We start from the raw sequence: 45,886 nt of genomic DNA on the forward strand, positions 1-45,886 counted from the left end.
TGCAAACTCCACCATAACGATGAACCCGGTGGCCACCAGCGACGCCGCATTCCGGGGTGGGGCATGCCCCACCCCGGAATACACCATCGCCTACACCGGAAATTACACCACGAGCGCGGACGCTAACCAACCGCGGCGACCAACCGGCCTTCGTTGATCACCAGCAAGTCCCACTTCTTCGTAGGACGAAAATACCCCGGCAGCGTCACGACAGCACTGGTCTGGTGCAGTTCGGCATGGCCAAGGCCATTCTGCTCCACCAGATCGACGATGAGCGCAATGAACCCATCCATGTTCTTGCCAGCAGTGACCCCTGCCCGCTCGCCCTGGTCGATGTTGCCCGCTTCAATTTGCTTCTGCCGGGCTTTCTCGCGGTTCCCCCAGAAGGCCATCGTCGCCTCCTTCGCCTGCCGCTCATAATCTACCAGATTAAGACTCATGCCGTTGTCTCGTGCGTGAGTGCGTCGGCTTCCGCATCCGACAGTTGATACAATGCCACCATCGCCGTATCGCAGCGGGCGCGATCCCGGCTTATGCCCGCGGCGATCAGTTCCGCGCGGAGCTCGCCCGAAACATCTGCCCAGACGGGCACGCGGATGCGTCGAAGATACTGCGCCTGATAGCGCAGATACCCTCCGCGCATCTTGGTCGAATAGGTCGAAATGAACAGACGGGCGATGCTGGAGAGAAGCACCGCTTGCAGCGCCCGCAAATCCCACGTCTCCGACGTGACAAAATACAGGTTATGGTGGGGGTAGAACCGGCCCTCATCATAGACGATGTGCGCTTCCCCCTTGATGTCAGGAATCAGCAGCTTGGGCTTGGCCACCAAGGCGGGGTAGATGCGATCAATGGTGCGATACCAGCCAGCGGGAGACTTCTTCGCCACATGCCGCCCGGCAATCTCGTCCTTTCGCGCTTCCAGATAGCGTGCGAGGCGGGGATAGTCCGCCAGCGCCACGAGCCCGCCCTCATCGGCGAACGGGTTGACGACCCCATAGCCACGCCACGCGATCTCGCCGGAATGGATGTCACGGGTCATCACCAGCGGCAGCTTGCGGTCCTCTTCCACATCGAGGGTCTCATACGGGGCAATGAATGCCTGATCCGCACCCGTCGCAACGCCAATCCCAACCTTGCATCCGGCGTCCTCAAGCGTCGGAAAACGCGCTTCGAGGGCACGCACCAGATCAATGCCGGGGTTCGTATCCACGATCCACGGCGCGCCGCCATGCTGCACGATTTTCGATGCATGGACGTCACTGCCCCCCGTAACCTGCCCCGTCATTGCTCTTGCGAGGGAAGTGAGTGCCTGCGACGTGATTTCAGGGCGTTTTGCCACGGCGGTCGTGTTGCCGGGTTCATTGGCAATCACGAAGATGCCAGGATACGTGATGACGTCGGTGGTGAAGGCCGGTGTGTCCACCATGTCCACAAAGGCGCGCAGGTGATAGCCGCTCGCGACCAATTCCCGGAGCGGTCGTCCGTACCGGTTCTTCATCCATCGATCGGCGCAGATGAAGCCCAGGACGCCACCGGGATTCAATAGGTCGAGGGACCGTTCGATGAAGGGAATGTAGATGTCTGCTCGGTCATAAATCGTCCGGTAACGGCGGCGATACTCCGCCATCAGGGCGTCGGCGATCAGCTCCTGCCGCACATAGGGCGGGTTGCCGACCACAAAATCAAAGCGATCATCAAACTCTGTCAGCAGAAAATCGCCCTGGAAGAGCCAGGCCTTACGCAATGTTGCAGCAGCATGCGGCGTCAGACCATGTTCGATCAGCATCCGTTCGAGCGCCTGCCCGGTTTCGGTAACGCTGTGATGATGCAGCTCGACCGCTTGAATAGCCCCAATCAGGTCTACTTCCGCGTTCGACCCGCCATGCAGACGGTAGGATGTCAGCAGCCGTTCAATGGCGGGAAACAGAAAATCACCACCGCCGAAGGAGGGTTCCAGCAACCGCTTGGTATGGAGCGGCAACGCCGGATCATATCCCGCGAGGTCGAGAATGAACTCCACAACCTCCGTGCGCGTGAAGATCGCCCCGCGCTCCGCAATACCCGCATGCGCCATCGCGTGGACCGCCTGTTCAATCGGGCACTCCCCGAAGAGCGGCGGCTGATATTCGTAGGCGGTGGCTGCTTTCACGAAGACCTCGGCAGGAAACGGTCGACCCTTGCCGAATTAGAACATAAAAAGAACATCAGCAAGGGGCGCCGGTGCCTCCTTAGCATTGCAGGCCACTAAAGTAGAACAGGCATGCTATCTTTCGCACAAGGAAAACGGTGCGGAGAGAGTGCGAAGGGGCGCGAGATCAAAGCAGCTGGCGTAGAACCATTCCGCAAATTTTTTGCACAGTTCCTGCGCAGGCAAAAACATGGGAAAATTTCCCATGTTTTTCAACATCTTATTGGGATCTTAAGAAACTGGAGCGGGCGAAGGGATTCGAACCCTCGACCCCAACCTTGGCAAGGTTGTGCTCTACCCCTGAGCTACGCCCGCTCTGGCGTCGTCGTTGCGAGGCGGGTTGCTATCATTGTGTTTTGCGAAGCACAAGGAGAAATATGCAGCCCATGACGATTCCTCCCGCCACACCCGACGCGCGCCCCGATCAGGCGCCCGACGCCGTACCCGGCACCGCCCCTCTCCGCACCGTCCCTGCCAACCCCGATCAGGCGCCCGATACCCAGGCGCCCGACGCCCTGCTCCCCATCGGCCACGGGCCCAGCCCGTCCCCCGCCGACCCCGGGCCCGGCCCGCATGACCTCAACCCCGGGCCCGGCCCGCAGGGCATCGACCAGGCGGCCGAGGCGCGGCTGTTCGCCCGGCTGGACGCGCTGGACATCGCCCACGCCACGGTGCGCCATCCGCCCGCCCACAGCGTCGCCGACGCCAAGCGGCTGCGCGGCGCACTGGCCGGCGGCCACGCCAAGAACCTGTTCCTCAAGTCCAAGAAGGACGAATACGCGCTGGTGGTGATGGGCGAGGACGACCCGGTCGACGTCCAGGCGCTGGCGCGCGGGCTGGGGCTGGCGCGGCTGAGCTTCGCCAGCCCGGCGCGGCTGTGGGACTGGCTGGGCGTGCGGCCGGGTTCGGTGACGCCGTTCGCGCTGCTCAACGCCGCCGGCCACCCGGAGCGGGCGCGGCTGCGGGTGGTGTTCGACGCCGACCTGCTGGCCCACGACCCGCTGTGGTTCCACCCGCTGCACAACGCCGCCACCACCGCCATCGCCGGCGCCGACCTGATCCGCTTCGCCCGCGACTGCGGCCTCGACCCCCTGGTGCGGCGAATCGCCGATTTCACCACCGGCTGACACGCGGGCGCTTGGTTTTTCGGACAATCGTTGCCAGATAGAGCGTGAATGCCCGCCCCTCCCTGGCGGCGGGCCCGCCAACCTGCTGGAGACCCAACCGATGGCGCTGGACCCCGCTGCCACCCCGACCGCCGGGCTTGTTGCCTCGGCAACCGCCGAGACCTTCCGTGAACTGGTGATCGACGCCTCGCAGCAGGCCCTGGTGCTGGTGGACTTCTGGGCCGAGTGGTGCGGCCCGTGCAAGCAGCTCACCCCGCTGCTGGAGAAGGTGGTCGCCGACTATGCCGGCAAGGTCCGGCTGGTGAAGATCAACGTCGACCAGAACCAGATGCTGGCAGGCCAGTTCCGCGTCCAGTCCATTCCCACCGTCTATGCCTTCCTGGGCGGCCGACCGCTCGACGGCTTCATGGGCGGACTGCCGGAAAGCCAGCTGCGCGCCTTCATCGACCGGCTGCTGGCCGCCGCCGGACCGCTGCCCGACGACGGCGCGCCGGACGTCACGGCCCTGCTGGAGGCCGCCGCCGCCGCGCTGGAGGCCGGCGACATCCATTCCGCCCAGGCGCTCTATGCCGACGTGCTGGAACTCGACCCCGCCAATGCGGCCGCCGCCGCCGGCATGGCCCGGCTGCTGGTCGACGCCGGCGAGCTCGACGAGGCCGAGGCGCTGCTGGCGACGCTGCCCGAGGCCGCCGTCGGCGACACGGCGGTGTCGGCGGTGCGCGCGGCGATCGCGCTGGCCCGCGAGGCCGCCCCGGTCGATGATCTGGCGGCGCTGAAGGCCGAGGTGGAGGCCAACCCGGCCGACCACGCCAGGCGCTTCGAGCTGGCCGGCGGGCTGATGGCCGCCGGCGACCGCGAGGGCGCGGTGGACCATCTGCTGGAGATCATCCGGCGGGACCGCAACTGGAACGAGGGCGCGGCGCGCACCCGCCTGCTGCAGCTGTTCGAGGCGGTGGGCCTGGAAGACCCGTTCACGATGGCCGCCCGCCGGCGGCTGTCGGCGGTGCTGTTCGCCTGAGCGCCATGGCCGGCAGCAGCGACCTTGGCGATCTGCCCCGGGTGATCCCGGTGTTCCCGCTGACGGGCGTGCTGCTGCTGCCGCGCGGCCATCTGCCGCTCAACATCTTCGAGCCGCGCTACCTCGACATGGTGCGCGACGCCATGGCCAGCGAGCGCATCATCGGCATGATCCAGCCGCGCGGCTCGCTGCGCGGCAAGCGCCCGGCGCTGTATGATGTCGGCTGCGCCGGCCGCATCAGCGCCTTCGAGGAAACCGAGGACGGCCGCTATCTCATCACGCTGACCGGCGTCAGCCGCTTCCGCATCCTCAGCGAGCTGACCACCGTCACCGCCTACCGCCAGGTGGAGGTCGACTATGCGCCGTTCAGCCAGGACCGCACGGACAGCGCCACCCTGGCCGAGCCGTTGCGCGCCGAGCTGCTGGCGCGGCTGGAGGTCTATCTCGACGACCACGGCCTGCGCGCCGACTGGAACGCCGTGCGCAACGCCGTCGACGAGATGCTGGTCAACGCCATCGCCATGCTCTGCCCGTTCGACGCGGTGGAGAAGCAGGCGCTGCTGGAGGCACCGACGATCGCCGAACGGGCCCAGGCGCTGATCACCCTGATGCGCTTCGAGGACCATGGCGACCCCGACACCACGATGAGGCACTGATGTCGCAGCCGCCCGAACCCGCCGCGCCCCGACCGCCTGAGCCCCGCGCGTCCGACCCTCGCCCCCTCGATCCGCGGCTGCTGGAGATCCTCGTCTGCCCGCTGAGCAAGGGGCCGCTGGAGTACGACGCCGCCGCGCAGGAGCTGATCAGCCGCCAGGCGGGGCTGGCCTACCCGATCCGCGACGGCGTGCCGATCATGCTGCCCGACGAGGCCCGGGTGCTGGAGGATCAGCCGTGACCGCATCCCCCGGGCCGGGAGCCCCCAGCCAGCAAGCGCCCGGCCAGCCAGCGCCCTGGCCGGAAGCGCTGGACTATGACCGCGCCCACCGCCTGCTGCGCATCCGCTTCGACACCGGCGAGGCGTTCGAGCTGCCGGCGGAGCTGCTGCGGGTGGAAAGCCCGTCGGCGGAAGTGCAGGGCCATGGCGCCGGCGCCAAGCAGATCGTGCCCGGCAAGGCGCTGGTCGACATCGTGCGCATGGAGCCGGTCGGCCGCTACGCGGTGCGGCTGGTGTTCGACGACGGCCATGACAGCGGGCTCTATAGCTGGACCTATCTGCACCAGCTCGGCCGGACCCGCGAGACGGTGTGGCAGAGCTACCTGCTGGCGCTGGCCGAACGCGGCCTCAGTCGCGCCTGAGGGTCGGGCCGGCCACAGAACTTCAGGCCAGAGAAGCTTCAGGCCAGCTCGCCGCGCAGCAGCGCCGGCAGCTTGCCGGTGGCGCCCATCGCCTCGCGCATGAAGAACGTCTTGAGCGGCTTGATACGGTTGACCGCCGCCAGCCCCAGCCGGCGCGCGGCGGTGACCGTCCTGAGGTCGTTGGAGAACAGGTGGGTCAGCCCGTCCATGATGATGGCGGTCGCCGTGTTGTCCGGCCGCCGCCAGCGCTGGTAGCGGTTCAGCACCTCCAGCGAGCCGAGGTCGAGCCCGAGGCGGGCCGCCTCCACCAGCACCTCGGTCAGCGCCGCGACGTCGCGGACGCCCAGATTGAAGCCCTGGCCGGCGATCGGATGGTTGCCGTGGGCGGCGTCGCCGATCAGCGCGAAGCGCCGCTCGACATAGTGGTCGGCGTGATTGAAGTTCAGCGGGTAGGACCAGCGCGGCGCCACCAGCTCCAGCTTGCCGAGGAAGTCGCCGAAGCGCTTCCCGATCTCGGCCATGAAGGCGGCGTCCGACAGCCCCATGATCGCCGGCCCCTGGCTTGCCTTGACCGTCCAGACGATGGCCGAGCGCTGGCCGGGCATCGGCAGGATGGCGAACGGCCCGTCGGGCAGGAAGCGCTCGTAGGCGATGTCGCCGTGCGGCTTCTCGTGCGCGACCATGGTGACAATGCCGTGCTGGCGGTAGGACCAGCGGGCGCTGCGGATGCCCATCTGCTCGCGCAGCGGCGAGCCGCGCCCCTCGGCGGCGACGATCAGCGGCGCGACCAGGCGTTGCCCGCCGGCCAGCACGGCCTCCACCTTGCCGGGGCCGCGCGTCCAGTCCACCAGCCGGTCGGGCGCGAAGAGATGCAGGCCGTCGGTCGCAGCCGCCGTTTTCATCAGCGCCGCCCGCAGCATGCGGTTCTCGAACATGTAGCCCAGCGGCTCGCCACCCACCGCCTGACCATCGAAGTGCAGGAACAGCGGCGAGGCGCCATCGGTGACCCGGATATCGCGGATCGGCTGGGCGACCTCGGCGAGCTGATCCCACACGCCGATGGCCTGGAACAGCTTGGCCGCCGCGGCGGCGATGGCCGAGCAGCGACCGTCGAAGGCGGGCGCCAGCGTCGTCGACAGGTCGGCGGTGTCGACCACCGCCGTCTCCAGCCCGTGCACGCACAGGGCGCGCGCCAGCGTCATGCCGACCAGCCCGCCGCCGACGATGATGACATCCACCCGCCGCTGATTGTCCGTCATGGGCCTAGTCCTCGCTCCCGCGGGCGCCTGCCGTCAGCCGCCCCTGCCACTGGCGGCGACCTTAAAGCCATCGGCGCGGCAGGCCAACGGGACAATCTGTCATCCGGGAGCCTCGCCGCCCCCCTGTCGCTGTCGTATGGTGCACATATTTTCACCATTGGGCAATCGAAGATGAAAAAATAGGCATATTCACCTTGTCGCGATCCGGAAACCCGGCCGTTTCCGCCCCTCGCGGCTTGGCCCGCTTCTTGCGAATACGTCAGCACCGATGCCGTGATCGGCATCGCCGTGCTCTCTCGGGACCAACCGGTCCTTCATGACTGTGGCCGGGTTCTCGCGAACCCGGCCATTTTTTGTGGCCCCATCCCCACAATCGCCGGGCGGAATCGCCTTTTGTTCCGGCGTACCCTTGACGGACGCGGCGCTTCGCCCGAGTCTTGCCCCTTCAGTCAGTCGTGAGCATGAAGGAGGCGCCGGTGGCGCAGGCGCAGAGTCTCAAGCCCCTGGAGGGCCTGCAGGAGCGTGGACGGGCGGTCGCCCGGCACACCACGCGCTGGGCACTGGGCGGCCTGCTGATACTGCTGGGTCTGTGCCTGCTGGCAAGCCTTGCCAGTTACAACCCCGCCGATCCATCGTTCAACCACGCCACCGGGGCCAACCCCGCCAACTGGCTGGGGGGCTTTGGCGCAGCGCTCGCCGATCTGGGCTATCAGGGCCTGGGTCTGGGCGCATGGCTGCCGCCACTGGTGCTGCTGGCATGGGGCGTCCGTACCGCGCGCGGGCTGGCGGGCGGGCGCTGGCGCTGGGCGATGGCGGGGGGGCTGCTGGCGGGGCTGCTGCTGTCGCTGGCCGGCGGCTGGATGGTGCCATGGCAGGGCTGGCCGGTGACCGCGGGTCTGGGCGGCGTCATCGGCCTGATAGGCGCCGAGACGGTCCGGGCGGTGGCGACATCGTGGAACCTGGTACCCTTGGGCTGGGCGTTCGCGCTGGCGCTGGCGCTGGCCAGTGTGGGTGTGTTGCTGGCAAGCCTTGGGCTGGACCGCGAGATCTGGTCGGGGTGGCGGCTTCGCCGCGCCACCGCGCATGGGGTGGCGGATGCCGAGGACGACATCGTGGCGCCCCGCCCGCGCGCCAGCAAGCGCGAGACGCGCCGGGAACCCGCGGTGGTCGATGATCATGATGGCAACGCCGACGCCCCGGAGCCCGCGCCGCGACCGCGCACCCTGATCAAGGCCGAACCAGAGAGGCGCGCCCGCAAGGCGGTCAAACCCGAGGCGGGACGCCAGGGCGCGCTGGCGCTGGGCGACACCTACGCCCTGCCCTCGCTTGACCTGCTTGCAAAGCCGGTCAAGCAGGAGGGTCGCGCGCTTGACCGGGCGGCGCTGGAGCAGAACGCCCGCCTGCTGGAATCGGTGCTCGACGACTATGGCGTCAAGGGCGAGATCATTCAGGTCCGCCCCGGCCCGGTGGTCACCATGTACGAGCTGGAACCGGCGCCGGGCATCAAGTCCTCGCGCGTCATCGGGCTGACCGACGACATTGCCCGCTCGATGAGCGCTATTTCCGCCCGTGTCGCCGTGGTGCCGGGGCGCAACGTCATCGGCATCGAGCTGCCCAATGCACGCCGCGAGACCGTCTACCTGCGCGAACTGCTGAATTCGGACGAGTTCGAGAACGAGAAGTGGACGCTGCCGCTGGTGCTGGGCAAGAACATCGCCGGCGACCCCTCGATCGCCGACCTCGCGCCGATGCCGCACCTGCTGATCGCCGGCACCACCGGCTCGGGCAAGTCGGTGGGCCTCAACGCGATGATCCTGTCGCTGCTCTACCGCCTGAGCCCGGACCGGCTGCGCTTCATCATGATCGACCCCAAGATGCTGGAACTGTCGGTCTATGACGGCATCCCGCATCTGCTGGCGCCGGTGGTCACCGAACCGAAGAAAGCGATCGCGGCGCTCAAATGGGCGGTGCGCGAGATGGACGACCGCTACCGCCGCATGGCCAGCGTCAACGCCCGCTCACTGGCCGGTTTCAACGAGAAGGTGACCGAGGCCAAGTCGCGCGGCCAGTCGCTGGTGCGCAAGGTTCACACCGGCTACGACCGCGAAAGCGGCCAGCCAATCTACGAGGAACAGAGCTTCGACTTCGAGCCGATGCCGCTGATCGTCGTCGTCATCGATGAGCTGGCCGACCTGATGATGGTCGCCGGCAAGGAAGTGGAAGTGCTGGTGCAGCGGCTGGCGCAGAAGGCACGCGCCGCCGGCATCCACCTCATCATGGCGACCCAGCGGCCGTCGGTGGACGTCATCACCGGCGTCATCAAGGCCAACCTGCCGACCCGCATCTCCTTCCAGGTGACGTCCAAGATCGACAGCCGCACCATCCTGGGCGAGCAGGGCGCCGAGCAGCTGCTGGGCAAGGGCGACATGCTGTGGATGGCCGGTGGCAAGCAGATCATCCGCGTCCATGGCCCCTTCGTCACCGAGGAGGAGGTGGAACGCGTCGCCGACCACTGGCGCGGCCAGGGCATGCCGGACTATGTCGAGGCGGTGACCGAGGAACCGGACGAGGAAGGCGACGGCCTGAGCCTGACGGGTGGCGAAGACGGCGGCGAGGGCGACATCTACCGCCGCGCGGTGCAGATCGTCGCCGAATCCCAGAAGGCGTCCACCAGCTATCTGCAACGCCAGCTGCGTGTCGGCTACAACAGCGCCGCCCGCCTGATCGAACGGATGGAAAAGGAAGGCCTGGTCGGCCAGCCCGACCATGTCGGCCGCCGCGAGGTCTTCCTCGACCGCGACGGCTCGCGCCTGTAAGCCTTGTCATGCGGCACCGATCCGCCACGGTTCAGTCGCGGTTCAGCCCGGCCATGTTAGAAAAGCGCCATGACCCACTGGAACTCCCTGCGTCGTCTCATCGTCGGCTCCCTCGCCCTGCTGCTGGCCACCGCCGGCACGCCAGCCCAGGCCGCCCCGCCTCTGGAACAGGTCGCCGCCCACCTGAAGGCGCTTGACAGCCTGACCGCTGATTTCACCCAGATCGCCGACACCGGCGCCGTCGCCAAGGGTCGCATGACCCTGGCACGGCCCGGCAAGATCCGCTTCGACTATGAGCCCAAGAGCCCGCTGCTGGTGGTCTCGGACGGCCGTACCCTGTCGATGGTCGACTACGACGTCGCCCAGGTGTCGCGCTGGCCGGTGAAGGAAACCCCGCTGGCGCTGCTGCTCGACCCCGACAGCACGCTCAAGACCCGTGCCCGGCTGACGCCGGCGGACCAGACGCCGCGTGGCTATGTGGCGGTGGTGGGCCAGGACCCCAAGCGGCCGGAATACGGCGCCATCACCCTTTACTTCGCCCAGTCGGCACAAGGACCGGCCGGGCTGCTGCTGTCGGGCTGGCGGGTGCTGGACGGTCAGGGGCGGACCACCACCGTGCAACTGACCAACGTCACGATCAACCCCCCGGTGAGCAAGACCGCGTTCACCTTCCGCGACCCGCGCGGCGCCCCCACCGCCCGGCCGGGCAAGCTGCGCTGAGCCGCGCGACCGGCGCGGCGTTCACACCGTCGGTTTCTGGACGAAGCCGGTGGCGGTAATGCCGATGGCCGGCTCCAGCTGGATGACTGTCACCTCGGCGCGCTCGGGCCCCGACCAGCACTGGCCGACCATCACGTCAACGACATCGGCCGGGCCGACGAACAGCGCCTCGACCGTGTTGTCGAGACGGTTGCGCACCCAGCCATCAAGGCCGAGCCGCGACGCCGTCTCGACTGTCCACGCGCGATACCATACGCCCTGCACGCGGCCATGAATGCGGGCACGCACGGCCTTGTGGCCGTCAGGCAGCTGCGACTCGTCGTTCATGCGCGTATCATGGCGAGCGCCGGCGACGCCGCCAACACCGGCCTCACTCGAATTCGAGAATGACGGCGTCGACGGCCAGACTGTCGCCCTTCTTGGCGCGCACGGCCTTCACCGTGGCCGTCTTCTCGGCGCGCAGGATGTTCTCCATCTTCATCGCCTCGACGACCGCCAGAATCTGGCCGGCTTCGACCTGCTGACCCTCGACCACCTCGACCGACACCACCAGGCCCGGCATCGGGCACAGCAGATACTTCGACAGATCGGGCGGCACCTTCTCGATCATGTGCGCGGCCAGCTCGGCGCCGCGCGGGCTATAGACCACCACCTTGTGCGCCGAGCCCATGTGGCCCAGCCGCCAGCCCAGCGACAGCCGGTCGATCTCGATCGACACCGCGGCGCCATCAACGGTGCCATGGAACACCCGGTCCGCCGGCGTCCAGTCGCTGGTCACCGCCAGTTCACGGCCCTCCAGGCGCACGATGAGGCCCTCGCCGTCATCAACGACGCTGACCGGAACCTTGGCACCATCGACGCACACCACCCAGTCGGAACCGTAGCGCGCGCCGTGGCCGTTGAGCTGGCCGTCGATCAGGCTCTCCCGCCCGGCTTCCACCACCTTGAGCACCGTCGCGGCGGCGATCAGCCGGTCGCGCTTGGCCGGCGTCAGCTCGGCGCCCTGGAAGCCCTCGGGATATTCCTCGGCGATGAAGCCGGTCGTCAGATTGCCGGCGCGGAAGCGCGGATGCTGCATCACCGACGACAGGAAGTGGATGTTGTGACCGATACCCCGGATGTAGTAATCGTCCAGCGCCTGCACCTGCAGATCGGCCGCCTCGTCACGGGTGGCGCCATAGGTGATCAGCTTGGCGATCATCGGATCGTAGAACATCGAGATTTCCGAGCCCTCGACCACGCCGGTGTCGACGCGCACGCCCGGCCGCTCCTCCGGCTGCCGGTAGCGCGCCAGCCGGCCGATCGACGGCAGGAAGTTGCGGTAGGGGTCTTCCGCATAGACGCGGGTCTCGATCGCCCAGCCGTTCAGCTTCACGTCATCCTGGGTGAACGGCAGCTTCTCGCCGGCGGCGACGCGGATCATCTGCTCGACCAGATCGAGCCCGGTGATGCATTCGGTGACCGGGTGTTCCACCTGCAGGCGGGTGTTCATCTCCAGGAAGTAGAAGCTGCGGTCCTTGCCGGCGATGAACTCGACGGTACCGGCGGAGAAATAGCCGACCGCCTTGGCCAGCTGCACCGCCTGCTCGCCCATCGCCTTGCGCATTTCCGGCGTGACGAACGGCGACGGCGCTTCCTCCACCACCTTCTGGTGACGACGCTGGATCGAGCACTCGCGCTCGCCCAGGTACATCACGTTGCCGTGCTGATCACCCAGCACCTGGATTTCGATGTGGCGCGGCTCCTCGACGAACTTCTCGATGAACACGCGGTCGTCGCCGAAGCTGTTCTTGGCCTCGTTGCGGACGTTCTGGAAGGTCTCGCGGACGTCCTTCTCGGACCAGGCGAGCCGCATGCCCTTGCCACCACCGCCGGCGGATGCCTTCATCATCACCGGATACCCGATGTCGTTGGCGATCTTCACCGCATGATCGGTGTCCTCGATCTCGCCGACATAGCCGGGCACCACCGAAACATTGGCCGCCTTCGCCAGCTTCTTCGATTCGATCTTGTCGCCCATGGCGGCGATCGCCTGGGGGGGCGGGCCGATGAAGGCGATGCCCTTGGCCGCCAGTTCCCTGGCGAACCACTCGCGCTCCGACAGGAAGCCGTAGCCGGGGTGGACGGCCTCGGCACCGGTGGCAAGACACGCCTCGATGATCTTCTCGCCCAGCAGGTAGGACTGGGCAGCCGGCGGCGGGCCGAGATGAACGGCCTCGTCGGCCATTTCCACATGCAGCGCGCCGGCATCGGCATCGGAATAGACCGCGACGGTCTTGATGCCCATGCGGCGGGCGGTCTTGATCACGCGGCAGGCGATTTCACCACGATTGGCGATCAGGATTTTCTTGAACATGGGCATCCCTTAGCTAGCAGCCATGCGGCGTGACAGGACTGGCGGTTGCAGCGACGGCCGACGCGCCGACTGGACGTGGCAGTTTCCCCGGATTACGCTTGGATCACGCATGAGGAGAATATGATGAAGAAATATCTGAGCCTGGTGCTTGCCGCCGCGCTGACCGCACCCGGCGTGATGCCCGCGTTCGCCGGCGAAACCCCGGCGCCTGCGGCTGAAGCAGCCGCGCCAGCGACCGACACCCCGGCGGACGACAAGAAGATCTGCAAGACCTTCGACACGCTGGGCACGCGCCTTGGCAAGAAGCGGGTCTGCCTGACCGCCCGGGAGTGGGCCGACCAGGAAGGTCAGGCGCGGCGCGAGATCGAGCGCAAGCAGGTGTTCATCGACAATCGCGGCGGCTGACGCCGCGGCGCACGCCCACCGGCGACGGCGGCCCGATCCGTGATCGGCCGCGCGTCGCATGGCAGGTTTCCCGCCCTGATGCCTGATGCGCTCCACGTCCTGCCTCACAGCGGGATGTTGTCGTGCTTCTTCCACGGGTTTTCGAGCTGCTTGTTGCGCAGCTTGCGCAGGCCGATAGCGATGCGCCGGCGCGTCGAATGCGGCATGATGACTTCGTCGATGAAGCCCTTTGACGCCGCCACGAACGGGTTGGCGAAGCGGGCCTCATATTCCTTGGTGCGTTCGGCGATCTTCTCGGCGTCACCGATGTCCTTGCGGAAGATGATCTCCACCGCGCCCTTGGCGCCCATCACCGCGATCTCGGCGGTCGGCCAGGCGTAGTTCAGATCGCCGCGCAGATGCTTCGAGGCCATCACGTCGTAGGCGCCGCCATAGGCCTTGCGGGTGATGACGGTGATCTTCGGCACGGTGGCCTCGGCATAGGCGAACAGCAGCTTGGCGCCGTGCTTGATGATGCCGTTGTGTTCCTGGGCGACGCCCGGCAGGAAGCCCGGCACATCAACGAAGGTGACGATCGGAATGTTGAAGCAGTCGCAGAAGCGCACGAAACGCGCCGCCTTCTTCGACGAATTGATGTCGAGGCAGCCGGCCAGCACCATCGGCTGGTTGGCGACGAAGCCCACCGTGTGGCCGTCGATGCGGCCGAAGCCGACCACGATATTGCCGGCGTGTCCGGGCTGGATTTCGAAGAAATCGCCCTCGTCGCAGACCTTCTCGATCAGTTCCTTGATGTCGTAGGGCTTGTTCGGGTTGGGCGGCACCAGCGTGTCGAGGCTCATCTCGATGCGCTCGGGGTCGTCGCTGGAGGGGCGGAACGGCACCGGCTCGCGGTTGGACAGCGGCAGGAAGTCGAAGAAGCGGCGGGTCTGCAGCAGCGCCTCGACGTCGTTCTCCAGCGCCAGATCGGCGACGCCCGACTTGGTGGTGTGGGTGACGGCGCCACCCAGTTCCTCCTGGGTGACGACCTCGGCGGTAACGGTCTTCACCACGTCGGGGCCGGTGACGAACATGTAGCTCGAATCCTTCACCATGAAGATGAAGTCGGTCATCGACGGCGAATAGACCGCGCCACCGGCGCACGGGCCCATGATGACGGAAATCTGCGGTACCACGCCGGAGGCCAGCACATTGCGCTGGAACACTTCGGCATAGCCGGCCAGCGAGGCAACGCCTTCCTGGATGCGGGCGCCGCCGGAGTCGTTCAGGCCGATCACCGGCGCACCCACCTTCATGGCCATGTCCATGACCTTGCAGATCTTCTGGGCATGGCGCTCGGACAGCGAACCGCCGAACACGGTGAAGTCCTGGCTGAACACGAACACCAGACGACCATTGATGGTGCCGGAGCCAGTGACCACGCCGTCGCCGGGCACCACCTGCTCGGCCATGCCGAAGTCAATGCAGTTGTGCTCGACATACATGTCGACTTCCTCGAACGAACCGGGGTCGAGCAGCAAATCCACCCGCTCGCGGGCGGTCAGTCGGCCCTTCTTGTGCTGGGCGTCGATGCGCGCCTGCCCACCGCCCATGCGGGCGGCCTCTCGCTTCTGTTCCAACTGTTCGAGAATCTTCAGCATCGACCGGTCTTCCTGTCTGACGGCATGAGCGGAAGACCGTCGCCGGACCATGGCCCGGCGTCACGCGCCTCCCCGTATCAGCCGCCATTGCAAATTTTGTTACAGATTTGAAGGGGGGATGTGCAAAATAGAGCGGCGGACGATGGCGAATATTGCCAACTTTGTGAAAGATTCCAGCAGGGCAGCTCATGGAAAAAAAGATCTACGCCGGCGAACGGCTGCGCCGTCTGCGCGAGGGGCAGGGGATGAGCCAGGTGGCACTCGCCCGACTGCTTGGCCTGTCACCGAGCTACGTCAACCAGATGGAAAGCAACCAGCGGCCGATGACCGCCGCTGTGCTCACCGCCGCCGCCCAGCACTTCGACGTGCCGCCAACCTATTTCGCCGACGCCGAGGATCTGCGGGCCATCGCCGACATCCGCGAGATGCTGACCGATCCGTTGTTCCAATCCGGCGATATCGGCACGGCGGAAATGCGCGCGATGGTTCGCGCGGCGCCCAAGCTGTCCAGCCAGTTCCTCACCCTCTACCGCGCCTACCGGACGCTGGCCGACGAGCTGACCGCGCTGCGTGAGACGGTCGCCCATGGCGACCATGCCTCGCCTGTCGCACCCTTCCCCTATGACGAGGTGCGCGACTACATCCAGTCGAAGCAGAACTATATCGACGTGCTGGACCGGGCGGCGGAAACGCTCGCCGAGACGTGGGGGTTCCGGCAGGAAACCCTGGCCAGCGACCTGACCCACTATCTCCACAGCCGCCACGGCGTCGACGTCCGTCTCGACGACAGCCTGGCCCATGCCGACGCGCTCTGGCATTTCGACGCCACCGCCCGCCAACTCACCATCGCCGAGACCACCCGGCCATCGAGCCGCGGCTTCTATCTGGCCTACGCCATCGCCCTGCTCGAACAGGCCGGCGTCATCGAGCATCTGGTGACCGAGGCGCGCTTTTCCAGCGACGCCGCCCGCTCGATAGCCCGGGTCGGGCTGGCCAACTATTTCGCCGGCGCCCTGTGCCTGCCCTATGGCGCCTTCCTCGGCGAGGCCTGTCGGGTCGGCTACGACATCGAGCAGCTGCAGTCACGCTTCGCCGCCAGCTTCGAGCAGGTCTGTCACCGGCTGAGCACCATGCAGCGGCCCGACGCGCCGGGCGTGCCCTTCTATTTCGTCAAGGTCGACCTCGCCGGCAACGTCACCAAGCGCTCCAGCGCCACCCGCTTCCAGTTCGCCCGTTTTGGCGGCGCCTGTCCGCTGTGGTCGGTGCATCAGGCCTTCGCCCAGCCCAACCGCATCCTGGTGCAGATGGTGGAAACGCCGGACGGCCAGCGTTACCTGTCGATCGCCCGCACCGTCCGCTCCGGCGGCGGCGCCTTCAACCGGCGGCCGCGCGAGTTCGCGGTCGAGCTGGGCTGCGACGTTGCCCACGCCCACCAGCTGGTCTATGCCGCCGGCCTCGATCTCAGCAACCCGGCGGCGGCGGTGCCGGTGGGCTCCAGCTGCCGCATCTGCGAGCGGCTGGACTGCCACCAGCGGGCGGTGCCGCCAGCCGGCATGGAGCTGGCCGTCCACCCCGACCTGCGCCGCACCCTGCCCTACTCGGTAGCGCGCCGGGCGCCGGGCCAGAAATAACACCGATCTGGCGTAAATACTCTACCCCGTATCGCCGTATCGGCGATACGGCTGGCTCAGTCGGCCAGCAGGGCCAGGAAGCGCACCGCCGCGTCGAACTCGGTCCGGCGATGATCGCGCGCCTTGGTGGCCAGCGCGTCCTCGCCCCAGTGCTCGACCTGATAGAGCTCATCCAGCTGGCTGGCCGCCCACGCCCCATCCGCCTCGACCGCGCCGTCGACCAGCGCCAGACCAATGACCAGCGAGCCGGACAGGGTGGTCAGCGTGTGCAGGGCCGCCAGCCGCCAGTCATCGAGCGCCGCCACCGCCTGGGTCAGCCGGGCCAGCGTCTCGGCCGGCTGGGCGACATGGACGATGCCGCTGGTCACCGCCAGCGTCAGGTCGTAGCGCGCCTGCGCCCAGGCGATCAGCGGATCCCAGGCACTGGCCTGACGGGCCACCAGCTCGGCCGGCCAGTCGGCCCGGTAACACAACAGGTCGCTCTCGCCGTAGCGGGCGATCTCGGCCACCACCACGTCGCGCTGCGGCGCCACCCGGTCGAGCGCGGTGTTGGCGTGGCGGGTCAGCGGCATCGCCGCCGGCACGATGTCGGTGGCCTGCGCCTGCCATTCGTCGGCAAGTGCCGCGGCCAGCGCCGGCGTCGGCAGGACCAGCAGAGCCTTGGCCGGCGTGCGCACCGGCCGGCCATCCAGCAGCACATGATGACCGCCCTCGGCCGGCGCGGTGGTGACGCTCTGGTAGAAACGCTTCATGGACGGACCGGACTCACGGTTGCGGCGGGCGTGGCTTCTTCAGGCTGGCCCAGGCGGCCAGCATGGTCAGCGTGAACTTGGTCAGCAGCGCGCCGAAAATGATGATCAGGCCCAGCGTGCGGGCATCCGCCGGCGCGAGGCCGAACCAGGTCGCGGTCACCGGGCGGGCCACCAGCAGAATGCCGAGCATCAGCACCAGCAGGGTGACAATCGACGACAGGATGAGCAGCAGCAGACGCACGGGCGTCATGGCCGGGACTCCGGCGCGAACCGCGCCAGCAGGGCGTCGAGCTGGTCGTGCAGGTCGTTGAAATGGTCGAGCACCACCGTGGCGCCGGCGGCGCGCAGCTCGTCGGCCTCATGGTAGCCCCACGCCACGCCCACCGGCACCGCGCCGGCGGCCACCGCCATTTCCATGTCGTAGGCGGTATCGCCGATCATCAGCGTGCTGGCCGGCGTCGCGCCGGCCTCGGCGATGGCCGCGTGCAGCATTGCCGGATGCGGCTTGGAGGGGTGACGATCAGCGGTCTGCAGCGTGACGAAGTGCCCGGTCAGGCCATGATGGTCGAGGCACAGCTTGAGGCCGCGATCGGACTTGCCGGTCGCCACGCCCATCAGCCAGCCAGCGGCGTCGAGGGCGGCGATCACCTCGCGGGTACCGTCGAACAGCGGTTCCTCCACCAGTCCGTGGCCGCGCAGGCGCTGGAAGGCGTTCTTGTAATCCTCGGCGAGACTGCGGTGCAGGTCGTGCGCGGCATCCGGCAGCAGCGCCTGCATGGCCTCGACCAGCGACAGGCCGACCACCCGGCGGGTGGCGCGCGGGCACGGGTCGGCGAGACCGTGGTTGCGGAAGCAGTCGGTCATGGCGCGCACGATGTTGCCCTGGCTGTCCACCAGCGTGCCATCGCAGTCGAACACCACCAGTCGGTTCATCGGCTCCCTCAGCGTTTCTTCTTGCCCTGGCTGCGCCGGGCACCACGCCGGCTGTTGCGCTGGGCCAGCCGGCGCGCCTTGGCGTGTTCGGCCCCGGCTTCCTTGGCGCTCGGCCGGGCCCGCGCCGGACCGCCACGCCCGCCGCGCGCCGGCCGGGCGGTGGCGGGCACATCGTTGCCGAAGGTATCGGCCATCGGATCCCACACGCCGGGTTCGGGCGGCGGCGCCTCCTTGGCGAAGCCCAGCATGGCCCAGGTCTCGGCCATGTGCGGCGGCAGCTCGGCGGTGATCTCCAGCGGCTTGCCCGACGGATGGTCGATGGTCAGCGACCGGGCATGCAGGTGCATCTTGCGGCTGATGCCGCCGGTGAGGAACGCATTGATGCCGCCATATTTGGCATCGCCGACGATCGGGCAGCCCAGCGCCTCGGCGGCATGAACGCGAATCTGGTGGGTGCGCCCGGTCAGCGGCTCGAACTCGACCCAGGCCGCCCGGGTGCCCGCCCGTTCGATGACACGGTAGCGCGTCCGGGCCGACTGGCCGTTGGCGGCATCGATGGTCATCTTCTCGCCGCCGGTGCCCGGCATCTTGGCCAGCGGCGCGTTGATCAGCCCGGCGTCGGGCTGCGGATCGCCGACCACCAACGCCCAGTAGACCTTGTGCGCGGTACGGCCGGAAAACGCCTTGGAGAAATAGCCGGCGGCACTGGCCGAGCGGGCCAGTAGCAGCACGCCCGAGGTATCCTTGTCGAGCCGGTGCACCAGGCGCGGCCGGTCCGGCCGGTCAAAGGCCAGCGCGTCGAGCAGGCCATCGACGTGGGTCTTGGTCTTGGTACCGCCCTGCGTCGCCAGTCCCGGCGGCTTGTTCAGCACCAGCGCGGCATCGTCGCGGTGGATGACCAGCGAACGGGCATAGTCCACCTCGTCGTCCGCCAGCGGCCGGCGTTCGGCCTTTTTCCAGATCGCCGGTGCCGCCGCCACCTCGACCGCCGGAATGACGATCTTCTGGCCCGCCTGCAGCCGGTCGCCGGGGCCGACCTTGTGGCCGTCCACCGTCAGCGCGCCGGTACGGGCCCAGCGGGCCACCAGCGCGTGGGTGACGTCCGGCCGGTGACGCTTGAACCAGCGATCGACGCGGATGCCGTCGTCGTCTTCCGCCACCACGGCGTAGGAAGGCTGCCCGCTCATGCCGTCACCGTCCGCACCAGCCACAGGCCGGCGAATAGTGCGACCACCGAGGCGGTGACCGACAGCAGTATGTACCCCAGCGCCATGGGCAACTCGCCCCGCTCGATCATCAGCACGACCTCCAGCGAAAAGGCGGAAAAGGTGGTGAAGCCGCCCAGCACACCGACGCCCAGCAGCAGGCGCACCGCCTCCGGGCCGCCACGCAGCGCCAGCGTCTCGACCAGCAGACCCATGGCGAAGCCGCCGAGGATATTGGCCGCCAGCGTGCCCCACGGGTAGCCGGGGCCGGCCAGGTGCAGCGCCAGCTTGCCCAGCAGGTAGCGGGCGGCGGCGCCGGTGCCGCCGCCAAGGGCGACCAGCAGCAGGGCCAGGGGTGTGGTGACGGCGTTCATCCCCGGCTTGTGCCTCAGGCGACCCCGAAGGTCCAGCCCTCCGTACGGGCGACGCCTGGTTCCAGACCGGCCGGCGCCCAGTAGGCGGCCTGGCCCGCCAGCGCCCGCATCCCGGCGGCGGTGATCAGCGCGTCGGTGACGTGATCGGTGAGCGGGCCGTCCAGCGTCGCCGGGGCGCTGCCGAGTGCGGCCAACGCCGCATCGAGCGTCGCGGCGTCGCGCACCTTCAGGCCGCGCAGGCCGGCATGGCGGATGAACGCCCGGCCGTAGATCTCCACCACCAGCGGACCGGTCGCGGGCGCCGGATCGAACGGCCACACCGGCAGCCGATCCTGCACCTGATGCAGCAGCCGCATGCCGCTGAAGCTCGCCTTGGCGACCTGGGCGGCGCCGATGGCGTCGAACACGCTCGACGGCTTGCCGCCGCCGGCGGCATTGAACGCCTGCTCGCAGACGCGCAGCCGCATGTAGCGCGCCTTCACGCCATCGGCCTTGCCGAAGTAGAAATGCCGCCGGAACGCCTGTTCGAGAAAACTCGCGGCACCGAGATCTTCGTCGCCGCAATGCTTCTCGACAAAGGCCCAGAAGGCGCGCGCCTCGGCCGGGGTCGCCTCGCCGGGCAGGTAGGCGCCGGTATCGACGAACGGCGGCGCGAAGGAGAAATCGAAGCCGATCAGCGCCCGCTCACCGCGCGCGGCGATGTCGAGCAGCAGATCGCGCACGCTCGTGCGCGACCACAGGCCCTCGGGCGGCGTCACCAACACCGGTGCTGCAGCACCAGCCTCACAGCTGGCCACGGCGATGCCCTTGTGGCGCCGGCCCCTGGCGCCGGTCCAGTCGATGGCGATGAAACGGGTGAAAGAGGCAGGGTTCATCTCACCTCGACGAGTTGCTGCCCGCTATCGAGCAGGTCGAGGATGGCCGGCATCCGGGGCACCAGCCGCTCCAGCAGTTCGCTGGTCCGGCAGTTGCCGATACGAATCCAGACGACGCCGGTCGTCACCCCGCCAGCGGCCAGCAGACCCGGAAAGTCCGCGTCCTTGGTAACGATGATCCACCCTTGCCGACAGGCCATCGCCCAGATGTCCTGATCGGACATGGCCGCGCCACCGATGTCGACGACATGACGAGCGCCATGACCGGCGACGGCAAGCGCGCGGGCCAGTGCCGGCGGCAACTGGGCATCGATCAGCAACTCGGCGGGCAAATGGGCTTCCCCATGGCTACGACAGGATGACTATAGCGGGGATCGCACGAACGGCGGCAGGCCGGATTCGCAATCACGACCCTCAACTGCGAAGAAACGCCATCATTCCGCCGCCACCGGAAAGACCGGATGATCGACCTGGGCAGCGGCATAGCGCAGGCAGGCGGTGATATCGGCCGCCTCCAGATAAGGATAATCGGCCAGAATCTCGGCAGGTGACGCGCCGGCCGCCAGCAGTTCCAGTACGTCGCGCACCCGCACCCGCAAGCCACGGATGCAAGGCTTGCCACCGCAGATATCGGGATTGAAAGTGATGCGCTCCAGATCGCTCATTGGCCAACTCTACCCTATGCCCGGCGCGTTGTTGAGTCGCCTCAACCCTGGCCCCGCTTCTTCGCCCGCAGCCCGGCCCAGTAATCGAGCCGCTTGACGATCTCGCGCTCGAAGCCGCGCTCGACCGGACTGTAGAGCCGCTGCGGGCTCATCTCGCTGGGCCAGTAATTGTCGCCGGAGAAGCCTTCCGCCGTGTCGTGGTCGTAGGTGTAGCCCTCGGCATAGCCCAGGCTCTGCATCAGTTTGGTCGGCGCGTTGACGATGTTCATCGGCGGCATCAGCGAGCCGGTTTCGCGCGCCACCCGCTTGGCGGCCTTTTCCGCCTTGTAGGCGGCGTTGGATTTGGGCGCGGTGGCGAGATAGATCGCCGCCTGCACCACCGCCAGCTCGCCCTCGGGGGAGCCCAGGAAATCATAGGCGTCCTTGGCGGCCAGACACTGCACCAGCGCCTGCGGGTCGGCCAGACCGATGTCCTCGCTGGCGAAGCGCACCAGCCGGCGCAGGATGTACAGCGGGTCCTCCCCGGCCACCAGCATGCGCGCGACATAGTAGAGCGACGCGTCGACGTCCGAGCCGCGCAGCGCCTTGTGCAGCGCCGAGATCAGATTGTAGTGGCCCTCGCGGTCCTTGTCGTACACCGGCACGCGCCGCGCCAGCACGTCGGCGAGCCCGGCCGGCGTCAGTGGCTCCGGCAGATCAAGCGACAGCAGCGTCTCGGCGGCGTTGAGCAGGAAGCGGCCGTCGCCGTCGGCCATGCCGACCAGGGCCGCGCGCGCCTCGGCGTCCAACGGCAGCGCCTTGTCCTCCAGCGCCTCGGCGCGGGCCAGCAGCGCATCGAGTGCGGTGGCGTCGAGCCGGTGCAGCACCAGCACCTGGGCGCGCGACAGCAGCGCCGCGTTCAGTTCGAACGACGGGTTCTCGGTGGTGGCGCCAATCAGCGTCACCGTGCCGTCCTCGACATAGGGCAGGAAGCCGTCCTGCTGCGAGCGGTTGAAGCGGTGGATCTCGTCCACGAACAGCAGCGTGCCCTGCCCCTGGGCCGCGCGCAGCCGCGCCTGCTCGAACGCTTTCTTGAGGTCGGCGACGCCGGAGAAAACGGCGGACAGCTGGACGTAATGCAGCCCCACCCGATCAGCCAGCAGGCGGGCGATGGTGGTCTTGCCGGTGCCCGGCGGCCCCCACAGGATCAGGCTCGGCAGCTTGGCCGCCGCCAGCATCCGGGTCAGCGAGCCGGTGGGGCCGGTGAGATGCTCCTGACCCACCACATCCTCGATGCGGGTGGGGCGCAGCCGCTCGGCCAGCGGTTGGCGGTCGGCCCGGACGGCGGGCGCATCGGCGGCGAACAGATCAGACATGCGCCATCATAGCCGGGCGGGGTCGGGCAGGAAAAGAGGCGTGCGCGGTGCTTGCCTGCGCGGACGGCCCCTCAGGCCTTCTCCCCCCTCAGGCTTTCTCCAGCGTGCATTGCAGCGGGTGCTGGTGCTTGCGCGCGAAGTCGACCACCTGGTTGACCTTGGTCTCGGCCACTTCGTAGGTGAAGATGCCGCACACGCCGACACCGCGCTGATGCACGTGCATCATCACCCGGGTGGCGTCCTCGACGGTCATGCGGAAGAAGCGCTGCAGCACGTGGACGACGAACTCCATCGGCGTGTAGTCGTCGTTGAGCATCAGCACCTTGTACATCGACGGCTTGCGGGTACGCGTGCGCGTCTGGGTGACGACACCGGTGCCACTGCCGCCCCCGTCGCCATGATCGTGATCCCCGTCCGGGCCAAGCCGGATGCGGGAACTGCCGTGTGCCTGCCAGTCAGTCATGGATGCTCAGATAAGCCCTGTCCGGTAAAGCGCAAGTTGATGCCGATGGAAACGGGATCATAGTCCAGCCCCGGGCGGGGCGCAAAGGGCGCGCGGCACCTGAACGGCGAGGCCCCGAAACGACGGGATCCCGAAACGACGACAGGGCCGGACAACCGTCCGACCCTGTCGTGTGTGTTCGCGGTGAGAACGCGCGCTTACTTCGCGGCGGTCTTGGTCACCTTTTCAAGCGCGATCGCCATACGGGTCGACAGCGGCTCGAAGATGTCGCTCATCACCTTGAAGCCCAGCTCGGTGGCCTTGGAGGTTTCCGCCACGAAGGCGTCGTAGTGCGACTTCAGGCTGGCGTTCTGGATTTCCATGAACTCCTTGGCGTTCTTCGCCGCGGTCAGCGACTTGGCGGTCGCCTGGGCGTCGGCCAGGGCTTTCTTGGAGTAGTCGGCGGCAACCTTCGAGAGCTCCTCGACGGCCTTGGCGGCAGCCTGGCCGGAGGCCACGACGGCCTCGACGTTGCCCTTCTGGAAGGTGGAGAATTCGTCGAACGCCTTCATGGCCTCGTCCATCTGCTTCTTGGACATCTCGACGGCCTTCTCGAAATTCTTGGTGGCGGTCTCGGTGCCGGCCTTCACGGCCTGCTCCAGACGCTCCTTGCCCGCTTCCATTGCCTTCTCGACCGCTTCGGTCGGCGTCTTCGTCTTGGTGCTCATCTCGGTCCTCCGAAACGTTGTCGTCTCATGGGGGTGGGTGTGTCGTCTTGGGTACGCGACTACAACATTTTTGCTGCGGTGCAACATAACGGTCCGGCACCGTTGAGTCAACGGGCCATTTTGCAATGCAGCATAAAGGTTGCGGCCGTATGTCAGTGGCCGACGGAAACCGCCTCCACCCCCACCGCCGCCAGCTCGGCGTTGAGCGCCGCCATCAACCGCGCCAGTGCCGCCGCGTCGTGCGCCTCGGCACGCGCGACCAGCACGTCCTGGGTGTTGGAGGCGCGCAGCAACCACCAGCCGTCGGCGGTGTTGACCCGCGCGCCATCGGTCTCGTTGACCTCGGCGCCGGCGGCCTTCAGCCGGGCCAGCACCTCGCGGATCACCGGGAACTTGCGTTCCTCGGAGCAGGGGAAGCGCAGCTCCGGGGTGTTGACCATCGCCGGCATCGCCTCTTTGAGCGCGGTCAGGCTGCCGCCGAGATGGCTGACGGCCTGGATCAGGCGGACGGCGGCGTACAGCGCGTCATCGAAGCCGTAGTAGCGGTGGGCGAAGAAGATGTGACCGCTCATCTCGCCAGCCAGCGGGCTGCCGGTCTCCTTCATCTTGGCCTTGATCAGCGAGTGGCCGGTCTTCCACATCAGCGGCGCCCCGCCCAGCGCCGCCACCCGGTCGAACAGCGCCTGGCTGGCCTTGACGTCGGCGATGATGGTGGCGCCCGGCACCGCCTTCAGCACATCCTCGGCCAGCACCGACAGCAGCTGGTCGCCCCAGACGACGCGGCCCTGGCCGTCGATGGCGCCGATGCGGTCGCCGTCGCCGTCGAAGGCCAGACCGAAGTCGAGCCCCTGGGTCGCCACCGCCGCGCGCAGCTGTTCGAGATTGGCCTCGACCGTCGGGTCCGGGTGGTGGGCCGGGAAGGTGCCATCGATGACCGTGTTGAGCAGTACGTGCCGGCCCGGCAGGCGGGCGGCGAGCTTCTCGACCACCCGGCCGGCGGCGCCGTTGCCGGCGTCCCAGGCGATGTTGAAGGCGCGGCCGTCGAAGCCGTCGAGCAACCGCTCGACATAGCGGTCCTCGATATCCACCGACTCGACGCGGCCGGCACCGCTCTCCCAGTCAGCCGTGGCTGCCATGGTGCCAAGCCCGGTGATGTCGGCGCCATAGAAGGGGCCGTGGCCCAGCATCATCTTGAAGCCGTTATAGTCGGGCGGGTTGTGCGAGCCCGTCACCATCACCCCGCCATCGGCCGCCAGCGCGTGGACGGCGAAATAGAGCATCGGCGTCGGCCCCAGCCCGACCCGCAGCACGGTGCAGCCGGTGGCCGCCAGCCCCTCGACCAGCGCCGCCTCCAGCATCGGCGACGACAGTCGGCCATCGTAGCCCACCGCCACCCGCGTGCCGCCGGCGCGGCGGACCCGGGTGCCGAAGCCGCGCCCGAGTGCCCGGGCGTCGTCGGCGGAAAGCGTCTGGCCGACAATGCCGCGCACGTCATATTCGCGCAGCGAGGTGGGGTGGAACTGATGGGTCATGGTTGTCCTCTCGGTCCTCGGGTCTTCGGCATCTGGCTCTCGGCCATCGGTCGCGCCGCCATCGAGCTTTCGGCCGCCGGGAGATCACCCCCCCAGATGCGCCAGCAGCACGTCGCGTGCCTGGTTGATCCTGGTGGCCAGATAGTCGGTGCCACCATGGTCGGGGTGGGCCAGCCGCATCAGCCGCCTGTGCGCCGCCAGTACCGCCTCTTTGTTGGCATCCGGTTTAAGGCCAAGCACTTCATAGGCCTCGGCCACCGCAATGGTGCCGCTGGCGCGGGCCGCGCCGCCACCCCCCGGCCGCCGCCCGGCACCGCGAATGCGGTCGAGCACGCCCTTGACCCAGCGGTAGCGGCCATAGAGCGCCAGCGCGCTTGAACCCAGCGCAATGGCGCCGGCCAGCCTGCCGGTGACCAGCAGCCACAGGCCGACGGCGAGGCACAGCCCCGCCAGCGCCAGCAGGCCGAATTGCCGGATTTCCCGGGGCGAGGCGTCACTGCCCCAGCGCCCCAGCGCCCACAGCAAGGCCAGCACGACGACGCCCAGAAGCAGCCAGATCATCGCCCGCCGGCCCCGGTGACGTCAGGCGACGGCAGCGCTGGGCACGTCGGCGGCGGGCGCCCGCCGCTCGTCGAGCATCGGCAGCTTGAGACCAGCCACCAGGTCACGCACCTCCTGGCGCGCCGCGACCTGGCTCAGCGTCAGCCCGCCCTCGGCGGCGGCGGCCTGGCGCAGATCGAGCAGCGTCAGCCCCTTGGGGAACAGCTCGCGGAAGATCACGCGCTCCGACAGGCCCGGCACGACGCGGAAACCGATGCGCTTGGCCAGCTCGTCCAGCGCCGAGCCGACCCGGCGCATGTTGCGCGCTTCCAGATGCGACAGGCGGGTGCGCAGCACCACCCAGTCGATCGAGCCGCCATCGCGCTTCATGCGCTGCTTGCGGCACTGCCACACCAGCTCGCTGTAGAAGCTCGGCCGCTGCACCTTGTGCGAATCGGGGTCGATGGTGCCCAGCAGGTCGAAGTCGATGAAGCTGTCATTGAGCGGGGTGATCAGCGTATCGGCCTGGGCGTGGGCGGCACGCGACAGCACGCTGTCGCGGCCCGGACAGTCGATGACGATGGCATCCTTGGTGGTCCGCCAGGCCTCCAGCTGGGCGGCAAGTCGCGCCTCGTCCTCCTCAGGCGTACGATCGTCGATGGTCACCGTTTCCGGCTCCAGCAGCGCCAGGCCGTGACGACGCACGTAGGCGGCACGGTTCTCCAGATAGCGGCCAAGGCTGCGTTGACGACCGTCGAGGTCGATGGCGCCCACGGTCAGGCCGGCATGCAGCAAGGCCACGGCGATATGGACGGCGGTGGTGGACTTTCCCGACCCGCCCTTCTCGTTGCCGAGAACGATGATGTGCGCCTGGCGTGCCATGTGGCCTGTGCCCCCTATCAATCGGCTTGATTTGCTCCCCGTTAATGCCGAGAGGGGGGGGCAGAAGTCAATCGTGGGACGAACCATGACCCAATCACTTGCCATCGTGCGCACCCCGGAGGCCCTGACCGAGCAGGTGGACGCCTGGCGGCGCGCCGGGAAGCGGATCGCCCTGGTGCCGACCATGGGCGCACTGCACGAGGGGCATCTTTCGCTGGTGCGGCTGGCGCGCGCCCACGCCGACGTGGTGGTGGCCAGCGTGTTCGTGAACCCCAAGCAGTTCGGCCCCACCGAGGATCTCGACCGCTATCCGCGACAGGAAGCCCGCGACGCCGAACTGCTGGCCTCGGTGGGCTGCGACCTGCTGTTCGCGCCCACCGTCGAGGCGATGTATCCGCAAGGCTTCGCCACCACCGTCAGCGTCACCGGCGTCAGCGAGGGCCTGTGTGGCGGTGCCCGGCCGGGCCACTTCGATGGCGTGGCGACCGTGGTCGCCAAACTGCTGATCGCCGCCCGCCCCCATGTCGCGGTGTTCGGCGAGAAGGATTACCAGCAGCTCCAGGTGATCCGGCGGCTGAACGCCGACCTCAACATCGGCGTCGACATCCTCGGCGCGCCGATCGTGCGCGAGGCGGACGGGCTCGCCATGTCATCGCGCAACGCCTATCTCAGCACCACCGACCGCGCCATCGCCGCCTGCCTGCCGCAGGTGATGGCCGCCGTGCGCGACCGGCTGGAAGCCGGCGCGCCGGTGGCGGATGCCCTGGCGGCGGGCACGGCCGCGCTGCTGGCGGCCGGGGTCTCGTCGGTCGACTATCTGGAACTGCGCGACGCCCGCTCGCTGGCCCCGCTGGAGCAACTGTCCGGGGCGGCCCGCCTGCTGGTGGCGGCGCGCGTCGGCGCCACCCGGCTGATCGACAACATGGCCGTTACGCCTCGGTAACCTGTTGCGATTGAACGATGAATCGCGCACGCCTGGGATGCGCGGTTACCATTTGTTAATCTTTCTTGCCGATTCTCGAAGGGGACGCTGAATACACCAAAGGGGGGCAGCGTGGAGCAACCGGGCCGCATTGAAAGTCGAACGGTAGGACAATGGACCTGTCGATTGGACATGTTATGCAGCCGCTCGACGGCTCTGCACCGCCCGCGGGCACGCCCGCGACAGGCGGCCGCCCCTGCCTGCCGGCGGATACCCCGCTCGACCAGCTGCTGAACCGCCCCGACTTCGACCACCTGCTGGAGACCGGCCTCTGGGTGACCGAAGAGGGCACGGCCATCGGTCAGCTGACCGCCGCCACCCTGGTTCAGGCACTGGCCCGCCAGGCCCGTACCGCCGCCGGGGAGCGCGACACCGCCCGCCGGGTGCTGGCGCGGATGCAGCAGGAACGGGCGATGCTGATCGCCAACCTGAGCCACGAGCTGCGCACCCCGCTCAATGCCATCGTCGGCTATTCCGACCTCATCCGCTCGGCCGTGCTGGGGCGGATCGAGCCGCCGCTCTATGGCGACTATGTGGACGCCATCCACGACTCCGGCCTGCACCTGGTGTCGCTGCTCGACGCCATCCTCGACCTGTCGAAGATCCAGGCCAACGAAATGCAGCTGCAGGAAGGGCCGGTGAGCGTGGTCATGGCCATGCATGTGGTGACCCGCATCCTGCGTGCCATTGCCCGCAACCGCGACGTCCGGCTGGAGTGCCGCGTTCCCAGCGACCTGCCGCTGCTCAATGCCGATGAGCGGATTGTCCGCCAGTTGCTGCTCAACCTGGTGGGCAACGCCATCAAGTTCACCCGGCCGGGTACCGAGGTCACGCTGTCGGCGCGGATCACCAGTCGCGGCGCCATGCGCATCGAGGTCCGCGACCGCGGCCCCGGCATCGCCCCGGAGCAGATCGCGGTGGTGCTGCAACCGTTCAAGCAGCTCACCGACGGCCCCGCCGGCAGCGCCGGTGGCGGCCTGCGCGGCACCGGACTCGGCCTGCCGCTGGTCAAGGCGCTGACCGAGCTGCACGATGGCCAGTTCCGCCTGATCTCCCGGCCGGGACGCGGCACCCGCGCGGTCATCACCATGCCGTCGGCCCGCGTGCTGGGCGCCAAGCCGCACGATGCCCAGGGCGAGTTCCGCTTCACCCGGGCGACGCAGGATCTCTATCTGTAACCGGGATTATTTCCGGAACAGGGCGTCGGCGACCTGACGGAAGGCGCCGGCGGCGGCCAGTTTGCCGCGGCAGCGCGCGATCTCCGCCTCCAGGAGGGTGATGCGTTCCTCCAGTTCATCGCGCGACAGCGGATCGAGATCCTGACGCATCAGCTCGACCAGCGGGTCGCCCGGCCGGCGCCGTGGCAGCAACTCATCGACGTCCATCATCGGTCTCCCGTTCGCACAATCTCGCTCTTCGGTCAGGCTATAGGTTGACCGGCGACTCCCGACTGTCAATATCGGTACCGGGAAAGCAGACGAGGGGACAGCATGACATTGCCGGGCGACATGCGGGCGGTCGAGATCACCGATGGCCAGTTGCGATTGACGACACGACCGCTGCCAGAGCCGAAGGCCGATGAAGTGCTGATCCGCGTGGCCGCCGCGGGCGTCAACCGGCCGGATGTGATGCAGCGGCTCGGACGCTATCCGCCGCCGCCCGGCGCCTCGGACCTGCCGGGGCTGGAGGTTTCCGGGACCATCGTCGCCACCGGCGCCGACGTCACCCGCTGGCGGATCGGCGACACCGTGTGTGCGCTGCTCGCCGGCGGCGGCTATGCCGAATACGCCACCACCCCCGACGGCCAGTGCCTGCCCGTACCGGCCGGCGTTTCGATGGTCGACGCCGCCAGCCTGCCGGAGACCTACTTCACCGTCTGGTCCAACCTGTTCGAGCGCGCCTATGTCTGCGAGGGCGAGACGGTACTGGTGCATGGCGGCACCAGCGGCATCGGCGTCACCGCCATCCAGTTGTGCCGTGCCTTCGGAATCCGCATTCTTGTCACCTGCGGCAGCGACGCCAAGTGCCGAGCGGCCACCGCCCTGGGCGCGGAGGCGATCAACTACAACAGCGAGGATTTCGTCGAGCGGGTCAAGGCGCTGACCGAAGGCAAGGGCGTCGACGTGGTGCTCGACATGGTCGGCGGCAGCTATGTGGCCCGCAACCTGTCGCTGCTGGCGGAATCCGGCCGGCACGTGTCGATCGCCATCCAGGGCGGCAACAAGGCCGAAATCAACATCTTCGACATCATGCGCAAGCGGCTGCTGATCACCGGCTCGACGCTGCGGGCCCGTTCGACCGCGTTCAAGAGCGCGCTGGCGCTCAGCCTGGAACGAGAGGTATGGCCGCTGTTCGCCACCGGCGAACTGACCCCGGTCATCGACTCCCGCTTGCCGCTGGCCGCCGCCGGGCAGGCCCACGCCCGCATGGAAGCCGGCGCGCACGTCGGCAAGATACTGCTGGAGATCGCCCCTCGGGAGATCCTGCCATGACCATGACGCTGCACGAGTTCGCCCCCTCGGGCAACTGCTATAAGATCCGTCTGATCGCCGCCCTCACCGGACGTACGCTGAACCGCCGCCACTATGACATCCTGAACGGCGAGACCCGCACCCCGGCCTTCCTGCGCGAGATCAACGCCAACGGCCGCATTCCGGTGCTGGAACTGGAGGACGGACGCAAACTGCCGGAGTCCAACGCCGCGCTGTTCTATCTGGCCCAGGGGTCACCCTACTGGCCCGCCGATGCCTGGACCCAGGCGCGGGTGTTGCAGTGGCTGTTCTTCGAGCAGTACAGCCATGAACCCAACATCGCCACGCCGCGCTTCTGGCTGGCCCATGTCGGCGCCGACAATCTCTCCGACCTGCAGCGCGCGCTGCTGCCGGGCAAGATGGCGCAGGGCCATGCCGCGCTGCAACTGATGGAGGACGCGCTGACGGCCACGCCGTGGCTGGTGGACTCGATTCCGACCATCGCCGACATCGCGCTCTACGCCTATACCCACGTCGCGCCGGACGCCGGCTTCGACCTCGATCGCTATCCGCATATCCAGGCCTGGCTGGCGCGGGTCGAGCGCCTGCCCGGTTACCAGCCGATGACCGTCTGATCGCCCCCCCCTAGCATCCATTTGACGCGCGGCGCCGACGGCGCTACGAGATGAACGCTTGAACCGGCCGCCCGTTAGGGCGGCCGTCGCTATTTTTGCGGGGAAGGAGACACCCATGGCTCAGCCGCTGATGCCGCACGCGACCGCCGTCTGGCTTGTCGAGAACACGGCGCTGACGTTCCAGCAGATCGCCGACTTCTGCGGCCTGCATGTGCTCGAAGTGCAGGCGATCGCCGATGAAACCGCCTCCACCCGCTATATTCCCCGCGACCCCATCCGCGCCGGTGAACTCACCGAGGCCGAAATCGAGCGCGGCCAGAAGGATCCCGCCGTCCGGTTGCAGATGTCGGACGTGCCGGAGCAGCAGAAGCGTACCAAGGGGCCGCGTTACACGCCGGTCTCCAAGCGCCAGGACAAGCCGGACGGCGTCGCCTGGCTGCTGCGCTATCATCCGGAGCTGTCCGACGGCCAGATCTCCAAACTGATCGGCACCACCAAGTCGACCATCGCCGCCATCCGCGATCGTTCGCACTGGAATATCCAGAACATCAAGACGCAGGATCCGGTGGCGCTCGGCCTGTGCTCGCAGCGTGAACTCGACGCCCTCGTCCAGAAGGCGGCGAAGAAACGCGGCGAAACGCCGGAGCCAGTAGCGCTGGACGAAGAGTCGGCCAGCCTGATCGAGGAACTCAAGCGCGAGCGCGCCCAGCGCGAAGCGGCGGGCGACGCCGAAGACGACAGCGCGGCCTGAGGCGGCGGGCGACAATCGCCCGGCCCGCACGACCATCATCCGCCCGGGGCCGCCGGCAGAACTCGCCTGCCGGTCCCGACACCGGACACGCCGCGAATGGCGACAGGCAGGCCGCCATCCGCGCGTGTTCACGCACGGACCATCAGGTCCGGGCAGTCAGACCACGGAAGATGGAAAGGGCGCGACAGCCACTCAGGCGGTGCGGCCGAGCTCCTCCTTCAGTCGGAGCTTTTCCCTTTTCAGCTGGGCGATGACCATCGAGTCGGGGAGAGGTCGCTGGCTTTCCTTGAGGATCAGTTCGTCGATCTGCGAGTGCTTTGCGGCCAGCGCTGCGACATATCCCTTGGTGGAAACGGCCATCGGCTCCTCCTTACGCTCAGGGTTGGGCTGATAATCACAACATAGAAACGCCGGCTTGTCACGGCCATCGTGGCGTTATGTCTCAGGCTCCACCCGCAGCCGTTTCCAGAAGCCAAATATTGATGGTGAACCCGCCGTTCACCCGGATATGTTGGGATCCATGACGGCTGCCAGCAGCCCGGTGTGGTATCGCGTGGCGTCCGGTCGTCACGACTCGGGGTCGGGCGTACCAATGACGATCGGGCTGTGCTAGAGACACGCAGGCAATGAGTAACGGGGCCCGATGGTGGAAATCGACCAGCAGGAAATCGCCGCACGGCTGAGTGCCCTGATCGAGGAGCACCGCGATCTTGACGCGGCCATCGAGGCCCTTAGCGGCCAGCCAAGCGCCGATCAGCTGCAGATCCAGCGACTGAAGAAGCGCAAGCTCCGGCTGCGGGACGAGATCGGCCTGCTGCAGGACATGCTGGTGCCCGACATCATCGCCTGACGACCGTCGCCGACCGGCCGAGCGCACGCCCTCGTTGCACCGCCGTCACCAGACCTTAGCGCTTTCTAAACCACGCCAGGGCTAGGGTTGATCCATGCTGGATCGCCTTTTTGCCCGTCTCGACACCCTGGCCTGCTGGACCGAGAAGCTGGTTCTGGCACACCCCAGGCGTGTCCTCGCCGTCGGCCTGTTGCTCGCCCTGGTCGCCAGCCTCGGCCTGCTGCGCATCGGCTTCGCCAACGATTACAGGGTATTCTTCGAGCCCACCGACCCCCAGCGGGTCCAGAACGAACAGCAGGAAGCGAGCTTCACCCGGTCCGACACCGTGAACCTGGTGCTGCACGCCACGCGCGGCGACATGCTGACCCGCGAGCGCCTCGCCGCCATCGAGTCGCTGACCGATGCCGCCTGGCGCCTGCCGGGCGCGACGCGGGTCGACTCGCTGACCAATCATCAGCACAGCTACGCCGTCGGGGACGACCTGATGGTCGAGCCGCTGGTGACGCAGGCGGCCGGCTTGTCGGCCGAGGCGCTGGCGCGGGTGCGCGCCATCGCGCTCGCTGAACCGGCGGTGCAGGGCCGGCTGCTGTCGAAGAACGGGACGACCGCCCAGGTCGTCGTGACGGTCAACCTGGCGCAAAACGATACCCGGGCGCTGGAGGCCATCGCCGATGCCACCGCCGCGCTGAAGGCCGACTTCGCGGCCCGCCACCCCGACCTGACGGTTGCCACCACCGGCGTGGTGCTGCTCTCCCACAGCTTCTACGGCGTGACCCAGAGCGATCTGGCCCGGCTGGTGCCGGTGATGGTTGTATTCCTGTTCATCGCCATCGGCCTGTTCTTCCGCTCCTGGACCGCCGCCGCCGCCACCATCGCCGTGCTCGGCCTGTCGGTGGCGACCACCATGGGCATTGCCGGCTGGCTCGGCTTCTCGCTGTCACCGGCCTCGGGCCAGGTGCCGGTGATCATCCTCACCATCGCGACCGCCGAGGCCATCCACCTGATCGGCGTCAGCCATGGGCTGCGCAAGAAAGGGCTGTCTCCGCTGGAAGCGGTGCGCGGCTCCATCCGCACCAACCATGCGCCGATCGCGCTCACCACCTTCACCGACGTGCTGGGCTTCCTGTGCTTCAATTTCTCGGACACGCCGCCGTTTCGCGACCTCGGCAACATGGCGGCGTTCGGGGCGGTCGTCGCCTACGGCTTCTCGGTGTGGTTCCTGCCGGCCCTGCTGGCGGTGTTCCCGATCCGGGTCCACGACAAGCTGGCCGAGAAGGAGCACAGCGTCGAGAAGCTGGCCGACTGGTCGATGCGGCACCGCGCACTGGTGCTGACCGGCTTCGCCGCGCTCGGGCTGGGTCTGGGCATGCTGGCGCCGAAGCTGGAGACCCGCGACAATTTCATCGAATGGCTGTCGCCGTCCCACTCGTTCCGCACCGACGCCGAGTTCATCAACCGCCACCTGCCCGGTATCTACACGCTGAGCTACGGCCTGCCCTCTGGCGAGGAAGGCGGCATCGCCGAGCCGGCCTATCTGCGCCATGTGGCGGCCTTCACCAGCTGGCTGGAACGCCAGCCGGAAGTCGCCGACGTCGGCTCGATCGTCGACGTGATGAAGCGGCTCAACCGCAACATGCACGGCGACGACCCCGCCTATTACCGGCTGCCGGAAAATCGTGAACTCGCCGCGCAGTATCTCGTGCTCTACGAAATGAACCTGGCCCAGGGCCAGGACCTCGCCAACCAGCTGACCATGGACAAGGCCTCCAGTCGGGTGATGGTGGCGATGAAGAACGTCACCTCGGAGCAGATGGTGGCGCTGAAGGAACGCGCCGACGCCTGGCTCAAGGCCAACGCACCGGCGGTGATGCAGACGCCGGGCACCGGCACCTCGCTGATGTTCGCCTACCTGACCCAGGAGAACACCCACTCGATGGTTGGCGGCACGCTGATGTCGTTCCTGCTGATCGGCCTGTGTACCGCGCTCGCCCTGCGTTCGCTGAAGCTTGGCCTGGTGAGCCTGGTGCCCAGCATCCTGCCGGTGGTGATGGCGTTCGGGGCCTGGCAGCTGATCGAGGGTGCCCAGGGCCTCTATGCCGCGTTCGTGACCTCCTGCGCGCTGGGTCTGACGGTCGACTCCGTCACCCACTTCATGATGACCTTCAGCCGACAGCGGCGCGCGACCGGCGGCGACACCCGGCAGGCGGTGCTGCGCACCTTCCAGGCGGTGGGCATGGAGCTGTGGGTGGCCTCGACGGTGCTGGTGGTCGGCTTCCTGATCCTGACCTTCAGCGACTTCGCGGTGATCGCCAAGCTTGGTCAGATGGTGGCGATCATCTTCGTCTTCGCGGTGGCAACCACCTTCCTGATGCTGCCGGCGTTGATGAGCCTGCTGGGCGGCGGCAAATCCGATGGCGCTGCCCACCCGGTCGACGCGCCGGACGGCCCGGCGGTCACTCGCCTGCCGGCGGAATGACCGGCGCCGCGAGATCGCCGGCGGCGGCGGTGAGCCGGGTCAGCATCCGATCAATCGCGTCCCGGTCCGCCGGCGACAGGGTGGCGAGCAACCGCTCCTCGACGCTGCGGGCCAGCGGCACCACCTGACGATAGATTGCATGGCCCCGCGCCGACAGTGACAGGCGTTGCCGGCGCGCGTCGCGCGGGTCACCCTCGACGGTCACCCGCCCCATGTCGACCAGCCGCTTGACCGCGCGGCTGATCGCCACCTTGTCCATGGCGGTGGTCTCGACGATTTCCGACGCCGTGCGACCGGGAAAGCGGCCCAGCACCGCCATCACCCGCCATTCCGGCAGCTTCAAGTCGAAACGGTCCTCATAGAGCTGCGCCACCGCCCGGCTGACGGTGTTGGACAGCACCGACAGCCGATAGGGCAGGAAGCGCTCCAGCTGCAGGGGTTCGATCTCGCAGGTCGTCTTGTCGCTTGCCATTAGTTTCATTTGTAACTATAATCCGCTTCCATACACTAACCATTCCAGGAACACCTGACCATGGCCGCTGCCGCCGCACATGTGCTTGAACCGCTTGGTGTCGAGAACCCGATGGGTACCGATGGCTTCGAGTTCGTCGAGTATGCCGCGCCCGACCCGCAGTTGCTGCGCGCCCTGTTCGACCAGCTGGGCTTCCCCGTGGTCGCCCGCCACCGCTCGAAGGACGTGACGCTGCACAAGCAGGGCGACATTCACTTCATCATCAACGCCGAGCCGGACAGCTTCGCCCAGGCGTTCGCCCGCGTGCATGGCCCGTGCGTGTGCGCGATGGCGTTCCGCGTTCGCAACGCGGCCGATGCCTTTGAACGCGCGGTTGGCCTCGGCGCCCAGCCGGTGCGCGAAGCGGTACGGCCGATGGAACTCAACATCCCGGCGATCGAGGGCATCGGCGGCAGCCGCATCTACCTCGTCGATCGCTATGGCGACCGCAACATCTACGACGTCGACTTCGTGTTCGAGCCGGACTGGCAGGCCCGCATGGCCGCCGCCGACGCCGGCCTGAAACTGGTCGACCATCTCACCCACAACGTCCATCGCGGCCACATGGACCACTGGGCGGGCTTCTACGAGAAGCTCTTCAATTTCCGCGAGATCCGCTACTTCGACATCGAGGGCAAGCTGACCGGGCTGGTCAGCCGGGCGATGACCAGCCCGTGCGGCAAAATCCGCATCCCGATCAACGAGAGCCAGGACGACAAGAGCCAGATCGAGGAATATCTGCGCGCCTACCATGGCGAGGGCATCCAGCATATCGCCCTGCTCACCGACGACATCTACAAGACCGTCGACGTGCTGGCGGCGCGCGGCGTGCCGTTCCAGGACACGCTGGATGCCTATTACGACCAGGTGGACGCGCGCGTGCCCGGCCACGGCGAGCCGCTACCGGCGCTGCGCGAGCGGCGCATCCTCATCGATGGCGCGCCAACCGACGGCCAGGGCCTGCTGCTGCAGATCTTCACCCAGAACGTGATTGGCCCGATCTTCTTCGAGATCATCCAGCGCAAGGGCAACGAAGGCTTCGGCGAGGGCAATTTCAAGGCACTGTTCGAGTCGATCGAACTCGACCAGATCCGCCGCGGCGTTCTCGGCGACAACGCGGAATAGCCCGCCCGGGTGACGGTGCCGCCGGCAGCGGCCGCCCGGCATCGCGGCCGGGCGCGCCCGCGCGCGCCGATGCAAGGACCGGCGCAAAGCCTGATGTCATATTTCTGAAATAATGCTATTCTTCGGGCTGGCCGAAGACTGGCTGGACATGCGCCCGCCCGCACGGCCGGGGAGAAGCGTCATGAATCGGATAATGACCCGCATCGGGGCCGCGGCCCTGTGTCTTGGCATCGCCGGCACCGCCCATGCCGCCACCAACATCATTGGCGGCGGCGATGCCGAAAACTGTTACGAAGCCGCCAAGCTGCCCCAGCCGGGCGCCATTGCTCTCGCTCCCTGCAATCGCGCGCTCGCCGAGGAATCGCTCACTCAGCGCGACCGGGCGGCGACGCTGGTCAATCGTGGCATCATCCGCATGCGTCTGGGCCAGTTCGATGACGCCATCAAGGATTACCGCGCCGCCATCAGGCTGCAATCCGATCTCGGCGACAGCTATATCAACCTTGCCCTCGCCCTCGTCCACACCAGGCAGGAAGAAGCGGCACTGGCGGCGTTGAACCGGGGCCTGAGCCTCAATCCGTCCAACGCATCCGTCGGCTACTACACCCGTGGCACGGTCCATGAACTGCTGGGCAATGTCCCGGCGGCCTTCGCCGACTATCAGCGGGCCGCCGAGCTGGCGCCGGACTGGGCGGAGCCGCGCGCGCAGCTGTCGCGCTTCCGCATCATCTCCCGACCGCGCATGACCGCCTGATACCCCGCCACAATGGGGAGGGGTGGCCGCCGCGCGCGACCGCCGCTCTCAATCATTAAGAAAAATCACCGCCGCCAATTTGACTTGAAACTGACCGGAACACCAAGGTGACCCCCGGATACACCGGCGTGGCGACCTCGTCACGCGCTTTGGACGGACACGGGTCACGGCATGACAACAGGCAAGGTCAAGGTAGCGATCATCGGCTCGGGCAATATCGGCACCGACCTGATGATCAAGATCATGCGCACCTCCGACGTGCTGGAGATGGGCGCCATGGTCGGCGTCGATCCCAATTCCGATGGTCTGGCGCGGGCCCAGCGGCTGGGCGTCGCCATCACCCATGAGGGCATCGACGGCCTGCAGCAACTCGCTGTCTGGCCGGAGATCGGCATCGTCTTCGACGCCACCTCGGCCAACGCCCACAAACGGCATTCGGAAATCTGCCAGGCCGCCGGCAAGGTGATCGTCGACCTGACGCCCGCCGCCATCGGCCCCTACGTCATTCCGGTCGTCAACGGCGAGGACCATCTGGACGCGCCCAACGTCAACATGGTGACCTGCGGCGGCCAGGCGACGATCCCCATCGTCGCCGCCATCAGCCGGGTCGCCAAGGTGCATTACGCCGAGATCGTCGCCTCGATCTCCTCGAAGTCCGCCGGCCCCGGCACCCGCGCCAACATCGACGAGTTCACCGAAACAACGTCGAAGGGTATCGAGGTGGTCGGTGGCGCCGCCAAGGGCAAGGCGATCATCATCCTCAACCCGGCCGAGCCGCCGATGATCATGCGCGATACCGTGTTCGCGCTGTCCTCGGGCGCGGACGAGGCCGCCATCGAGGCCTCCGTCGAGGCGATGGTCGCCCAGGTGCAGCAGTATGTGCCCGGTTACCGGCTGAAGCAGAAGGTGCAGTTCGAGCGTTTCGGCTCCAACAACCCGGTGCGCATTCCGGGGCTGGGCAGCTTCGAGGGCATCAAGACCAGCGTGTTCCTCGAAGTCGAGGGCGCGGCGCATTATCTGCCGAAATACGCCGGCAACCTCGACATCATGACCTCCGCCGGCATGGCGACCGCCGAGCGGATCGCCAAGCGCAAATTCCTGAAGAGTGCCGCCTGATGACCCGTCTCGACCCCACCCAGACCAAGCTCTACATCCAGGACGTGACGCTGCGCGACGGCATGCACGCCATCCGCCATCAATATGGCCTCGACCATGTCCGTGCCATCGCCAAGGCGCTGGACGAGGCGCGCGTCGATGCCATCGAGATCGCCCATGGCGACGGCCTCAACGGCTCCAGCTTCAACTACGGCTTCGGCGCCCACACCGACTGGGAGTGGATCGAGGCGGTCGCCGACGTGGTGAAGCACGCGCGCCTGACCACCCTGCTGCTGCCGGGCATCGGCACCGTCGAGGAACTCAAGCACGCCCACAGCCTCGGCGTCACCTCGGTGCGCATCGCCACCCACTGCACCGAGGCGGACGTCGCCAGGCAGCATATCGAGGCGGCCCGCAACCTCGGCATGGACACCGTCGGCTTCCTGATGATGAGCCACATGATCGAGCCGGACGCGCTGGCCCAGCAAGCCAAGCTGATGGAAAGCTACGGCGCCACCTGCGTCTATGTCACCGACTCCGGCGGCGCCATGGACATGGACGGCTACCGCGCCCGCCTGGAGGCCTATGACCGGGTGCTGAAGCCGGAAACCGAACGCGGCGTGCACGCCCACCACAATCTCAGCCTCGGCGTCGCCAACTCGATGGTGGCGGTGCAGGGCGGCGCCATCCGCGTCGACGCCAGCCTGGCCGGCATGGGCGCCGGTGCCGGCAACGCGCCGCTGGAGGTGTTCATCGCCGCCGCCGACCGCAAGGGCTGGAACCATGGCTGCGACCTCTACAAGCTGATGGACGCGGCGGAGGAACTGGTGCGCCCGCTGCAGGACCGGCCGGTGCGCGTCGACCGCGAGACGCTCAGCCTCGGCTATGCCGGCGTCTATTCCAGCTTCCTGCGGCACGCCGAAAAGGCGGCGGGCGACTATGGCCTCGACACCCGGCAGATCCTCGTCGAGCTGGGCAAACGCAAGATGGTCGGCGGTCAGGAGGACATGATCGTCGACGTGGCGCTGGACCTCAGCCGCGCCGGCTGAGGCCGCGGACCAGCCCCTCCCCGCTTCCCTCCGGCGTGATCGGACGATAGAGCTTGCCCGGTCCGACACCCGCGCCGAGGAGAGACGGCATGACGATCACGCTTTATGGCATCAAGGCCTGCGACACCATGAAGAAGGCACGCGTCTGGCTCGACCATCATGGCGTCGCCTATGCCTTTCATGATTACAAGCAGACGGGCATCGACGCCGCGCGGGTCCGTGCCTGGTGCGAGGAACTGGGCTGGGAGACGGTACTTAACCGCGCCGGCACCACGTTCCGCAACCTGGCTGAAAGCGACAAGCGCGATCTTGATATCGACAAGGCGGTGGCGTTGATGGTGGCCCAGCCGTCGATGATCAAACGCCCGATCCTCGACACCGGCAGCCAGCGCATCGCCGGCTTCAAGCCGGAAATCTATGCAGCGCGGCTGGGGTGACGCGGGCCGGCAGCAGCAGACTGACCGAGGTGCCCGCGCCGGGTGTGGACTCCAGCTCGACCTGACCGCCCGACATGCGCGCGAAGGCATGGACCATCGAGAGGCCAAGCCCGCTCGCGTTCTCCCGCGTGGTGAAGAACGGCTCGATCGCGCGCCGCGCCACATCAGGCGCCATGCCGCGACCGGTATCGTTGACGCGAACGCACACATAGTCACCCGGCGCGACACCAAGCCGGGCCGCCCGTGCTTCCTCCACCCGTACCCGATCGGTCCTGATCGTCAACGTGCCGCCGGTGGGCATGGCATCGCGAGCGTTGACCACCAGACTGACCACCGCGTTCTGCAACTGGCCGGGGTCGGTGCGACCGAGTTCGCAACCGGGGGCGCAAGCCAGGCGCAGCTCGATACTGGCGGGCAGGATGCGGCGCAGCAGGTCGGCCGCTGATTCCACCAGCCGGGCGGCATCGGCCGGTGCCGGTGTCATGGCCTCCTCCCGCGCGAACGACAGCAGACTGCGGGTGAGTGACGCGCCCTGATAGGCGGCACGAAGGGCCGTTTCCGTCAGCGGGCGCGCCCGCTGGGTGTCCCCCAGATGATCCTGTAACGTCTCGATACTGTCGCTGATGATCGACAGCAGATTGTTGAAATCGAACGCGATGCCGCTGGCGAGCTTGCCCAGGGCCTCCATGCGTCCGGCAAGCTGGCGGTACTGTTCCGACGCGGCGCGATCGGTGACGTCGACGGCCGTACCGACAATCATGTCGATGCGCTGGTCACGGCCTCGCAGCGGCGCGAACATCAGGTCGAGGTGGCGCACACTGCCACCGATCAGCGCCGTCACGGCGATGCGCACGGCCTGACCGGCAGCGGCCAGCGCCATCGCCTCGATGATCTTGCGACGCTCCTGCGGATCATGGCTCCAGGCCGCCAGATCGGGCAGCCGGACGGCCTTCAGGGCACCTTCGCTGAGGCTGGAGACATCAAGGACCGCGCGGTTGAGCAGCAGCGCCTGGCCATCCGGCGTGAACAGCCCGACGAAGGCGGACATGGTATCGAGAATGGAGCGCAGAGAGTCGCTCGCGACATCCGGCGGCGTCGCCGCCTGCGGCTCCAGCAACCGCAACGAGGCCAGCAACAGCTGATGCCGGCCGTGAGGCACGACCGAGACACCCACCGCCACCGGCCGGGTCTCGCCACCGGCCGCCCGGGCGAGCGTAACCGTGTGCACGGCACCCGCCTCCTGCAACGGTGAACACAGATGCCGCCGGGCCTCGGGCAGCACCACGTCCACCGGACGGCCCACCAGTTCGGTCAGCTGATGGCCCAGTCGGATGCACAGCTGGCGATTGGCGAACAGGATGCGCGCCTCGACATCGGTCAGCAGCATGGGGTCCGGCGCATGATCGAGCATCTGCCGCCAGGGCAGCGATCCGACATCGAGCAGCGACGCGTCGGCGTTCCCGACGGTGGCGGGCGGGATCAACGGCGGCGCCATAGCCACGCCGCCCGCCCCGGCCTTCGACGGTCCGGGGGCACCAGGGCCGGTCGGTTCGGCTGCGCCACTCATGTCAGAACACTGCTGTCTTGGCTCCCATATCCCCGTAGTTAATGGAACATGTGACGCATTTCTAATGTAAAAAAAGCCGCACCGGCTCCTGTGGCGCCGGCAATAGCGATCACAGCGAGAATACGCCTTGGTGCCGGCGCCCGGCCTGCCGGGGTCATCGCGCCTGGCCACGATCGAATGAGCGCTGTCCTGCCCTGTCAGGTCGATGAACACGGCACGGCCACACGAGGTCGCCGCACAACGGACCGAGGCCGGGCGACCAGGGAGCCAAGCTCGAAAAATTTCGCTCCGATGATGTCTTGATCTTTCATGGCGCCGCGAATCGGTCCATTATTCAAAAATATTCGATATTGGAGCCCTCATGGCGTCGCCTGTCCTGCCCGCGTCACACCGTGCCCTGCCCAAGGCACCCCGGCGCCGCAACGCGGCGGAACGGGTCGATCTCATTCTCGACGCCACTGAACGCTACCTGCTGGAGCAGGGCCTCGACGGCATCGGCCTGCCGGCCATCGCGCGGACGGCGGGGCTGCCGGCCGCCAGCCTCTACCACCTGTTCCCGTCGACCGAGGCGGCTCTGGTCGGGCTGCTGCGGCGCTACAATGCCCTGATGGACCGGGAGTTCAACGCCCTGGCCGTGCGGATCGAGGCGCCGACCTGGCAGGAGTGGATCCGCCAGCTGTTTGCCGCCGGGCGGGATTTCTATCGCCGCCATCCGGCGCACGCGCTGCTGGTGTTCCGGGCACTGGGTTTTGGCGGGCTGCGCCGGGCCGACGATGGCCACATCATGGAACAGGGCCGGGCGATGGCCGCCGAGCTGGACCGGCGGTTCCTGCTGCCGCCGGTCGCGCGGCTGGACGAACGCCTCGCCATCGCCATCGCGCTGTCAGACCGGGTATGGGCGTTTGATCCCGCGCCGGCGAGCGCAACAGGGCCCGCGCCAGAGGGCGCGACCGGCCCCGCGTGTGATGGCGTGATCAGCGACGCCACCTTCGAGGAATCCCAGCGCGCCGTCCTGTCCTACCTTGGCAACTATCTGCCGCCCGTGCTCGAACGGCGCCCCGCCGACACGTCGGCCATGCCGCCGGCCTCCTCCATCGCGACGAGGGCAAGTTGATGACCCGACACCTGTATCCCGTGCTGCTGCTCTCGCTGCTGACACCGCTCGCCGGCTGTGACGGCGCGTCGTCAACGCCTGCGGAATCGCCCCGGAAGATCGCCGCGCGCGCCGCCACCCTGACCCCCGCCGAACCCCGGCTGGCCGCGCTCTACGAAACATCCTGCCGGGCCTGCCATGCCAGCGCCGAGGCCGGCGCCCCGCTTACCGGCGACACGCGCGCCTGGGCGCCGCGCTGGGACAAGGGCATGCCGATACTGGTCGAGCATACCATCAGCGGCTTCAACGGCATGCCGGCCGGTGGCCAGTGTTTCTCGTGCGAGCCGGCGGATTACGAGGCGTTGATCCGCTTTCTTGCCGGCCACGGTCCGGCACGGGAGGGGACTCCGTCATGATCTCGCGGCGCACGCTGTTCCTCGCGCTCGGCGCCACGGCACTGGCCGGTGGCGGGGCCTATCTCCACCAGGCGCTGCGAGAGGCGCCGGAGCCGCCATCACCGCCGGCGCGGGACGAGAACGGACATCTGCTGTGGCGCAACTGGTCGGGCAGCGCCCACGCCTACCCGGCCGCCCGCGCGGCGCCGGCCTCGGAGGACGAACTCGCCGCGTTGATGCGCACCGCCCAGGGGCCGATCCGCGTCGTTGGCGCCGGGCACAGTTTCATGCCGCTGGTGCCGACCGACGGCACGCTGGTGACGCTCGACCGGCTGGCCGGCCTGGTCCACCACGACGCCGCGACACATCAGGCAACGGTGCGCGCCGGCACCCGGCTGGGCGACCTCGGACCGGCGCTGGCCGCGATCGGGCAGGAAATGCCCAACCTGCCGGACATCAACAAGCAAGCGCTGGGCGGCGCGCTGGCGACGGCAACCCATGGCACCGGCCTCGATGTCCAGGCCCTGCACGGTAGTGTCACCGCCATGCGGCTGGTAACGGCGCGCGGTGACATCCTCGACATCGACGCCACCCGCCAGCCCGACCTGTTCGCGGCGGCGCGCGTCGGGCTTGGGGCCTTCGGCGTTGTCACCCAGGTGACGCTGCGCAACAGCGCGCTCACACGGGTGCACAAGCGCACGACGATCCTGCCGCTGGAACAGGTGATGGCACAATGGCCGCGCCTCTATGGCGCCCACCGCAACGCCGAGTTCTTCGCCCTGCCCTTCACCGGTTATGCCGCGGTGGTGACGGTGGACGAAACCGACCGGCCCGTGCAGCCGCGCGGCCCCGACAGGGACACCGAGACGCTGATGGACCTCAAGCGACTGCGGGATCTGTTTCACCTGTCGACGCCGGTGCGCAAGCGCGTCGCCCGCGCGCTGATGGCGGATATCCCGCCTGAAGAGGCGGTCGACGAGGGCTGGAAGCTCTTGTCCAACGAACGGCCGGTGCGCTTCCACGAGATGGAGTTTCATCTGCCGATCGAGGTCCAGATGGCGGCCCTGCGCGACATCGTCGGCACTATCGAGACCCACCGGCCGGACGTGTTCTTCCCCATCGAGGCACGGATCATCAAGGCCGACGATGCCTGGCTGTCGCCGTTCAACGGCCGCACCTGCGGCTCACTGGCGGTACACGCCTATTACAAGGACGACTACCGCTTCCTGTTCGAGCTGATCGAGCCGATCTTCCGCCGCTATGGTGGCCGGCCGCACTGGGGCAAGCTCAACACGCTGACCGCGACGGATTTCGCCGGCCTCTATCCGCGCTGGAACGACGCGATGGCGCTGCGCCAGGCGCTCGATCCCGACGGCCGGTTGCTCAACACTTACCTCAAGTCGGTGCTGCAGCATGGCCAACCCTGATCGCCCGGCGCCGGATGGCGCATCTGAGCGCCCCGCGCCGGATGGCGCATCTGATCGCCCCGCGCCGGATGGCGCATCGCAAAAATCCGCGCGACGCTGGAGCCGGCGGGCCGTCGTCGCCGGTGGCGGTCTGCTGGCGCTGGGCGGCGCCGGCCTGGTGGCGCGCCCCGGCGTGCGCGGCGGACCGCATGACGCCTATTTCAGCCGGCTGAGTGCGGCATTGCATCGCGCCGGCGTCGCCCGGCCGGTGCTGGTGGTGGACACCACCCGGCTGGCGCGCAACATCACGGCGGTGCGCCAGACGCTTGCCGGCACCGGCCTCAACCTGCGCCTGGTGGTGAAATCCCTGCCTGTGCCCGCGCTGCTGGAGACCATCGCCGACGGCACCGGCACCCGGCGGATGATGGTGTTCAACGGCCCGATGCTGCAGGATGTTGCGCAGCATTGGCCGGATGCCGATGTGCTGCTGGGCAAGCCCCTGCCGGTGGACGCGGCCCGCGCCTTTCTGGCCGCGACCGGAGATCCGGCAGCACCGGCGGCCAACCCGCAATGGCTGATCGACACCCCGGCGCGGCTGGCGCAATATGCGGCGCTGGCGCGCGGCCTCGGCCGGCCGCTGCGGGTGAATTTCGAGATCGACGTTGGCCTGCATCGCGGTGGCATCGCCAGTCCGGCGGCACTGGCGGCGATGGTCGACGCCGCGCGGGAGGAGTCGATGCTCAGCATCGCCGGGCTGATGGGGTACGATCCGCATGTGCCGAAGATGCCGAACCCCGACAGCGCCTTCAAGGACAGCCAGGCGGCCTATGCCGAGGCGATCGCCGTGTTGCGCGAACGCCTGGGCGGCTCACCGGAGCGCTGGACGCTCAATGGCGCCGGCAGCCCGACCTATGCCCTGCACGCGCGCGGCAGCGTCGTGAACGACGTGGCGGTCGGCTCGGGCTTCGTCAAGCCGGGCGACTTCGACCTCGACACCCTGCGCCATCATGTGCCGGCGGCCTTTATCGCCACGCCGGTGCTCAAGGCGACCGGCCCCACCCGATTCCCCGGGCTGGAACCGCTGGGCGGCCTGCTGCGCTGGCTCGATCCCAACAGTGCGCGCGCCTTCTTCATCCACGGCGGCCACTGGCTGGCGACGCCGGTGTCCCCGCCGGGCCTGCAATACAACAGCCTGTTCGGCCGTTCGAGCAATCAGGAAATGCTCACCGGCTCGGCGCGGGTCACGTTGCGGCCTGACGATTATGTCTTTCTGCGGCCGTCGCAGAGCGAGGCCCTGTTCTTCCAGTTCGGACCGCTGGTCACCTATGATGGGCGGGAGATCGCCGGCCGCTGGGAAACGTTCTCGGTCTCCGCCTGAGGCCCGGCGTCTCCGCGCCCTATGGCGGTGCTGGTAGCGGGGGCGTGACCTGCCATGGAACTTTCATCCAGCCCTGACTAGAGCCTCGGCGGTTTTGGTTATGCCTTTCGGCGCCTTGTTTGCAATGGGGTCAGGCATGCCTGACCCCATTGCAAAAGTCGTTTTGGCGTAG

49 protein-coding genes and 1 tRNA gene are annotated in these 45,886 nt (G+C 67.9%); 25 read left to right on the forward strand and 25 right to left on the reverse strand.

All coding sequences use genetic code 11. From position 1 onward, the window contains the following. Window positions 1–122 precede the first annotated feature (122 nt). The 3 genes from ABU113_RS14630 to ABU113_RS14640 form a co-directional block, all read right to left on the reverse strand. Complete coding sequence (locus tag ABU113_RS14630) at window positions 123–440, reverse strand: PaeR7I family type II restriction endonuclease (protein WP_454560241.1); 318 nt, start codon at window positions 438–440, stop codon at window positions 123–125. After that, window positions 437–2,152: an Eco57I restriction-modification methylase domain-containing protein gene (locus tag ABU113_RS14635; protein ID WP_454560242.1), complete on the reverse strand. Its 1,716-nt coding sequence runs from the start codon at window positions 2,150–2,152 to the stop codon at window positions 437–439. Before ABU113_RS14635 ends, ABU113_RS14630 begins: the two co-directional genes overlap by 4 nt. Before the next feature lie 279 nt (window positions 2,153–2,431). Next, a tRNA-Gly gene (locus tag ABU113_RS14640) sits at window positions 2,432–2,506 on the reverse strand. Between the two features lie 71 nt (window positions 2,507–2,577). Between ABU113_RS14640 and ABU113_RS14645 the strand changes: the two genes are divergently transcribed. From ABU113_RS14645 to ABU113_RS14665, 5 genes are all read left to right on the forward strand, one after another. Next, window positions 2,578–3,318 (forward strand): prolyl-tRNA synthetase associated domain-containing protein, encoded by a 741-nt coding sequence (locus ABU113_RS14645; protein ID WP_454560243.1) that lies wholly within the window; start codon window positions 2,578–2,580, stop codon window positions 3,316–3,318. Between the two features lie 100 nt (window positions 3,319–3,418). After that, window positions 3,419–4,336, forward strand: a complete 918-nt coding sequence (trxA, locus tag ABU113_RS14650) for a thioredoxin (protein ID WP_454560244.1) — start codon at window positions 3,419–3,421, stop codon at window positions 4,334–4,336. A 5-nt stretch (window positions 4,337–4,341) separates the two neighbouring features. Continuing rightward, window positions 4,342–4,992 (forward strand): LON peptidase substrate-binding domain-containing protein, encoded by a 651-nt coding sequence (locus tag ABU113_RS14655; protein WP_454560245.1) that lies wholly within the window; start codon window positions 4,342–4,344, stop codon window positions 4,990–4,992. Further along, window positions 4,992–5,231 carry a Trm112 family protein gene (locus ABU113_RS14660; protein WP_454560246.1) on the forward strand — a complete coding sequence of 80 codons (240 nt, stop codon included), beginning with the start codon at window positions 4,992–4,994 and terminating at the stop codon, window positions 5,229–5,231. Before ABU113_RS14655 ends, ABU113_RS14660 begins: the two co-directional genes overlap by 1 nt. Then, window positions 5,228–5,632, forward strand: a complete 405-nt coding sequence (locus tag ABU113_RS14665) for a gamma-butyrobetaine hydroxylase-like domain-containing protein (protein WP_454560247.1) — start codon at window positions 5,228–5,230, stop codon at window positions 5,630–5,632. Before ABU113_RS14660 ends, ABU113_RS14665 begins: the two co-directional genes overlap by 4 nt. A gap of 38 nt (window positions 5,633–5,670) precedes the next feature. Here ABU113_RS14665 and ABU113_RS14670 read toward each other — a convergent pair whose 3' ends face one another. Next, the gene (locus ABU113_RS14670) at window positions 5,671–6,891 is read right to left on the reverse strand and encodes a UbiH/UbiF/VisC/COQ6 family ubiquinone biosynthesis hydroxylase (RefSeq protein WP_454560248.1); all 1,221 of its coding nucleotides are present in this window, start codon (window positions 6,889–6,891) and stop codon (window positions 5,671–5,673) included. Between the two features lie 461 nt (window positions 6,892–7,352). Between ABU113_RS14670 and ABU113_RS14675 the strand changes: the two genes are divergently transcribed. Both ABU113_RS14675 and ABU113_RS14680 read left to right on the forward strand, forming a co-directional pair. Continuing rightward, entirely contained in the window at window positions 7,353–9,707 is a 2,355-nt protein-coding gene (locus ABU113_RS14675) for a DNA translocase FtsK 4TM domain-containing protein (protein ID WP_454560288.1), read from the forward strand. A gap of 69 nt (window positions 9,708–9,776) precedes the next feature. Beyond that, complete coding sequence (locus ABU113_RS14680) at window positions 9,777–10,427, forward strand: LolA family protein (RefSeq protein ID WP_454560249.1); 651 nt, start codon at window positions 9,777–9,779, stop codon at window positions 10,425–10,427. Between the two features lie 21 nt (window positions 10,428–10,448). Here the strand turns inward: ABU113_RS14680 and ABU113_RS14685 are convergent, their stop codons facing one another. Both ABU113_RS14685 and ABU113_RS14690 read right to left on the reverse strand, forming a co-directional pair. Beyond that, window positions 10,449–10,754, reverse strand: coding sequence for an acylphosphatase (locus ABU113_RS14685; RefSeq protein ID WP_454560250.1), 306 nt, complete (start codon window positions 10,752–10,754; stop codon window positions 10,449–10,451). A gap of 43 nt (window positions 10,755–10,797) precedes the next feature. Beyond that, complete coding sequence (locus tag ABU113_RS14690) at window positions 10,798–12,783, reverse strand: acetyl-CoA carboxylase biotin carboxylase subunit (protein ID WP_454560251.1); 1,986 nt, start codon at window positions 12,781–12,783, stop codon at window positions 10,798–10,800. A 123-nt stretch (window positions 12,784–12,906) separates the two neighbouring features. Here ABU113_RS14690 and ABU113_RS14695 point away from each other — a divergent pair, with 123 nt between their 5' ends. Continuing rightward, window positions 12,907–13,188, forward strand: a complete 282-nt coding sequence (locus tag ABU113_RS14695) for a hypothetical protein (protein WP_454560252.1) — start codon at window positions 12,907–12,909, stop codon at window positions 13,186–13,188. A 104-nt stretch (window positions 13,189–13,292) separates the two neighbouring features. On the opposite strand, the gene ABU113_RS14700 is transcribed toward ABU113_RS14695, so the two are convergent. After that, complete coding sequence (locus ABU113_RS14700; RefSeq protein ID WP_454560253.1) at window positions 13,293–14,825, reverse strand: acyl-CoA carboxylase subunit beta; 1,533 nt, start codon at window positions 14,823–14,825, stop codon at window positions 13,293–13,295. 188 nt (window positions 14,826–15,013) lie between these two features. Between ABU113_RS14700 and ABU113_RS14705 the strand changes: the two genes are divergently transcribed. Beyond that, entirely contained in the window at window positions 15,014–16,456 is a 1,443-nt protein-coding gene (locus ABU113_RS14705) for a helix-turn-helix domain-containing protein (RefSeq protein ID WP_454560254.1), read from the forward strand. Window positions 16,457–16,512: 56 nt separating this feature from the next. On the opposite strand, the gene ABU113_RS14710 is transcribed toward ABU113_RS14705, so the two are convergent. The 14 genes from ABU113_RS14710 to ABU113_RS14775 form a co-directional block, all read right to left on the reverse strand. Next, window positions 16,513–17,208 (reverse strand): ATP12 family chaperone protein, encoded by a 696-nt coding sequence (locus tag ABU113_RS14710; RefSeq protein WP_454560255.1) that lies wholly within the window; start codon window positions 17,206–17,208, stop codon window positions 16,513–16,515. A gap of 13 nt (window positions 17,209–17,221) precedes the next feature. Further along, window positions 17,222–17,458: a hypothetical protein gene (locus ABU113_RS14715; RefSeq protein ID WP_454560256.1), complete on the reverse strand. Its 237-nt coding sequence runs from the start codon at window positions 17,456–17,458 to the stop codon at window positions 17,222–17,224. Next, window positions 17,455–18,141, reverse strand: a complete 687-nt coding sequence (locus ABU113_RS14720; protein WP_454560257.1) for an HAD-IA family hydrolase — start codon at window positions 18,139–18,141, stop codon at window positions 17,455–17,457. Before ABU113_RS14720 ends, ABU113_RS14715 begins: the two co-directional genes overlap by 4 nt. Window positions 18,142–18,149: 8 nt before the next feature. Then, entirely contained in the window at window positions 18,150–19,328 is a 1,179-nt protein-coding gene (locus ABU113_RS14725) for an RluA family pseudouridine synthase (protein ID WP_454560258.1), read from the reverse strand. After that, window positions 19,325–19,720, reverse strand: a complete 396-nt coding sequence (crcB, locus tag ABU113_RS14730; RefSeq protein ID WP_454560259.1) for a fluoride efflux transporter CrcB — start codon at window positions 19,718–19,720, stop codon at window positions 19,325–19,327. The genes ABU113_RS14725 and crcB overlap by 4 nt, the downstream gene beginning before the upstream one ends. Before the next feature lie 14 nt (window positions 19,721–19,734). Next, window positions 19,735–20,595, reverse strand: coding sequence for a hypothetical protein (locus tag ABU113_RS14735; RefSeq protein WP_454560260.1), 861 nt, complete (start codon window positions 20,593–20,595; stop codon window positions 19,735–19,737). Next, window positions 20,592–20,927, reverse strand: a complete 336-nt coding sequence (locus ABU113_RS14740; protein WP_454560261.1) for a DUF5615 family PIN-like protein — start codon at window positions 20,925–20,927, stop codon at window positions 20,592–20,594. Before ABU113_RS14740 ends, ABU113_RS14735 begins: the two co-directional genes overlap by 4 nt. Window positions 20,928–21,029: 102 nt before the next feature. After that, the gene (locus tag ABU113_RS14745) at window positions 21,030–21,260 is read right to left on the reverse strand and encodes a DUF433 domain-containing protein (RefSeq protein WP_454560262.1); all 231 of its coding nucleotides are present in this window, start codon (window positions 21,258–21,260) and stop codon (window positions 21,030–21,032) included. A gap of 41 nt (window positions 21,261–21,301) precedes the next feature. Then, complete coding sequence (locus ABU113_RS14750; RefSeq protein WP_454560263.1) at window positions 21,302–22,615, reverse strand: replication-associated recombination protein A; 1,314 nt, start codon at window positions 22,613–22,615, stop codon at window positions 21,302–21,304. Window positions 22,616–22,703: 88 nt separating this feature from the next. Further along, a complete protein-coding gene (gene clpS, locus ABU113_RS14755) occupies window positions 22,704–23,078 on the reverse strand; it encodes an ATP-dependent Clp protease adapter ClpS (protein WP_454560264.1) in 375 nt (124 codons plus the stop codon). Between the two features lie 197 nt (window positions 23,079–23,275). Then, entirely contained in the window at window positions 23,276–23,785 is a 510-nt protein-coding gene (locus ABU113_RS14760; protein ID WP_454560265.1) for a phasin family protein, read from the reverse strand. A 152-nt stretch (window positions 23,786–23,937) separates the two neighbouring features. Beyond that, window positions 23,938–25,317, reverse strand: coding sequence for a phosphoglucomutase/phosphomannomutase PgmG (pgmG, locus tag ABU113_RS14765; RefSeq protein WP_454560266.1), 1,380 nt, complete (start codon window positions 25,315–25,317; stop codon window positions 23,938–23,940). An 84-nt stretch (window positions 25,318–25,401) separates the two neighbouring features. Continuing rightward, window positions 25,402–25,878, reverse strand: a complete 477-nt coding sequence (locus ABU113_RS14770; RefSeq protein WP_454560267.1) for a molecular chaperone DnaJ — start codon at window positions 25,876–25,878, stop codon at window positions 25,402–25,404. Between the two features lie 21 nt (window positions 25,879–25,899). Further along, window positions 25,900–26,739, reverse strand: a complete 840-nt coding sequence (locus ABU113_RS14775; RefSeq protein ID WP_454560268.1) for a division plane positioning ATPase MipZ — start codon at window positions 26,737–26,739, stop codon at window positions 25,900–25,902. 85 nt (window positions 26,740–26,824) lie between these two features. Here ABU113_RS14775 and panC point away from each other — a divergent pair, with 85 nt between their 5' ends. After that, the gene (panC, locus tag ABU113_RS14780; RefSeq protein WP_454560269.1) at window positions 26,825–27,682 is read left to right on the forward strand and encodes a pantoate--beta-alanine ligase; all 858 of its coding nucleotides are present in this window, start codon (window positions 26,825–26,827) and stop codon (window positions 27,680–27,682) included. 176 nt (window positions 27,683–27,858) lie between these two features. Continuing rightward, window positions 27,859–28,899, forward strand: coding sequence for a sensor histidine kinase (locus ABU113_RS14785; protein ID WP_454560270.1), 1,041 nt, complete (start codon window positions 27,859–27,861; stop codon window positions 28,897–28,899). 6 nt (window positions 28,900–28,905) lie between these two features. On the opposite strand, the gene ABU113_RS14790 is transcribed toward ABU113_RS14785, so the two are convergent. Further along, window positions 28,906–29,109, reverse strand: a complete 204-nt coding sequence (locus tag ABU113_RS14790) for a DUF1192 domain-containing protein (RefSeq protein WP_454560271.1) — start codon at window positions 29,107–29,109, stop codon at window positions 28,906–28,908. A 102-nt stretch (window positions 29,110–29,211) separates the two neighbouring features. On the opposite strand from ABU113_RS14790, the gene ABU113_RS14795 reads away from it, so the two are divergent. The 3 genes from ABU113_RS14795 (at window position 29,212) to ABU113_RS14805 (ending at window position 31,578) form a co-directional block, all read left to right on the forward strand. Then, a complete protein-coding gene (locus ABU113_RS14795) occupies window positions 29,212–30,213 on the forward strand; it encodes an NAD(P)H-quinone oxidoreductase (RefSeq protein WP_454560272.1) in 1,002 nt (333 codons plus the stop codon). After that, entirely contained in the window at window positions 30,210–30,827 is a 618-nt protein-coding gene (locus tag ABU113_RS14800) for a glutathione S-transferase family protein (RefSeq protein ID WP_454560273.1), read from the forward strand. The genes ABU113_RS14795 and ABU113_RS14800 overlap by 4 nt, the downstream gene beginning before the upstream one ends. A gap of 115 nt (window positions 30,828–30,942) precedes the next feature. Continuing rightward, window positions 30,943–31,578, forward strand: a complete 636-nt coding sequence (locus ABU113_RS14805) for a DUF1013 domain-containing protein (RefSeq protein WP_454560274.1) — start codon at window positions 30,943–30,945, stop codon at window positions 31,576–31,578. A 192-nt stretch (window positions 31,579–31,770) separates the two neighbouring features. Here the strand turns inward: ABU113_RS14805 and ABU113_RS14810 are convergent, their stop codons facing one another. After that, complete coding sequence (locus ABU113_RS14810) at window positions 31,771–31,938, reverse strand: YdcH family protein (RefSeq protein ID WP_454560275.1); 168 nt, start codon at window positions 31,936–31,938, stop codon at window positions 31,771–31,773. Between the two features lie 292 nt (window positions 31,939–32,230). Here ABU113_RS14810 and ABU113_RS14815 point away from each other — a divergent pair, with 292 nt between their 5' ends. Then, on the forward strand, window positions 32,231–32,428 hold the full coding sequence (locus ABU113_RS14815; RefSeq protein ID WP_454560289.1) for a YdcH family protein: 198 nt from the start codon (window positions 32,231–32,233) through the stop codon (window positions 32,426–32,428). A 94-nt stretch (window positions 32,429–32,522) separates the two neighbouring features. Next, a complete protein-coding gene (locus ABU113_RS14820) occupies window positions 32,523–34,904 on the forward strand; it encodes an efflux RND transporter permease subunit (protein WP_454560276.1) in 2,382 nt (793 codons plus the stop codon). Here ABU113_RS14820 and ABU113_RS14825 read toward each other — a convergent pair. Beyond that, complete coding sequence (locus ABU113_RS14825; protein ID WP_454560277.1) at window positions 34,882–35,376, reverse strand: MarR family winged helix-turn-helix transcriptional regulator; 495 nt, start codon at window positions 35,374–35,376, stop codon at window positions 34,882–34,884. The two genes, ABU113_RS14820 and ABU113_RS14825, sit on opposite strands and share 23 nt — an antisense overlap. 60 nt (window positions 35,377–35,436) lie before the next feature. Here ABU113_RS14825 and hppD point away from each other — a divergent pair, with 60 nt between their 5' ends. The 5 genes from hppD to ABU113_RS14850 all read left to right on the forward strand — a co-directional run bounded on the left by hppD (window position 35,437) and on the right by ABU113_RS14850 (window position 39,875). Next, complete coding sequence (gene hppD / locus ABU113_RS14830) at window positions 35,437–36,540, forward strand: 4-hydroxyphenylpyruvate dioxygenase (RefSeq protein ID WP_454560278.1); 1,104 nt, start codon at window positions 35,437–35,439, stop codon at window positions 36,538–36,540. 181 nt (window positions 36,541–36,721) lie between these two features. Further along, window positions 36,722–37,294, forward strand: coding sequence for a tetratricopeptide repeat protein (locus ABU113_RS14835; protein ID WP_454560279.1), 573 nt, complete (start codon window positions 36,722–36,724; stop codon window positions 37,292–37,294). Between the two features lie 171 nt (window positions 37,295–37,465). Then, the gene (locus ABU113_RS14840) at window positions 37,466–38,410 is read left to right on the forward strand and encodes an acetaldehyde dehydrogenase (acetylating) (RefSeq protein WP_454560280.1); all 945 of its coding nucleotides are present in this window, start codon (window positions 37,466–37,468) and stop codon (window positions 38,408–38,410) included. Then, entirely contained in the window at window positions 38,410–39,438 is a 1,029-nt protein-coding gene (gene dmpG, locus ABU113_RS14845; protein ID WP_454560281.1) for a 4-hydroxy-2-oxovalerate aldolase, read from the forward strand. The genes ABU113_RS14840 and dmpG overlap by 1 nt, the downstream gene beginning before the upstream one ends. A gap of 89 nt (window positions 39,439–39,527) precedes the next feature. Further along, complete coding sequence (locus tag ABU113_RS14850) at window positions 39,528–39,875, forward strand: ArsC family reductase (RefSeq protein ID WP_454560282.1); 348 nt, start codon at window positions 39,528–39,530, stop codon at window positions 39,873–39,875. On the opposite strand, the gene ABU113_RS14855 is transcribed toward ABU113_RS14850, so the two are convergent. Continuing rightward, window positions 39,841–41,370, reverse strand: coding sequence for an ATP-binding protein (locus ABU113_RS14855; protein ID WP_454560283.1), 1,530 nt, complete (start codon window positions 41,368–41,370; stop codon window positions 39,841–39,843). The genes ABU113_RS14850 and ABU113_RS14855 overlap by 35 nt on opposite strands. A 433-nt stretch (window positions 41,371–41,803) precedes the next feature. Between ABU113_RS14855 and ABU113_RS14860 the strand changes: the two genes are divergently transcribed. From ABU113_RS14860 to ABU113_RS14875, 4 genes are read left to right on the forward strand one after another with little or no spacing between them, the layout of a single operon-like run. Next, window positions 41,804–42,556: a TetR/AcrR family transcriptional regulator gene (locus ABU113_RS14860; protein ID WP_454560284.1), complete on the forward strand. Its 753-nt coding sequence runs from the start codon at window positions 41,804–41,806 to the stop codon at window positions 42,554–42,556. Beyond that, window positions 42,556–42,951, forward strand: coding sequence for a c-type cytochrome (locus tag ABU113_RS14865; RefSeq protein ID WP_454560285.1), 396 nt, complete (start codon window positions 42,556–42,558; stop codon window positions 42,949–42,951). The genes ABU113_RS14860 and ABU113_RS14865 overlap by 1 nt, the downstream gene beginning before the upstream one ends. After that, the gene (locus tag ABU113_RS14870; RefSeq protein WP_454560286.1) at window positions 42,948–44,357 is read left to right on the forward strand and encodes a D-arabinono-1,4-lactone oxidase; all 1,410 of its coding nucleotides are present in this window, start codon (window positions 42,948–42,950) and stop codon (window positions 44,355–44,357) included. Before ABU113_RS14865 ends, ABU113_RS14870 begins: the two co-directional genes overlap by 4 nt. Next, window positions 44,344–45,714, forward strand: a complete 1,371-nt coding sequence (locus tag ABU113_RS14875) for an alanine racemase (RefSeq protein ID WP_454560287.1) — start codon at window positions 44,344–44,346, stop codon at window positions 45,712–45,714. Before ABU113_RS14870 ends, ABU113_RS14875 begins: the two co-directional genes overlap by 14 nt. Window positions 45,715–45,886: the final 172 nt, after the last annotated feature.

The organism is Parapedomonas caeni (assembly GCF_041060555.1).
GTDB lineage: Bacteria > Pseudomonadota > Alphaproteobacteria > Sphingomonadales > Sphingomonadaceae > CAUJIW01.

What these genes read in the sequence shown, in the direction of transcription:
- ABU113_RS14720 (WP_454560257.1), bottom strand. Translation starts at nt 18,141, where the DNA reads ATGAACCGACTGGTGGTGTTCGACTGCGATGGCACGCTGGTGGACAGC.
- ABU113_RS14685 (WP_454560250.1), bottom strand. Translation starts at nt 10,754, where the DNA reads ATGAACGACGAGTCGCAGCTGCCTGACGGCCACAAGGCCGTGCGTGCC.
- dmpG (WP_454560281.1), top strand. Translation starts at nt 38,410, where the DNA reads ATGACCCGTCTCGACCCCACCCAGACCAAGCTCTACATCCAGGACGTG.
- ABU113_RS14735 (WP_454560260.1), bottom strand. Translation starts at nt 20,595, where the DNA reads ATGAACCCTGCCTCTTTCACCCGTTTCATCGCCATCGACTGGACCGGC.
- ABU113_RS14775 (WP_454560268.1), bottom strand. Translation starts at nt 26,739, where the DNA reads ATGGCACGCCAGGCGCACATCATCGTTCTCGGCAACGAGAAGGGCGGG.
- ABU113_RS14795 (WP_454560272.1), top strand. Translation starts at nt 29,212, where the DNA reads ATGACATTGCCGGGCGACATGCGGGCGGTCGAGATCACCGATGGCCAG.
- ABU113_RS14700 (WP_454560253.1), bottom strand. Translation starts at nt 14,825, where the DNA reads ATGCTGAAGATTCTCGAACAGTTGGAACAGAAGCGAGAGGCCGCCCGC.
- ABU113_RS14835 (WP_454560279.1), top strand. Translation starts at nt 36,722, where the DNA reads ATGAATCGGATAATGACCCGCATCGGGGCCGCGGCCCTGTGTCTTGGC.
- ABU113_RS14705 (WP_454560254.1), top strand. Translation starts at nt 15,014, where the DNA reads ATGGAAAAAAAGATCTACGCCGGCGAACGGCTGCGCCGTCTGCGCGAG.
- panC (WP_454560269.1), top strand. Translation starts at nt 26,825, where the DNA reads ATGACCCAATCACTTGCCATCGTGCGCACCCCGGAGGCCCTGACCGAG.
- ABU113_RS14770 (WP_454560267.1), bottom strand. Translation starts at nt 25,878, where the DNA reads ATGATCTGGCTGCTTCTGGGCGTCGTCGTGCTGGCCTTGCTGTGGGCG.
- ABU113_RS14670 (WP_454560248.1), bottom strand. Translation starts at nt 6,891, where the DNA reads ATGACGGACAATCAGCGGCGGGTGGATGTCATCATCGTCGGCGGCGGG.
- ABU113_RS14655 (WP_454560245.1), top strand. Translation starts at nt 4,342, where the DNA reads ATGGCCGGCAGCAGCGACCTTGGCGATCTGCCCCGGGTGATCCCGGTG.
- ABU113_RS14690 (WP_454560251.1), bottom strand. Translation starts at nt 12,783, where the DNA reads ATGTTCAAGAAAATCCTGATCGCCAATCGTGGTGAAATCGCCTGCCGC.
- ABU113_RS14680 (WP_454560249.1), top strand. Translation starts at nt 9,777, where the DNA reads ATGACCCACTGGAACTCCCTGCGTCGTCTCATCGTCGGCTCCCTCGCC.
- ABU113_RS14865 (WP_454560285.1), top strand. Translation starts at nt 42,556, where the DNA reads ATGACCCGACACCTGTATCCCGTGCTGCTGCTCTCGCTGCTGACACCG.
- ABU113_RS14660 (WP_454560246.1), top strand. Translation starts at nt 4,992, where the DNA reads ATGTCGCAGCCGCCCGAACCCGCCGCGCCCCGACCGCCTGAGCCCCGC.
- ABU113_RS14850 (WP_454560282.1), top strand. Translation starts at nt 39,528, where the DNA reads ATGACGATCACGCTTTATGGCATCAAGGCCTGCGACACCATGAAGAAG.
- ABU113_RS14860 (WP_454560284.1), top strand. Translation starts at nt 41,804, where the DNA reads ATGGCGTCGCCTGTCCTGCCCGCGTCACACCGTGCCCTGCCCAAGGCA.
- ABU113_RS14715 (WP_454560256.1), bottom strand. Translation starts at nt 17,458, where the DNA reads ATGACGCCCGTGCGTCTGCTGCTGCTCATCCTGTCGTCGATTGTCACC.
- ABU113_RS14745 (WP_454560262.1), bottom strand. Translation starts at nt 21,260, where the DNA reads ATGAGCGATCTGGAGCGCATCACTTTCAATCCCGATATCTGCGGTGGC.
- ABU113_RS14760 (WP_454560265.1), bottom strand. Translation starts at nt 23,785, where the DNA reads ATGAGCACCAAGACGAAGACGCCGACCGAAGCGGTCGAGAAGGCAATG.
- ABU113_RS14710 (WP_454560255.1), bottom strand. Translation starts at nt 17,208, where the DNA reads ATGAAGCGTTTCTACCAGAGCGTCACCACCGCGCCGGCCGAGGGCGGT.
- ABU113_RS14750 (WP_454560263.1), bottom strand. Translation starts at nt 22,615, where the DNA reads ATGTCTGATCTGTTCGCCGCCGATGCGCCCGCCGTCCGGGCCGACCGC.
- ABU113_RS14875 (WP_454560287.1), top strand. Translation starts at nt 44,344, where the DNA reads ATGGCCAACCCTGATCGCCCGGCGCCGGATGGCGCATCTGAGCGCCCC.
- clpS (WP_454560264.1), bottom strand. Translation starts at nt 23,078, where the DNA reads ATGACTGACTGGCAGGCACACGGCAGTTCCCGCATCCGGCTTGGCCCG.
- ABU113_RS14645 (WP_454560243.1), top strand. Translation starts at nt 2,578, where the DNA reads ATGACGATTCCTCCCGCCACACCCGACGCGCGCCCCGATCAGGCGCCC.
- ABU113_RS14810 (WP_454560275.1), bottom strand. Translation starts at nt 31,938, where the DNA reads ATGGCCGTTTCCACCAAGGGATATGTCGCAGCGCTGGCCGCAAAGCAC.
- ABU113_RS14695 (WP_454560252.1), top strand. Translation starts at nt 12,907, where the DNA reads ATGAAGAAATATCTGAGCCTGGTGCTTGCCGCCGCGCTGACCGCACCC.
- ABU113_RS14870 (WP_454560286.1), top strand. Translation starts at nt 42,948, where the DNA reads ATGATCTCGCGGCGCACGCTGTTCCTCGCGCTCGGCGCCACGGCACTG.
- ABU113_RS14805 (WP_454560274.1), top strand. Translation starts at nt 30,943, where the DNA reads ATGGCTCAGCCGCTGATGCCGCACGCGACCGCCGTCTGGCTTGTCGAG.
- pgmG (WP_454560266.1), bottom strand. Translation starts at nt 25,317, where the DNA reads ATGACCCATCAGTTCCACCCCACCTCGCTGCGCGAATATGACGTGCGC.
- ABU113_RS14820 (WP_454560276.1), top strand. Translation starts at nt 32,523, where the DNA reads ATGCTGGATCGCCTTTTTGCCCGTCTCGACACCCTGGCCTGCTGGACC.
- ABU113_RS14800 (WP_454560273.1), top strand. Translation starts at nt 30,210, where the DNA reads ATGACCATGACGCTGCACGAGTTCGCCCCCTCGGGCAACTGCTATAAG.
- ABU113_RS14825 (WP_454560277.1), bottom strand. Translation starts at nt 35,376, where the DNA reads ATGGCAAGCGACAAGACGACCTGCGAGATCGAACCCCTGCAGCTGGAG.
- ABU113_RS14855 (WP_454560283.1), bottom strand. Translation starts at nt 41,370, where the DNA reads ATGGCGCCGCCGTTGATCCCGCCCGCCACCGTCGGGAACGCCGACGCG.
- ABU113_RS14785 (WP_454560270.1), top strand. Translation starts at nt 27,859, where the DNA reads ATGCAGCCGCTCGACGGCTCTGCACCGCCCGCGGGCACGCCCGCGACA.
- ABU113_RS14840 (WP_454560280.1), top strand. Translation starts at nt 37,466, where the DNA reads ATGACAACAGGCAAGGTCAAGGTAGCGATCATCGGCTCGGGCAATATC.
- hppD (WP_454560278.1), top strand. Translation starts at nt 35,437, where the DNA reads ATGGCCGCTGCCGCCGCACATGTGCTTGAACCGCTTGGTGTCGAGAAC.
- ABU113_RS14675 (WP_454560288.1), top strand. Translation starts at nt 7,353, where the DNA reads ATGAAGGAGGCGCCGGTGGCGCAGGCGCAGAGTCTCAAGCCCCTGGAG.
- crcB (WP_454560259.1), bottom strand. Translation starts at nt 19,720, where the DNA reads ATGAACGCCGTCACCACACCCCTGGCCCTGCTGCTGGTCGCCCTTGGC.
- trxA (WP_454560244.1), top strand. Translation starts at nt 3,419, where the DNA reads ATGGCGCTGGACCCCGCTGCCACCCCGACCGCCGGGCTTGTTGCCTCG.
- ABU113_RS14790 (WP_454560271.1), bottom strand. Translation starts at nt 29,109, where the DNA reads ATGATGGACGTCGATGAGTTGCTGCCACGGCGCCGGCCGGGCGACCCG.
- ABU113_RS14630 (WP_454560241.1), bottom strand. Translation starts at nt 440, where the DNA reads ATGAGTCTTAATCTGGTAGATTATGAGCGGCAGGCGAAGGAGGCGACG.
- ABU113_RS14725 (WP_454560258.1), bottom strand. Translation starts at nt 19,328, where the DNA reads ATGAGCGGGCAGCCTTCCTACGCCGTGGTGGCGGAAGACGACGACGGC.